This window comes from Pacificimonas pallii (assembly GCF_019204005.1).
Classification (GTDB): domain Bacteria; phylum Pseudomonadota; class Alphaproteobacteria; order Sphingomonadales; family Sphingomonadaceae; genus Pacificimonas; species Pacificimonas pallii.
In genome coordinates this window covers 1-56,944 of record NZ_JAGSPA010000003.1, presented here as the reverse complement: position 1 = coordinate 56,944, position 56,944 = coordinate 1, and the positions used below count along the sequence as shown (strand labels likewise).

Sequence of the window (56,944 nt, the reverse complement as noted above, 5' to 3'; positions counted from 1 at the left end):
GGCCCTTCCGAACCGGTTATCGGCGGTACTTTACACCGCGCCTGATCCGGGCCTAGCGCGCCAAGTCGGTTGAAAGGCGCATGTCGACATAGTGATCCACGATGGCCATCACTTCGTCATGACGCCCCGGGAAGCCGTAGCCGGCACCGTCCATCACCTGATGCGTGATCGTGATGTGCTTCTGGGTTTTCAGCTTGTCGACCAGCTTCTGCACGCCGCCGGTCGTCACGACTTCGTCGGATGCGCCGTTCAGAATCAGGCCCGACGACGGGCAGGGGGCGAGAAATCCGAAATCATAAAGGTTCGCGGGGGGAGCCAGTGACAGAAAACCGCGAATCTCCGGGCGGCGCATCAGAAGCTGCATGCCGATCCAAGCCCCGAAAGCAAAGCCGCCGACCCAGGTGAAGGGCGCCTCCGGGTTAAACTGCTGTACCCAGTCAAGCGCGCTGGCGGCGTCGGATAGCTCGCCAATGCCATTGTCGAATTCGCCCTGGCTTTTGCCGATACCGCGAAAATTGAATCGCAGCGTCGCAAAGCCGCGCCGCGTGAAACTATTGTACATCGCCAGCGTCAGTGCGTCATTCATGGTTCCCGGATGTGGGTGCAGGATGATGGCAACGGGAACGCGCGGCGCGCGGCCAGGAGTGTAACGACCTTCCAGACGGCCCTCGGGGCCGGGAATAATGACTTCAGGCATATTGTCGAAGCTTTCGGGACCGGAATTTACGAGTTCGCACAGAGCGCGTAGGAGCGCCTATATAGGCAGACCACGTCAATTCTCAACGGAATCCCGCTTGTCGCGCAATGAACACATATATCTCGATTGGAACGCCACCGCGCCCATGCGCGCCGAAGCGGTCGATGCCATGCGGGATGCGGCGGTGAACTGGGCCAATCCTTCGTCTGTTCACGCTCCCGGGCGCGGCGCGCGCGGCGCTTTGGAAACCGCGCGCGAGGAGATTGCGGCGGGGCTGGGGGCGTTGCCCGACCAGTTGATCTTCACCAGCGGAGGTACGGAAGCCGCATCGCTTGCCATGCAGGGCGTCGCCGCAGACCGCCGCTTCGTGTCCGAAATCGAGCACAGCGCCGTGCTGGCGGCGGCGCCGGATGCCGCGCGGGTTCCTGTCAATGCTAACGGGACCGTCGATCTCCGTGCGCTCGAAGCGCTGCTGGATGGCCGGCCAGCCCTGGTTGGCGTGATGCATGCCAATAATGAAACCGGCGCGATCCAGCCGATTGCGCAGATATACGAACTGGTCAACGCAACCGGCGGCAAGCTGTTCGTCGATGCGGTACAGACCGCGGGGAAAATGCCCCTGCCGCCTGCGGATTTCCTCGCCGTTTCGGCGCACAAGCTTGGCGGCCCGCCGGGAACGGGCGCGCTGATCGCCCGCTGTGCGACGGGACTCTCCGCCCTTCAGAAAGGAGGCGGTCAGGAGCGCGGACAGCGCGGCGGCACTGAAAACCTTCCCGGCATTGCCGGTTTCGCCGCGGCTGTGTCCGCCTGTCGTCGCGGCTGGCTGAATGACGCTGCGGCACGGCGTGACAGGCTGGAGACGCGCCTTCGCGCTGCCGGCGCACATGTCTTTGCTGCCGATGCCGAGCGCCTGCCGACGACCAGCATGATCCGCATGCCGGGCGCGCAGGCGGCGATGCAGCTTATCCACTTCGATATGGCGGGCATTGCCGTATCGTCCGGCGCGGCCTGTTCCTCTGGCAAAGTTGCCGCCAGCCACGTGCTGCGGGCCATGGGCATTGCCGAGGCGGAAGCGGCGGAGGCCATTCGGGTCAGCACTGGCTGGTCCACCACCGACGCCCATGTCGACGCATTTTGCGATATCTGGGAGCGACTGGCGGCGCGGCGGAAAGCGGCATGAGCATATATCTCGACTATCAGGCCTCGACGCCTGTCGATCCCGGCGTGCTGAACGCCATGCAGCCCTATTGGGAAACATATTTCGCGAATCCGCATTCGGATCATCGCGCTGGATGGCAGGCCGGGGCGATCATCGACGTGGCGCGAAACCAGGTGGCGGGTCTGATTGGTGCTGCTTCCGAAGGCTGTATCTTCACCTCCGGCGCAACCGAGGCGAACAATCTGGCGCTGAAGGGCGCGATGCAGGCGGCGCCCGCGGGGCGTAACCGGCTGGTCACCGTCGCCACTGAACATAGCTGCGTGCTGGAAAGCGCGCATTGGCTGAAGCGGCAGGGCTATGAACTGACCGTGCTGCCAGTGGATGCGGGCGGACTTCTGTCGCTTGATGCGCTCGGCGCGGCACTTGGCGACGATGTCGCGCTGGTGTCCGTGATGGCGGTGAACAACGAGATTGGCGTTATCCAGCCGCTTCAGGCCATTGGCGCGCGCGCGCGGGCCGCAGGGGCGTTATTTCATACCGACGCCGCGCAGGGTTTTGGCAAGATTCCGCTGGATGTCGAGGCCATGCACATCGACCTGATGAGCGTGAGCGGCCACAAAATCTACGGGCCAAAAGGGATCGGGGCCCTGATCGTCAGGCCCGGCGTGACTTTGTCGCCGCAAATGCATGGCGGCGGCCAGGAGGGCGATGGTCTGAGATCCGGTACGCTTGCTCCTGCGCTGATTGCGGGGCTTGGCAAAGCGGCGGAAATCTCGTCCGGGCGAATGCGGGAAGACGCTGAGCATGCAGAAAAAATGTGGAACATCATGACGTCACTCCTGCCGCATCCGCACCGCATCAATGGCAGCGTGGCCTCGCGCTGGCATGGCAATCTCAACATCGCCTTTGCCGATATTGATGGCGCAAGGCTGATCGCGGACTTGCGCCGACTTTCCATATCGTCGGGCGCGGCCTGCGCCAGTGCGAAAGGACGGACCAGCCACGTCCTTGAAGCGCTTGGGCTCTCGGGGCCTCTCGCAAAGGCCAGCCTGCGCATGGGCTGGGGGCGGTTTACGACACAGGCCGACATCGAAGGAGCTGCCGCCATGATCAATGACGCCATAGAGGCGCAGCGGCGGGCCGCCGCATGACAAGGGTGCGCTTCCTCGATTCCAGCGGAAATGTGAGGGCGGAAATCGACGCACCTCCGGGTCAGCAACTCCTCAAACTGGGGCAGAATGAGGGTATGCCGCTGGAAGGAACATGCGAGGGACAGATGGCCTGCTCCACCTGTCACGTATTGATGACGAATTTTGTGGGCGAGGCGCCGGCGGACCCGACCGAGGAGGAAGAGGATATGCTTGACTTCGCGTTCGGCGCGGCACGCAATTCGCGATTGTCCTGTCAGCTATATACATCAGAAACGCTGGAGCTGATCGAGGTGCGAATGCCTGGCGGAAGCGTCGACATGTCTCGTTAGCATTCCGTAACGCAGGGATCATATCCGGCGCAGCATTGTTGCGTGGACCAAAAATGGTCAGTATAGCTGACCCATTCTTTGGGAGACCTGTGATGGCCGCGACGCCCGCGCTTGTTCATAATGTTCGTCTGGATGACAAATATCAGCTGAATGAAGGGCGCGTCCTGATGTCCGGGCTACAGGCGCTGGTTCGCCTGCCGCTGATCCAGAAACGCCGTGACAGAGAGGCGGGCCTGAACACGGCCGGCTTCATTTCGGGTTATCGCGGCTCACCGCTGGGCGGTTATGATCAGGAACTCTGGCGCGCCAAGAAGATGCTTGCCGAGAACGACATCGTTTTCCAGCCAGGTATCAACGAGGAGTTGGGTGCGACCGCCGTCTGGGGCTCCCAGCTTGTCGGCATGAACCAGCACCGGAAATATGACGGCGTCTTCGGTATCTGGTATGGCAAGGGGCCGGGCCTCGATCGTGCCATGGACGTGGTGAAGCATGCAAATGCTGCCGGGACGACGCAGCATGGCGGCGTATTGGCAATTGTCGGCGACGATCACGGCGCGAAATCGTCCACGCTGCCGCACCAGTCCGATCACAATTTTCAGGCGGCATTCGTGCCGTTTCTCTACCCTGCGAATGTGCAGGAATATGTCGAATATGGGCTGCTTGGCATCGCCCTGAGCAGGTTCGCCGGGACGTGGGCGGGTTTCAAGGCCACGGCAGATACAGCCGAGACATCCGCGACGATCGACCTCGCCTGTGAGAATCGCCAGATCATCATACCCGAATTCGACATGCCTGACGGCGGCCTTGGAATTCGCCCCAATGACGTGTGGCGTGAGGAGGATACGCGTCTGCAGCGCTATAAGGGGTTCGCGGCGATGGCCTTTGCGAAGGCCAATAAGATCGACCGGATCGTCTGGGACACGCCAAAGCCGCGCCTCGGCATCATTACGACCGGCAAGGCCTATGCCGATACGATGGAGGCTCTCGACGAACTGGGCGTCACCGAAGACATGGCCAGGGACATCGGCCTTCGTATCTACAAGGTTGGCATGCCCTGGCCGCTGGAACCATCGGGCATTCAGAATTTCTGCGAGGGGTTGGAAGAAGTCCTCGTCATCGAGGAAAAGCGCGAGTTCATAGAGTATCAGGTGCGCTGGCAGCTGTACAATTGGAAGGACAGCGTCCGTCCCAGGGTTGTCGGCAAAACCGACCAGCATGGCGCCTGGGTGTTCAATCCTGACAATGAATTGACACCCGGTATGATCGCGCATGTGATCGCGCGGCGGATCCAGCCCTATCATGACACCGAGGAAATTCGGAACCGCCTTGCCTATTTCGACCGGCGCGTTGAACTGATCGACAATTACAAAGCGCCGATTAGTCGCACGCCCTATTTTTGTTCCGGCTGCCCCCACAATAGTTCGACACAGGTTCCTGAAGGTTCCCGGGCGCTTGCAGGCATTGGCTGCCACATCATGGCACTTTGGATGGATCGGGAAACCGAAAGCTTCACGCAGATGGGCGGCGAGGGCGTCACCTGGGTCGGCGAAGCGCCATTTGTGGATGAAAAGCACCTGTTCGCCAATCTTGGTGACGGCACGTACTTCCATTCCGGAATTCTGGCCATTCGCCAGGCGATCGCGTCCGGCGTTAACCTGACTTACAAGATTCTCTATAATGACGCCGTCGCGATGACGGGCGGGCAGCAGCATGACGGCGAAGTCTCCGTCGAACATATCGCCGCTTCCATGCTGGCCGAGGGCGCGAAGAAAGTCGTCGTTCTGACCGAAGACATGGATCGGTATCCAGGTGGCCGCGTCTCCGGCGTCGAGGTGAAAGACCGCGACGAACTGACCAATATTCAGAAGGAATTCCGAAAGATCGACGGCGTATCCGTCATCATTTATGATCAGACCTGTGCCGCCGAGAAGCGCCGCCGCCGCAAACGCGGGACATTTCCCGACCCCAATACACGCGTGATGATCAACAGCGCTGTCTGTGAAGGTTGCGGTGATTGCTCGGTGCAGTCCAACTGTGTGTCGATTGAGCCTCTGGAGACCGAATTCGGCCGCAAGCGCCGCATCAACCAGTCCAGCTGCAACAAGGATTACAGCTGTCTCAAAGGTTTCTGCCCAAGCTTCGTCACCATTGAAGGCGCGGAGATCAAAAAACAGAAAAGCCAGGATGTTGACCTGACCGGCGTACCGATGCCCGGCATTATGTCTCCTGGCGATGGTTATAATGTCTTTATCACTGGTGTAGGCGGCACCGGCGTGCTGACCATCTCCGCGATCATCGCCATGGCCGCGCATCTTGAGGGCAAGTCCGCCACGACGGCCGATATGGCCGGCCTCGCGCAAAAGGGCGGCGCAGTTTATTCGCACGTCCGCCTGGCGGAGAGCGACGATGCGCTCACCAGCCCGCGGATCATCACGGGCGGTGCCGATCTGGTACTGGCCTTTGATGCCGTGGTCGCCGCCGATCGCGCCGGTCAAAACATGATGTCGAAGGAACGCAGCGCCGCCGTCGTCAACGCCGATATCGCGCCGGTCAGCGACTTTGTCCGCAACCGTGATCTCGACTTCCAGGCGAAGTCCATCGAAAAGCGTATCCGGGAGGCTGCCAACCCGAATGCCACCAGCTTCGTCGCCGGTGATACGATTGCGACAGCGCTCCTTGGCGATGCCATCGGTACGAACATGCTGCTGACGGGCTATGCCTGGCAGCAGGGGCTAATTCCGCTGTCGCATGACAGTATCGCGGCGGCCATCGAACTGAATGGCGTTGCGATCGACTTCAACAAGCGCGCGTTTGCGCTTGGCCGCCTGCTGGCGCACGATATGGCGAAAGTCACGGCCATGGTGGAGGATGCCAAGGGCCCACCGCCTGAGCCGCTTTCCGAAACACTGGAAGAGATTATCAATCGCCGGCACGCGCAACTGATTGAATATCAGGACCGCGCCTACGCGGATCGCTTCGCGCACAGGATCGCTGCGGTACGCGCGGCCGAAGACGCGGTGCGTCCGGGGTCTACCGCGCTTTCGGAAGCCGCGGCAAGATCGCTTTATAAGCTTATGGCATATAAGGATGAATATGAGGTCGCGAGGCTCTATACTGACGGCCGTTTCGCGGACCAGCTGGCGCGGCAGTTCACTGGCAATTACAAGATGAAGCTGCAGTTATCGCCGCCGCTGTTCGCGGCGAAGGACTTGCGCACCGGACGTCCGAAGAAATATGATTTCAACGCGAAACTCATTCTCCCCGTTTTCCGTTTGCTGGCAAAGCTGAAAGGTCTGCGCGGCGGGACGCTGGATATCTTCGGCTACAGTGAAGAACGCCGCGCCGAACGCGAGGCGATCCCGGAGTTCGAAGCTGCACTGGACCGGCTGATCGCCGGGCTTCGGGAAGATAATCATGAGCTTGCGGTCACGCTGGCTGGTCTGCCCATGGACGTGCGCGGATACGGTCCGGTCAAGGACGCGCAGGCGAAAGTGGTTGCGGCGCGTGCGGAAGCGTTATGGGCGCGCTGGCCGGGCGAAGAAATGCGCAAGGCCGCCTGACGCCAGGCCCGTTTGATGGCCGCCGCCTCGGCGGATTGCCGCTGCGTTTGGGGCATTGTCTCATGAAGGGCAGGCCGTTACATGCCCGGGAATGGCTACGAACAAAATCAGAACATTGTGGGTAATCGGCGGCGGCAATATGGGCGGCGCGCTGCTTTCACGCTGGTGTCTCGCAAAGGTAGCGGATCGTATCGTTCTGGTCGATCCCGCCAATATTGCGGTTCCTGCTGGTTGCGAGAAATTCCCGTCGATCGCGGATGTGGACGGCATCCCCGATATCGTGGTCGGCGCGGTGAAACCGCATCTGGCGGCGACCGCTCTGGCTACGCTTTCTGAACGTCTTGACGAGCGCAGCCTGTTCATTTCCGTCATGGCAGGGCTTGGCCTTGCCAGGATCGCCGCGCTTGTTCCTGCCGGGACGCCGGTCCGGGCCATGCCCAACACGCCGGCCCAAGTAGGGCGCGGCGTCACGGGTCTGTATGCGGACGATCTGACTGAAGAACAGCGGATGGTGGTTTCGAAACTGTTCAATGCCGTGGGCATAACGCACTGGTTGACGGAGGAAGGACAGTTCGATGCGCTGACGGCGGTCTCAGGATCTGGCCCGGCTTATGTGTTCCGCATGGTGGAGGCACTCGCAGCGGCGGGGATTGCGGCGGGACTTCCCGAAAAGGCGGCACATGCGTTGGCGCGCGGCACGATTATCGGTGCCGGTGAACTGCTGCGCCAGGATGAACGCAGTGCCACGGAACTGCGAGTCGCGGTCACTAGTCCCAACGGGACGACGCAGGCTGGGCTTGAAGCCCTTGACGAGGAGCCAGGTCTGCCCGCCGTGGTCAGGTCGGCAGTCAGGGCAGCCGCCGCGCGTTCACGGGAAATGGGTCAGGAGGACCAGGCCGACTAGCGGTCAGCGGCTTGCATGATGAGTATTTCATCCCGGCGTTCGGACGGCAGCAGGTCGGCCAGAACCTGCCAGAATCCGGACACTGAATCCTGTCCGGCGGCGGCGTAGGCCCCCGCCATGCGCAGGCGTAACAATTCGAAAAGTTCATGTTCGAGGCGCAGGCCGGCGTCGGTCAGCGTGATAAGGCGTTGCCGCCGGTCGCGTTTGCCCTTTTCCAGCGACGCGAGTTCCCTTGTCGTCAAGTCGCCCAGGACCCGGCTCAGCGACTGTTTTGTTATGTTGAGCAGGCCAAGCAGGTCACCAACCGACAGGCCGGGGCGGCGCGCGATAAAGTAAAGCGCACGGTGATGCGCGCGGCCAAGACCGCTCTTTGCAAGCCGTGCATCCGCTTCGCGAATCAGGTCGGTGTAGCCAAAATACAGCAGCTCGATGCCGCGGCGGACCTCGCTTTCCCGCAGAAAAAGCGGCGATGCCTCCGGGACGCCCGGCGGCGTGCGTGGGGTAGGAAGGTCAGTCATGCTGCCATGTTCTTGCACCGCTCGCAGCTTTTCGGCAAGGAAGATGCGTGTAAACCCGGTTTCCGAAAATCGAACTTTGCAGAAAGTGCTCCTGATATGGCTGAATCAACTGACCCGCTCGCAGAGCAGACCTATGATGACCGCGACGGATGGATCTGGTTTGATGGTGAGCTAAAGCCCTGGCGCGAGGCGAATGTTCATATTCTGACCCATGCGATGCATTATGCCTCCGCCGTATTTGAAGGGCAGCGCGGCTATAATGGGAAGATCTTCAAGATGGAGGAGCATAATCAGCGCCTCATCGATTCGGCGAATATTCTTGGCTTTGATCTGCCCTGGTCCCGCGAAGAGATTGACGCCGCCTGCATCGACGTCATGGAGAAGAGCGGCCTGAACGATTGTTATCAGCGGCCGATTGCATGGCGCGGTAGCGAGCAGATGGGCGTAGCTGCCCAGAAGACGAAGCCGCATCTGGCCATCGCAGTTTGGGAATGGGGCGCGTATTTTGGCGAGGATGCCATTCGCAAGGGCTTGCGGATGAATATTGCCAAGTGGCGGCGCCCGGCACCTTACACCGCGCCCACGAACGCAAAGGCCACGGGCCTTTACATGATCTGCACAATGGCGAAACATGCCGCCGCTGACGCGGGTTATGGCGATGCCCTGATGCTCGATTGGCGCGGACAGGTTGCGGAATCCACTGGCGCCAATATTTTCTTTTTGAAGGACGGAAAGCTGCATACGCCAACACCGGACTGCTTTCTGGATGGCATTACACGCCGGACCGTGATGGGAATTGCACGCGAGAATGGCATTGAGGTCGTCGAGCGCGCGATCTGGCCGGAAGAACTCGAGGGTTTTGAGCAGTGCTTCCTCACAGGGACGGCGGCAGAGGTGACGCCGGTTTCGGAAATTGGCCCTTGGCGGTTTGAGGTGGGCGAACTGTCGCTCGGTCTGCGCAAACAGTATCTCGACATGGCGAACGGCCGACTTAGCAATAAATAGGCCCGGGGCCATATGGTTGCCGATGACAGTTGGTACCGCTAATGCGCGGTGCGCTCTTTTAGTAAAAAACGCACTTCCAGTCGATGGCGGTTCAACGAGGAATTCAAAAGGCATGAAACTGTTCGGGTCGCGTCGTCAGCCGTTCGGGGTTTGCGCTCTTGCAGCCGTTCTCGCGCTGACGTTCGCGTCATTCATAACGCTGCCTGGATACGCGCAGCAGCCATCGGCTGAGCTAATCGAACGGCTTCAGCGGCAGGCGGGCGGCGGCCTGCCAAAGGCCGACCCTGGGGAGCAATTGGACCGGCAGCGAGAGCCCGATATTCGTGAGCCGTCTTTTAGCGGCGGCGAACCAACGCTTGAGGAACTGGAAGTTCGCAGGGCGCGTTCGCGCCAGCAATTGGACGCGCTTCTGCCGGTATCGATCCTCGAAGAGGAATATCGTGAGCGCCTCGCGTCGGAAACTCTTCGGCAATTCGGCTACGATCTCTTCCAGTCGGCACCCGGAGAGCTGACCCCGATAACCGGCGAGGTCGGCGACTCGTACGTGCTTGGCGTTGGTGATGAACTCCTCGTCACGTTTTCCGGCGCGACGAGCAGCAGCAATACAGCCCGCGTCGCGCGGGATGGACGGCTGATCGTCGCTTCGCTGCCCCCGCTTCAGGCGGCGGGCCGCACGCTCGGCAACGTCCGCCGGCAGATCGCCGGTGCGACTAGGCGCAATCTTCTTGGAACGGATGTCTATGTCTCGCTTGGCGGCGTCCGCTCGATCACGGTATTGGTAGGCGGTGAGGTCGCAAGGCCGGGACAGTATCAGGTGACATCCATGGCCGACATTGCGTCGGTCATCGCGCGGGCAGGCGGCATTCGTAAAAGCGGTACGCTGCGCAATGTGAAATTATATCGGCGCGGCGCAGCGCGGACGGTCGATCTCTATGGCCTGCTCGGCATTGGGACACCTTCGTCCGCCGGCGTTCAGGACGGCGACAGGATCATCGTGCCCGTCATCGGCGATACCGTCGCCATTAGCGGCGGCGTCGCGCGGCCAGGGATTTACGAGATTCGCGGCAATACCACGCTTGGCGATGTATTGGCCTATGCTGGCGGCGCCGTTCCGCCGCGTGGTTATCGCGTCTCGGTCAGCCGCATCGAGGATGATGGCCAGGAAAATTTCGTTTCGCTCGATGGCCCGAACTCCCGGCTGCGCGCAGGTGACGGCGTCTTGATTCTCGGCGGCAGTACGGGCGGCAAACAGAACCGCGTTTCGCTCGCCGGTTTTGTCAGCAATCCCGGACCCAGGCCCCTTGGCGCGGCGGGGACCGTCGCTGATCTTATCGGCTCATCGCAGGAACTTCGGCTCGGTACCTATCTGCCGATGGCCGTCCTTCGCCGTCGCAGCCTGACAAGCGGGCTGCAGGAGTTTGAAGCCGTCGATCTGCTGTCCGCGCTGGACGGCACATCTCCCGTGCCTCTCCGCGCCGAAGACCGGCTGATTATATTCAGCAGGGATGATATTTCCTTTCTGAACAGCACCTCGGTACGGGAAATTCTCGCCGGCGGCCAACACGCGGAATGCCCCGTTCTTGAGGATTTGCGCGATCTTGTTTCCGATACGCAGTCACCCCGGTTTAATGCCCTGCTGCGTAACAATTTCTACAGTGAGACATCCGAAGTCGTGGCGACCGGCCAGCTGCTTGCGGGCAATGATGGCGCGCTCGAAAATATGCCCGAACAGGATATCGAAAGCCCATGTCCCGAAGTGTTCCTGGAGAATGTGGAACTGCTTACGTTCGTGCTCGAACAATCCGTGAGCATTGGCGGCTCGGTACGGCGCCCGGGCGCTTATCCTGTCGCGAATAACGAGTCTGCCGCAACAGTCATTGCCGCTGCGAACGGTGTCCTGGCCGCTGTCAGGGACGGCACGATTGAGGTTGTGCGCGGCGACCAGTTTGACCGATTTGCGTTGCCCGCTGGCGGCGACGTTTCCGGGCTGGCGAACATAATCGTCGGACCCGGTGACGAATTGCGCGTAACGGCACCGCTTCGGAATTCGGAAGATGGAACTGTATTGCTGACAGGAGAATTTGTTAGCCCCGGTCTCTATGCGATACGCCCAGGCGAGCGGTTGTCACAGCTGATCGCAAGGGCAGGAGGCTATACGCAGAATGCGTATCCATATGGCGCGGTCCTGACGCGGCAAAGCGTACGGGACGCGCAGCAAGCAGCGCAGGCAAGGACCGCGCGCCAGCTGCGTGAAACCGTGCTCGCGCTCGCCGCGCGCGATGAGGTCGATGCGGAGGCGGTCGGCGCTGTATCGCAAATTATCGATTCCATGTCGAAGACAGACATGCCGGGGCGCATGGTCGTCGAGGCGGACCCCTTGGCCCTCAGGGCCCGCCCCGATCTCGACCCGCTGCTGGAGGGCGGCGATGCCCTGCATGTCCCCAACCAGCCCACGGCGGTTTACGTTTTTGGCAGTGTTCTCAGTCCAGGCGCGCTTCAGTTCCAGGCCGGCAAATCGGTTGACGAATATGTCAGTGAGGCCGGCGGTACCGCTGGAAATACCGACAAATCGCGTATTTTTGTCGTCTATCCGAACGGAACGGCGCAGCCAACGCGGCGCAGTTTCTGGCGGCGGTCGGATGTCGTCCTCCCGCCGGGGTCGACGGTCATCGTACCGAAAGACCTGACCCCGCTTCTCGGCCTGGAGATCGCACAGACCATCACTGGCATATTTGGCGGTATCGCGCAGGCAATCGCCACCACCCTTATTGTTGCTGACCGGAATTAAACTTTTTCTGCCTAAGCGGCTTAGCGAATCAACCTGAAAGGACACCCCCCGTGACCAAGCTGTCGCCGGAATCAAAAATCGCCGTGATTGGCCTCGGCTATGTCGGTCTTCCGCTCGCCGTGCAGCTGGCGAAGCACTTCGATACGATCGGAATTGACGTGAACGCCGCGCGGGTGGCTGCGCTGAAGGGGGGCCACGATTCGACCGGTGAGGTTGCCGATGGCCCCCTGCAGGCGAGCAAGCTGGCCTATTCGGAAAGCATGTCGGACGCGGCTGATGCAGACATTCTGATCGTCACCGTGCCGACCCCGGTCGATGCCGCGAATCAGCCGGATCTCGGCCCGGTCCGCGGCGCCACGCGGGCCCTCGCCGGTGTGCTTGATGACCGGAAGGTCCGCACGATTGTGTACGAGAGCACGGTGTATCCCGGCGTTACCGAGGAAATTTGCGGTCCGCTGATCGAGGACGTTTCAGGGTTGAAACAGGGGACGCATTTTTTCCTTGGCTACTCACCCGAACGTATCAATCCGGGCGACAAGGTGCATACCGTCGACAAGATTATGAAGGTCGTCTCCGGCGAGAATGCGGAGATCGGCAATATGCTGTGTGAAATGTATGGTCAGGTCACGTCTGGCGGTACCTTCCTGGCCGCCTCGATCAAGGCAGCGGAAGCCGCGAAGGTCATCGAGAACGCCCAGCGCGATATCAACATCGCGTTCATGAACGAGATCGCGGTCATCTTTCAAAAGATGGACTTGTCTGTGCATGATGTGCTGGATGCTGCGGGGACGAAGTGGAACTTTCTGAAGTTCTCGCCGGGCCTGGTCGGCGGTCACTGCATCGGCGTCGACCCTTATTATCTAAGCTATAAGGCACAGCAACTCGGTCATCTCCCGCGCGTTATTCTTGCGGGACGATCCATCAACGATGGTATGGGCGCTTTCGTCGCCGACCGCGTTCATGATCATTTGCTGAAGGCAGGGAATGTTCTTGTCCTTGGGCTAACCTTCAAGGAAGGCGTGCCGGATCTCAGAAACTCGAAAGTCGTCGACGTGATCGACCGGCTGAAGTGGCTGGGTCACAATGTAACGGTACACGATCCGCTGGCTGATCCAGCGGAGGCGGAAGAGGAATATGGCCTGACGCTGGACTCAGGCGCGCTTGATGGACGAAAATATGACGCTGTTGTCATGGCTGTTGCCCATGACGAATATGTCAATTTGGACGACGCCAAGCTCAACGACCTGGTGAAACCAGGCGGCCTGCTGGCCGATATCAAGGGGGCATGGCGTGAACGCGATATTCAGGGCGACTTCCGCCGCTGGCAGCTCTGAGGGTGCGTAGGAAAAAACGCTAAAGCCTGCCGCGCAGCCGGTACCAGAGCAGACCGACATATTCGTGCACGCCAATGCTCAACTGATAGGCGTTGTTCGCAATATTCGGCGCCCACCGGATCGGCAGCCCCGTCTGCGCATCAACAGGGTAGGGAATGACGTCCATGCCCGCGGCGGCCGCGCATGCCATTGATCTTGGCATGTGGAAACCGGATGTCACGAGAAGCGTGCTGCCTGTCGGTTCCTGCGCTGAATAGCCGGTGAGATTCTGACAGGTGTCGCCGGTGCCCTCAACCTCGGTAATCCGGTCTGCCGGGACGCCGCCGATCTGCCAGTAGCGTGACGTGATATCGGTATCGCTGGCAGGGTGAACCCCGTCTTCGCCGAACCCGGCCACCCAGATTTTCGCACCCGGATACATCTTCGCCAGTTCGAGCGTGGCGGACAGCCGGTCGCCGTGAAAGCCGGTCTCGACGCGGCCGGTTCGAGCCGACGCACGAATATGTTCCCCGCCAGTCAGCATCAGGATATTGTCGGGTGCCTGTTCCGGCAGCTCCCACGCAAACTGCTCTTCCAGCGAAAGCACCAGATAAGGCCCCGTCGGCAGGAACAGCAGGCCGATGGCGAGCAGTGTTCCAAGACCCGTCAGAAATTTTGCCAGACGCTCGCGCCACGTAAACAGCGCATATGTTCCCGCCATGAAGCACCAGACGGGCCATCCCGCCGGTCCGAATATGCCCCACAGCAAATAGTTCATCTCAGACCGTGATAACGCATGTACCAGTCGACGAACCTGGGGACGCCCTCGTCTATGGTCGTGGTCGGTTCGTAGCCAAGATCGCCCGAGATCGCGTCGATATCGGCATAGGTCGCGCGCACGTCGCCAGGCTGCATCGGCATCATGATCTTCTCGGCTTCCTTGCCGACAGCCTTCTCGATCAGCGAGATCATGTGGCCAAGTTCTTCGGAACGGTGATTGCCGATATTGTACAGTCGATGCGGGTTAACCGAGCCCCCCGCCTTCGGCTGGCCATCATCGGGCGGCGTATTGTCGAGGCATGCAACGACACCGGAGACGATGTCGTCAATATAGGTGAAGTCGCGCTGCATATTGCCCTCGCCGAAGACATTGATCGGCCTGCCTTCCAGAATGGCCTTTGTGAACAGCCACATGGCCATGTCGGGGCGTCCCCAGGGACCGTATACGGTGAAAAAGCGCAGGCCCGTTTGGGGCAGGCGGTACAGATGCGAATAGGTTTCGCTCATCAGCTCATCTGCCTTCTTCGTCGCGGCATAAAGGCTGATGGGCCGGTCGACACGGTCATCGACACTGAAGGGCAGGTTGGTATTGCTGCCATAAACCGAAGAGGACGAAGCGTAGACCAGATTCTCCACGCTGTCGGAATGACGGCAATATTCCAAAAGGTTGATATGTCCAACCAGATTCGACTGCACATAGGCGTGCGGATTTTCTATGGAATAGCGGACCCCGGCCTGCGCACCCAGATGGGCCACGTGCGTTGGCTTATGCCCCTTCAGCGCTTCTGTGAGCGCGTCCTGGTCGGCGAAATCGACTTCAAGAAAGGTGAAGCCATTGTGGCGGCGCTGCAGGTCGGCAATGCGGTCACGTTTCAACTTCGTGGAATAATAATCGTTCACATTGTCGATGCCCACGACAGTCTCGCCGCGCGACAAAAGCCGGTCGGACAGGTGATAGCCGATGAACCCTGCGGCTCCGGTTACCAGATAGGTCATGCGCTGCATTCTCCAAAGTTAATCGCGGGTGCGAGGTAGCGGCCACGCGGCCATGCGGCAACCCGCCCTTTGCATCTGCGAACGCTTCTATTACATGCGCCCTTCCAAATCCCTGCCGTAGCGGGATTCGGGCATGTCAGATGTTGGGGCGTCGCCAAGTGGTAAGGCAGCGGCTTTTGATGCCGCCATTCGCAGGTTCGAATCCTGCCGCCCCAGCCAGACAGTTCGATGAACAGGCTAGCCCCATAGCTCCGCCGTCGGTGGCAGCACGTCCGATCCTTCGAAAGTGAGCGCGTGTTGACGATCTCTCGCCAGCAGGAGCGGTCCGTCGAGGTCGGCGAACTGGCCCTGCATGGCGGCGTAGAAGGCGGGTGCGATGCCAAGGGACGTCGACAGCATGCACCCTGTCATAATGCCGATGCCAGCCGCGCGCGCCGCCTCGATCAGCCGCAACGCTTCCGTCAGGCCGCCTGATTTGTCGAGCTTGACGTTGATGAAGTCATAATGGCCAAGACAGCTATCGAGGCTGGCGAGGTCATGCACGCTCTCATCGGCGCAAAAGGGCACGGCGGCGCGCACATGTTCCAGTTCGGCGTCGCGGCCCGCTGGCAGCGGCTGTTCGATGAGTTCGACGCGGTGGACGGCCAGCGCCGCCGCCATTCTTTCGATATCAAGATCACCCCATGCCTCATTCGCATCGACGATGAGACGAGTGTGCGGCGCGGCGGCGCGGACGGCGGCGATGCGCTCCTCATCGCCTTCGCCGGCCATTTTGACTTTCAGGAGTTCGCGGGCCGACGCCATGCGCGCCGCGGCGGCCATGACTTCGGGTTCGCCGACACTGATTGTATAGGCAGTCAGGATCGGCGCAGGTTTCGGGAGGCCGATGCGCTCCCAGACGCGGCGGCCGGTCAGCTTTGCCTCGGTATCCCACAGTGCCGCATCGAGCGCGTTGCGCGCGGCGCCTGCGGGCAGTGTTTTCAGCAGGTCTTCCCGCGTGATCCCGCCTGCGACAGCGGTTGCCAGCTGAAACAGGTCGGTCGCGACGCCCTCGGCGGTCTCGCCGCGATAATAAATGGGCGTGGCTTCACCGCGGCCGACGATATTCCCGATGGTGATTTCAGCGACCACGACGTCCACATGGGTCTTGGCACCGCGCGAAATCGTGAATGCGCCGTCGGTCGGGAAACGCTCTATGCGAACGGAAAGGATGGGCTGTGGCATGGTGGCGGTCATGCCGGAAACGGGGCGGTGCTGTCCATCGCGAAGCGATGCGGCAGCGCCCGGCATGACCGGTGTCAGGAGATGGGAACTACGGCGATAAGCAAATTGAAGGATTATCGGTCGATATATCGCACGCACATGGCCGCCGGTGCTGCTGCGCAAGGCATTGCGCAACATTGGTAAGCGGCAGTCGGTGCGCCAGGGCGTCGCAACCATCGCGGTGACGAGCAGGTGAGTGCTGGGCGGACCAGGCTGGGTGGTACGGATGACATTGGCTGGGCTGAAATGTATTATGGAGGAAAATGTGCTGAGGACATTCGGGAATCCGCTTTCATTTCTGCTAGTCGGCGTCCCGGCCGTCTATCTGCGGCCACCGGCCTTCCCCGGTTCTCACTTGACGCCCCGGCTGTAGCCTGGCCGCTATGACGAACGTCACTTTTCGTCCGACCGATGAACCGCGTGCCCAGCCACGCGCCGATGCCAATCATCTGGCCGCTCTCATCCGCGACGGTAAGCCGAGCAATGCCCGTGTTATCGACGTGTCCCAAACCGGCGTGTGCGTCGAAACCGCCCTTGCCTTAAGCGAAGCCGAAGACCTGGTTTATACGAGTGTTCGCATGGGCAGGCGTCCCGCGATCGTCATCTGGTGCGAAAATGGCGTTGCCGGCCTTGCGTTTACCGACGACATTGCTCGTCTTGCCGAAGCCAGAGGGCAGCCTGCCGCCCGTCACTGGCTATCTGTGTTGCGAAAAAATTAACCATCATGTGTGAGGGATTTGTTGCCGGACGTTCGCTGGAGTAAGGCAATGCGGCCGGCGACGATATTTTGCCTGATTGAGGATCCCGAGACACATCATGCCCTATCGCAAGCTGTTATGCGCGGCATCCCTTCTGCTTTTCGCATCTCATGTCTGGGCACGCGCGGAATTGCCGGTCGCGTCCGGCGATCCAATGGCAATCACCGCGGAAAACGATCCGCTCATCGAACTGTCCCGTGAAGAAGAGGAAAAGGTTGCATTTCGGACCGTCATCGCATCGGCAATCGCGCGCAATCCACGTGTCGCCGAGGCTGAGGCGTATCTGGCGGAGGCGAAGGCGAATCGCCGCGCGGCGAGAATGGGTCTGATCCCCGACGTGGAAATCGGCGTTTCCGGCCGACAAAGCCTCGCGCGGAATTTCAGTAATGATCCCGATAATCTGGTCGAGCGTGCGCGTTCACGTGGGCGGCTGGACGCGACCTTCTCGGTACAGCAGACAATTCTGGACTTCGGTGCGTCGTCGGCGCGGATCGAGGCGGCGAAGCACCGGTTGACCGCGGCGGCACTTGAAACCGATGCGACGGCTGAGCGGACGGCGTTGGCCGCGGTATCGGCATGGTATGATGTTTTTGCCTATCGCGCGCTCGTGACGCTGTCGGAGGGATTCCTGCTGAACCAGCAGGGATTTCGCAATGCCATTGAGGAGCGCATCGAACAGGGCGTGAATGCCGAAGGTGATCTGGCGCGCGTGGATTCCTCGCTGGCGTCCACGGGGGCCAGTCTGGCGCAATATCGCCGCCTCGTCGCCAATGCCGAAGCGCGCTACACCGAACTGATCGGGACACCGCCGCCCGCCGGGACGCGCCGTGCGCCCACGCCGGACGTGCCGTCGATCACGAAGGATATGGCGCAGTTCCTTGGCCGCAATGCGCCGGGGGTGGAGGCCGCTCGTGAAGAGGCCGAAGCGAGTCGGGACGACAGCCGGGCCGTTGGCAAATCCAATCTGCCGACAGTTTCTGCCGGAATAGAGGGTGGACGCTACGGCGTGTTCGATAATGATGCGGGTGCCGACTATGATGTCAGGGCGACGGTAAACCTGCGGCAGCGGTTCTTCGCCGGGAATTTCGCCCGTGCGGATGCGGAAAAGGCGCGCGCTTTGGCCCAGCGCGCGCGCGCGGACGCCGTCGAGGAGGAAGCCGCAAGAGAAGCGGCCATCGCCTGGGCAGATGTTGATGCGCTTGAGGCACAGCTGGCTGCTTTGGAAACAAATTATGTCGCGAGTCGCAGAACACGTGATGTCATTGCCGAACGGTTCGCATTCGCACGCGGTGATCTGTTTGATGTGCTACAGGCCGAAGATAATTTTTTTTCGGTCGCGGGCCGTTATATTCAGGCGCTGACCGAGCGTGACGCGGCGCATTATGTGCTACTCGCAAGGACCGGTCGTTTGCTCGACGCGCTCGGTGTCGATGCCCAGGGGAATTTGCAGTGAAGACGATGGGCGCGCAAACGCGCGAGATGGAATTCAAGGGAAAGCCGCCACGCTTTGCCGCCTGGTTGATGGATCCGATTCGGGAAAACCGGCCAGTTTATTACAAGGTCGCCCTGGCGGCTCTGTTCATTAATATTTTTGCGCTCGCCTCCAGTCTGTTCACCATGGTGGTCTATGACCGCGTCGTGCCGAACAATGCGGTGGAATCGCTGATTGCGCTGTCCATCGGCCTTGGCATCGTCATCTTTTTCGATTTCGTCCTGAAGATGCTGCGCGGGTATTTCACCGACCTGGCCGGGGCGAGCATTGACCGTGATATTGGCGGACGGGTTTTCAGGCAGTTGCTGAGCGTGCGTCTCGATGCGAAACGCGGATCGACGGGCGCCTTGGCGGGTCTGCTGCGGGAGCTTGAGACGCTGCGCGATTTCTTCGCCAGCGCGACGGTGACGGCGATTGTCGATGTCCCCTTCATCTTTCTGACGCTGGCGGTGATTGCCGTTATTGGCGGGCCGGTCGTTTTCATCCCCGCGGCCATGGTGCCGCTGGTGATCCTTGTTGGTTATCTGACGCATCCGGCGATGGACCGCCTCAGCGCGAAGGGCATGGGACAGGGCCTGCTGAAGCAGACCGTTCTGGTGGAAACCATCGGCGGGCTGGAAACGGTGAAGGTCGCGGGCGCGGGCAACATGCTCAGTGGCCGCTGGGCGGACGCGCTTGACGAGCATGCCGATACCTCGCTGCGGCAGCGGCTGATCGCCAATATCGGCGTGACCCTCAGCCAGTCAGCGCAGATGATCAGCTATGCGGGCGTTGTCATTGTTGGCGTGGGCCAGATCGCCAGCAACAGTCTCTCCATGGGCGGTTTGATCGCCTGTTCAATTCTGGCGGGCCGTGCGGTTGCGCCATTGGCGCAGATCGCGAACCTGCTGTCCCGCCTGACGACGACACGCGCCGCCTATCGCCAGATCAACGGCCTGATGAATACGCCGCGGGAGGGGCCGGCTGGTGAAGCGCTGAAACTGGCCAACCCCAAGGGTGAAATCGAGTTTCGCAATGTCAGTTTCAAATATCCGGATACCGCGGACAAGGCGCTGGATGCTGTCAGTTTCTCGATCAGGCAGGGCGAGCATGTCGCTGTTCTTGGCCGGGTCGGTTCGGGCAAGTCGACCATCGCCAAGCTTGTGCTGGGCCTGTACGAACCCGAGGACGGAACCGTCCTGATCGACGGCCTTGATGTGCGCCAGATCGATCCGGAGACGCTGCGGATGAAAATCGGCTCGACAATGCAGGAAACCGTGCTGTTGTCCGGCACGGTGCGGGACAATATCACGCTCGGCCGGGCGGGTATCGACGACGAGGAAATGCTGCGCGCGGCGAAGCTGGCGGGGACGCATGGCTTCATGCAGCACGTCACCAATGGCTATGACCGCCGGCTTGCCGATCGCGGCGAAGGACTGTCCGGCGGACAGCGCCAGTCGATTGGTCTCGCGCGTGCGCTCGCCGGTTCGCCGGGCGTGCTTCTCCTCGACGAACCGTCCAGCCAGATGGACGCGCAGACAGAGGCGCAGGTACTCCAGCGCCTCGACAAGGAACTTGCCGGGAAGACGACGATCGTCATCACGCACCGGCCGCCATTTCTGAAACTGGTCGACCGCATCATCCTGATGGACCGCGGCAAGGTGATTGCCGACGGGCCGAAAGAAAAAGTCATGGAATTGCTGCAAAAACAGGGCGCCGCCGCCTCCGCGCGGGAGGCGCAGAACCAGGCCGCCGCGACGAAGGCAAAACCGGTCGGCGCTGATCAGGGCCTCGTCACAACGCGGATGACAAGCTGATGTCCGCGGATCGTCTGGAAGACCGCGTTTCGCGTGTAAAACCCAAGTCAGCGGCCAACTGGCTGTTGTTCGTCATCGTCGGCGTTGTGGTGATCTTCGTGATCTGGGCCGCGCTGACCGAGCTTGATGTGACCGTGCGCGGGCAGGGGCGCGTCGTGCCGTCGCAGCAATTGCAGACCGTTTCCAACCTTGAGGGCGGGATCGTCGACACGATACATGTGCGCGCCGGTGATATTGTCCAGAAAGGTGATCCGCTCATCACTCTGGATGGTACGGAGACAGGCGCGGCGTTTGGGTCCAACCGCATTTCCGTCGAAGCCTTGCGTGCGAAAATTGCGCGACTTGAGGGTGAAGTCGCGGGACGCAGGCCTGTATTCCCCGGCGGCGGCGGGCCGTCGCTGCAAGGGCAGGTGGAAATTGAGCGCGCACTTTATGCGAGCCGCATGGCCGACCTTGCCAGTCTCACCAACGCCGCTGCTGCGCGTGTGAACCAGTCCGAGCGCGCCGTTGCCGAGGCCGAAGCGGCGCTGAATGCGCGTGAAAGCGCGGCCGATGCGGCCCGCAGGGAGCTTGATATCCTGCGCCCGCTTGTCGAGCGCGGTATCGAACCCCGTTTGTCGCTGATCCAGGCGGAAAGCCGTGCCGCCGTGGCGCAATCGGACGTCGCGGCAGCCAGCGCCGGTGTCACCCGCGCGCGATCGGGCGTTGTCGAGGCCCGTGCGAGCCTGAACCAGCAGCGTCAGGACTGGCGCGCCCGCGCTGCCAACGAGCTTGCCGCGGTACAAAGCGAGTTCGGTGCGATGCGTCAGACGACGTCGGCGCTACAGGGACGTGTCGACAGAACGATCGTGCGCGCGCCGCTGGATGGCCGCATCAATCGCGTGCTGAAAACGACTGTGGGCGGTTCGGTGTCGCCGGGCGAGCCGCTCGTCGAAATGGTGCCCACCGATGATGCGCTGATGATCATGGCCCGGATCCAGACCAAGGATATTGGCTGGGTGGCGATCGGGCAGGACGCCAAGGTGAACATCACCGCTTATGACCCGACGGTCTATGGCGGCATGGACGGCAAGGTTATAACGATCAGCCCCGATACCACGCTCGACGAGCGCACGGGGGAGAGCTTTTACGAGGTGCGCGTCGCCACTGATGCGGAAGCAATTACCGACAAGGCGGGCAATCAGCTGCCCATCGGACCCGGCATGACTGCGGACGTCAGCCTGATCGGTGAGAAGCGCAGCGTGGGGAGTTATATCCTGCGGCCCATCACGCGGCTTCAGCAGCGGGCGTTTCGGGAGTAATGGCCATATGTCCGGGCGTTGATGAACGAAAGGTCGCGCGATCTCTACCTGTATCCTGATCCCGGCGCGCTACCAGTCACAGCGTTTCCCGGGGAAGCCGCTGGCGATGCTTTCCGGGGCTGACGGTTCAGGTAAATCATTGATCCAGCGGACATGGGAGGCTGCGTGTGCCTCGGCGGACGATGCTGACGTCCATGTGGTGACCGACGACACGCGCATCGCCGATGCGGCGCGCGCATTTGGCGCCGACGTGTTGATGACGCCCGCGGATTGCCGCAACGGCACCGAGCGGTGCGCCGCCGCGCTGGCGCTGCTGCCGCATGCTGACATGATCGTGAATTTACAGGGCGACTCGCCGCTGACGCCGCGCGGTGCGATACCGGCCTTATTGGATAGACTGCGCGATCGGCCGAAGGCGTGCATGTCCACGCCGATGTTCAGGGCGCGCGACGACGTACGCGCGCGCCTGATCGCCGACGCGGCGGAGGGGCGCGTCGGCGGTACCTGCGTCCTCGCCGATGCGGAGGGACGGGCGCTGTATTTTTCCAAGCATCTGCTTCCCTTTGGCGTTGAGCGCGATAAGGAAATACCGATCTACCTTCACCTTGGCGTCTATGCCTATCGGCGAGAGGCGCTGATGGCCTATCCTGGCCTCACCATGTCATCAGCGGAGCGCGCCGAGGGGCTTGAGCAGCTACGCTTTCTGCATGCTGGCATGCGCGTCGACGCAGTTGAGATCGACGCGCCCGGCGCCTTCTGGGAGGTCAACAATCCCGAAGACGTGTCCATTGTGGAGGCGGCACTGGCTGCCCAGGGCATGTCCTGATGCGATTGTGCGGGCATGACGTCGGCATCGACCGGCCGCTCTTCCTGATTGCCGGTCCCTGCGTGATCGAAAGCGAGGACATGGCGCTGCGCACGGGTGAGGCGCTGGCCGGGATTGCCCGGAAACGCGATGTACTGCTGATCTACAAATCCAGCTTCGACAAGGCGAATCGTACGGCGCACGATTCCTACCGCGGCCCTGGCATGGCGGAAGGTCTCCGCATATTGGACAAGGTGCGTGCAGAGACCGGCTTGCCGCTTCTCACCGATGTGCACGAGACGGCGCAGGTCGCCGAAGTGGCGGACATCGCCGATATATTGCAGATTCCGGCGTTTCTGTCCCGTCAGAGCGACCTGATCGCCGCTGCCGTCGAAACCGGCCTGCCGGTCAACATCAAGAAGGCGCAGTTCATGGCGCCCGCCGACACATTGCCCATGATTGCAAAGGCACGGGCCGCCGCCGCCACGGACCACGCGCCCATCCTGCTGACGGAGCGCGGAACGGCGTTTGGCTATCATAATCTGGTGGTGGACATGCGAAGCCTCGCGAACATGCGCGAGACGGGTTGTCCGGTGATTTTCGACGCGACGCATTCGGCGCAGCGGCCCGGCGGGCAGGGGGCGAAGAGCGGCGGGGACCGCTCCGCCGTACCGGTGCTGGCGCGCGCCGCCGTCGCCGCCGGTATCAGCGGCCTCTTCATGGAAACCCATCCGGACCCCGATACGGCCTTATCCGACGGCCCGAATAGCTGGCCGCTGGACAGGCTTGACGATTTGCTGGCGCGGCTGATCGACCTTGACGCCATGGTAAAGTCGCTGCCCTTTGAGGAGAGGCAGGACGCCTCCATCCGCTCGTGAGCCGTCATCTCGAACCTCAGTCAAACGCAGGTCCGCATCATCCCTCGACTTCGCTCGGGATGATGAGATTCAGGGCGTCGGCATTAAGAAGCGAGTTTAAGATGTCACCGTGTTCACGCGGAATCGCGAGTCTTCATTGTTGAGACCATCTACCAGGCGCTGCTCACGCCGCCTGCAATTCCATATGACGGATCACGGCCTCTTCAACGCTGTCGAACAGCACAAGACGGCCATGTTCCAGAACCGCGCCGGTGCGGCAGTAGGTGCTCAGCGTACCGGGATCATGGCTGACCATGACAAGCGTCCGGTTCTCAGCCCGTTCGCTCAGCGCGGCATGGCTGCGTTCGCGGAACCGGGCATCGCCCGCCGCCGTGATTTCGTCGACCAGATAGCAGTCGAAATCGATGGCCAGGCTGATGCCGAACGCCAGACGGGCATTCATGCCTGCGGAATAGGTTCTGACCGGCTGACGCAGGAACGGACCCAGTTCGGCAAACTCTTCGACGAACCGGATCAGTGCGCCGGGATCGCGGCGATAGATGCGCGCGATGAAACGCGCATTGTCGGCGCCCGTGAGGCTGCTTTGGAAGCAGGAGCCATAGCCAAGCGGCCAGCTGGTACTCATACCGCGATGAATATGCCCGCCGGTCGGTCGTTCGACGCCGCCCAAGATCCGCATCAGCGTGGATTTTCCTGCGCCATTCGCGCCCATGATGCCGATGCTGTCGCCGGGCTGGATCAGCAGGTCGACGCCGTGCAGTACGGGCTTGGTGAAACCCTTTAGCTTGTAGCTCTTCGTGACATTCTGTAGCCGAATCATGGTGGCTACGCTTTACGCTTGAGGGAGGGGAAAGACCATGTTCGTGCGCCTTCTGAGTATTGCCGCCCTGTCGTTCTTGATAACGGCGTGTTCGACCCTGCCCACGCGCGGTCCCACGGCGAATGAAATCCTGACCGAGAAACAGGCCGCCGCCGCCATCGGGTATCAGATCGTTGAACTTACGGCGCGGAATGTAAGTGCAATGGCGATGCCGCGCAGCGGTGCGGCCGATCTTGCGGCGCTCGCTCGGCCGGCCGTGGACAATCGGCGAATCGGCGCGGGCGACATGGTGGATGTCCTGCTGTACGAAGTGGGCGCGGCCCTGTTCTCTTCCAATATACAGATGCGGCCTGGCGGCGGTAGCATGTTCGACGCGTCTGCGCGCGCCAACAAGATCAGCGCGCTGGAGGTGCAGCGGGACGGCCGCGTTACTTTGCCATTTGCTGGTGATGTCGCGATCGCCGGACTTACGCCTGTGGAGGCGGCAACACGGATCGAACGCGCCTATCGCGGGCTTAGCCAGCAGCCGCAGGTGCAGGTTCAGGTCGTCCGCAATCTAACGAATTCTGTGCTGTTCGGTGGACTCGTCAACCGTCAGGGCCGCTTTGACCTGAGCGCGGCGAACGAGCGGTTGCTCGATGCGCTGGTGCTGATGGGCGGTCCTGCCGCCGCTCCGCAGGATGTGGCGCTGCGCTTCCGCAGGGATGGCCGGATGGTGGAATTGCCGTTGATGGCGATTGAAAGCGGCAGCGCCGCCGACCTGTTGCTGCAGCCCGGTGACCGAATCGAACTCGTGCCCTATATTCGTACGATCACGGCCTTTGGCGCGCTTAACAGCGTGCGTGAAATCCGTTTCGAAGCGCCGACGGTGACGCTGGCAGAGGCGGTTGCACGGGCAGGCGGCCCAGCCGAAAATCTGGCCGATCCCAGCGCGGTTTTCGTCTTTCGCGATGATCCCGAGCGCCCGACGATCTACAGCGTCGATCTGCTCCGGCCGTCAGGCTATTTCCTCGCCCAGCGTTTCCAGATGCGCGATGACGACCTGATCTACGTCGCATCGGCCGCCGCGAATCGCCCGACGAAGCTGGTTGATATTATCAATCGCCTGTTTTCACCGGTTTTCGCGATCCGCGAAATAACACGGTAGTCCATTAACCGATGCCGCCATATAACCACCGCATGTTTGCACCGCGCGCGGAACAATATATTCGCTTCCCGGACACGTTCGGGCAGCGTTTCCTGATCTTCGTCGATACCGAAGAGGAATTTGACTGGTCTCAGCCGCGCCGCCGTGACGCCACCGATGTAAAGGCGGTAAGGGCGCTGCCCGAAATTCACAATCTGATGCGCAGTTACGGGGCGAAGCCGGCCTATCTGGTTGACTATCCCGTGGCGACAGACCCCGACGCCATCGAAGTCCTCAGCGGATTTCAGGAGGATGGCGGCGCGACCATTGGCGCGCAGCTCCACCCATGGGTCAATCCGCCCTTTATCGAAAAAGTCGTCGAAAAGAACAGCTTCCCCGGCAACCTGCCAAAGGCGGTCGAACGCGCAAAGATCGAGGCGCTGAGCGATGCGATTGAAAAGGGCTTCGGCAATCGTCCTCTGGTTTATCGCGCCGGACGCTACGGCGTCGGGCCGAATACCGAAGCGCTGCTCGATGAACTTGGCTTCCGCCTGGACGTCTCGGTACGGCCGTTTTTTGACTATAGCGACAGCGGCGGACCGAGCTTCCGGGGTATCGAACCGATGCCTTACTGGACCGGGCCGGAGCAGCGCCTGCTGGAGCTGCCCCTGTCGAGCGCCTTCACAGGCGGTCTGCGGGGTTTTGGGGAAGCCGCTTTTCGCATGGCAAACCGGGTCCCGCACCTGAACGGGTTCCTGTCACGCGGCCGCCTGCTCAGCCGCATCGCCCTGACGCCGGAGGGGATACCTGCCGATGAAGCGGTCGATGCCGTTCAGCAGATGATCGACGAGGGAAATCAGATCATCTCGATCAGTTTTCATTCCCCGTCCGTTGAACCTGGACACACGCCTTATGTACGCGATGCCAGCGACCTGTCGAAGTTCTTTGGCTGGTTCGACGCCGTGCTTGGCCGTTTACGGCGGTGCGGTGTGGAACCTGTCAGCTGCGAAGAGGTAATTGACTCCGCCAGCCGCCTGCGCAACACGCCTCGGGCGGAAGGCACCGGGTAACACCGCTGCCGCCCGGTGGGGCCTGTAGCTCAATGGTAGAGCTGGCTGCTCATAACGGCTAGGTTGGGGGTTCGAGTCCCTCCGGGCCCACCATCATCGCCTTTGCCTTCATACGATATGGCGAAAGGCCTGGAGTCCACCGGACAATGTGGGCGCCGCGCCGCATGTGCAGGCCATGATCATCAATAACGGTCACGGACCGCCCGCAAACCTATTTGCGTAGGATAAGCGTGACGGTTGCCCCCGTCGCACCCGATGCCGTTTCCAGTCTGCCGCCGTGCCTGCGGGCGACGGCGCGGACGATGCTGAGACCGATGCCGTGGCCGCCGAGCGTTGATGGAGATCGCGAAAAGGACGGAAAACCGGGCCCTTCGTCAATGACGCGAATGCGGACTTCGCGCGCATCGCAATCGCTCTCGACAAGGACTACCGCGCCGCGGGGGCTGACTTTTACCGCATTGTCGACGAGGTTCGCCACCGCGCGCAGGACCAGCGAGGCATGGCCGCGCATGCGGCACGGCGCGACCCTCCTTTCGATGCGGACGCCTTTCTGATCCTCCGCGACCGCCTCGTGCAGTTCGACCGCGTCAGCGATCACAAGCGCGAGATCGAAAAATTGCGGTGGGCTGGTGGGTTCGGTTTCGATCTCCCTCAGGTCCAGCAGCGCGTTGAACGCCCGCATTAGCCGGTCCAGTTCGATGGATGCGAGCGCAGCCTCTTCGGCGGCGCTGACATTATCCGATTTCAGCGCCAGGGATTCGACGCGTGACAAATGGCCCTGCACACGGCTGAGCGGCGTGCGAAGGTCGTGCGCCAGATTATCGGAGGCGCTTCGCAGCGCATCCAGGCGCCGGGCCAGCTCTTCAAGCATCCGGTTCATGTGACGCCCAAGCTGCTCCAGCTCATCAACCGGTGCCTCTTCGGGCAGGCGCGCATCGACATCGCCCTCCTCCACGCGTTCGCACAGCGCATTCATGCGCGCGATGCGGCGTGTGGTTTGCCGGCTGATGGTAATGCCTGTCGCGGCGCTGAGACCGAGCAGCAGCACGGCCGCGGCAAGCCCCCAGATGGTCAGTGATGTTCGCACCGGCGCGCTGCCCGGCACAGGTCGGCCAATCAGAAGTTCGGCGCCATCTCCCAGCCGCCGCGCAACCCCCGCCGCCGGCACTCCGCGCGCCGTAAATAATTGATATTTTTCCTGATATGGGCGCGCGTCCGTGGGCCAGATCGCCGTTTCGCCGCGTACCGTACCGTCCGCGCCGCGCAGAAAGATAAAACGAGGCTGCTGCGTCTCGCCAGCCAGTTGACCGATTTCGGCAAGCGCGCTCGCAACGAGCGGACCCGATTGCGGGTCGGCGAGCGCGCCGGGCAACTTCGCTTCGATTTCGGCAAGGTCTCGAGCGGCGCCGGTCGCGGCCTCAAGCCGCCGTGCCTCCCTGTCCACCAGGACGAGGCCGCCGATCGAAATGCCAAGCGCGAGGGCGGAAAACAGGGCAAGCAGCAGCCCTGTCCTCAGGGGCAGTTTCAGCGGTGCCATGTCTGGCTAGTCATCCGCCAGATTACGCAGCATGAGACCCTGGCTGCGCACCGAGACAATGATTGGACAAAGTTCATCGGGCAGGCAATCGCAGGCCGGATCGAGTTTTTTCCGAAGGCGGGACATGTGCACATCAATCGTATTCGCGGCGTTTTCCGGCATGAAATTATAGTTCGACCAGCATTCCGACCACAGCATGGTGCGGGTGACGGGCAGGCCGACATTGCGCGCCAGAAGCTGCAGAATGGAATGTTCGCGCGGCGTCAGATCCAGATTGTGGCCGCAAAGCTCGGCTGTCATCTTTCCCGGATCGAGTATCAGCGAACCGATTGAGATCGTCATGTCCTGGCCGGCAGGGGCTGCCTCCTTTGCCCAGGCAAACCGCCGAAGGAGAGCGGCAACGCGTGCAAGCAGTTCAACGTCGGACAGCGGTTTCACGGCATAGTCGTCGCTTCCCGCCGCAAGCCCCTCGATCTTGTGCCGCTCCGAACCGAGCGCCGTCAGGAACAGGGCGGGGGCACGGCGTGATGGCCCGTCTCCCGCGCGGATCTGCGCCAAGGCGCCTAGGCCGTCCAATCCGGCGGTCATGCGGTCCAGAATCAGAACGTCATAGGTGCGTGCACCGGCATGGCGAACGGCGTCCTCACCTGACGCCACCGTATCGACGGATGTGAAGCCATTACGGGAAAGGACGGACGCCAGATAGCCGGCGACGGCGGGCTCGTCCTCCAGGAGTAGCGCGCTGCGATCCACGAATAGCGCCCGAAAGCGCTCATCCATCTGCACTTCGTCTCGACCTGTCATGTGTTCGTTCTGGCGCGGGTGAGCGCGGTTGGAAAGGCCGCGTATGAAAATGTCAGGTTGGTTCAGGTGGCAGGCTGCCGCCGATACGCGTAGGTATATCCATATGAAGAAGTGTCTCGCATTCGCGGCGATGTCCGCCCTCTCGTTGCAGGCCTGCGCACCGGCTGCGCCGCCGGGCACAGCCGGTGCCGCCGCCGATACAGCCATCGCTCTTGAGGATAGTCCCGCGGGCCGTATCGCGTTGGCGATGCGGCTGGCAGAGCTCGCGCGGCAGGACGAGGACCCTTATGCGCTGCTGGTGGCCGCGCGCGTCCTGCAGGATAGCGGTGTTCGCCCCGGATCGCTCGAGGGCAGCGATATCGTGCCGACCGTCGGCGCGGCAGGCGACCCACTCGTCACGGCATGGGCAAATGAAGCGAAGGCATATGCCGCCGCTGGCTCGCCCGTAATCGGGATGGCCGAAACATTGCTGGCGGTCCGGCCAAAGGGCGTCATGGCTTCCACCATGGGCGCGGGTCCGCTCCGCTTCACCCGGCGGCTGGATGCCGGTGAAACGCTCAACTGGCGAATTACCCCATCACAGCGTCAGGCCGTGACCGTTGCCGCGATCGGCGATGGCGACGCGGCGCTAGACCTGAACGTGCGCGACGGCGAACTCTCCATTTGCAAGGAAGCGAGGCGCACCTATCATCCCATGTGCCGCTGGACCGCGACAGCGGCGCGGTATGATGTCAGCCTGGCAAATAGCGGCAGCGTCGCCAGTGAGGTCGTGGTCATTTCAAATTAGGGCTCAACCTGAAACCGAATAATCTGTGCGGCGTCGGGGCTGTCACTGCCCAGCGCACGGCGGAACAAGATGAGCAGTTCCTCGCCCGGTGCCATGGACAATCCACTGACCGGGTCCTTGGTGATAAACGTGAATGTCAGGGGCGCTGCGCCGCTTCGCCCGGTCAAATAGCCCGCAGGCTCTGTCAGCGGCGTATAGTGGCCGCCAGTATCGAGATACCAGGCATCCACGCGGACCATGTCGTCCTGTTGCAGATGCACGTCCACCCGGTCGCAATGTCGAGGCAATATGCGGTCGTTCGTGCTGACCCTGCGCGCATCCGTCGCGCGCGCGCAATCCGGTTGGCCGGTCAGGGTCAGTCTGGCCGACAGTTCCACGCGTGGCAGCGCCTGCGCGCCTTCAAGCAGCGAGCGCGAGCCTGCGGTGAAGAACCAGGGGGTGGCCAAATCACCCGACAGGGCAGGTTCGGGACCGCGAAGCGGACGCGCGCGCCGGTGGCTGTCCATCGTCCGGGCGACATCATGAAATGTGTCGCCGCCAGCATGTATTGCGGCGACCAGCGCGCCTGTAAAGAGGCCGCCCGTATCGGTATCCCACGCCGCCGTACCGCTTGCCCCCGCAGTGAAGGCCACGAATTGGCCGCCCCCGGCAAAAGCGCGCGCGTCGGCGAACCCGCTGCTATCCGGCAACGCTCCGCGCCGCGTGCTGCGCGGGATCGCAAGGGCGGCGGCGGGCAGGGCACGCGGCCTCATATGGGTTTCCGAAGTTTTCGCACGTCTCAAGGTGCCCGCCGCCGTACAGCTGTCGATCGCCAGAAAGACGCTGACGCCGTGCGCGCGCAGCCCTGCCAGAACCGCGCCGAGTTCATCGTCCCGCAGGCCGCCGGGGATGGTGCGGCGATCCCTATCCCATGGCTGCGCGTCGGCAAGCAGCAATATCTCGTCGAGACCGTCCTGCTCGCTCATGTCCGAAAGGGCGGGGATCTGCGTGCCGTGGGCGCTGATATAGATCATTACGCGGTCACCTTTGCGCGCGCGGGCCTGCAGACGCGCAAAGCCTGCCCGTACCGCGCCAAGCGTCGCGTCGGCGCCGCTGAGGACCGTGATCTCGCTATCCGCGCCCAGCAGCGTGCTTGCCGCTTCGAACATTGCGCGCGCATCTTTCTCCGCACCAGGAAGCGCATAGGGCGACAGGCGGGGATCTTCAAATGTCGACGCGCCGATGATCAGCGCATGGTCCGCGGCGTTCAGAGGCGCGCACGCGAATAAGGAAATGGCCGCCGCGCAGCAATAAAGACGTGATCGCTTCATGATACGATGCCTAGCCTGCGGCTAGGTCGGCGAACAGGGGCCGGCCAGCCCTTGTCAGCTTTCGTCAGCCCGCCTTGCCTAGCTGTAGTCGAGCTCATCCCACCATGGGTAGAAGTCGGGCATGTCGCCGCTCACCTCGTTCGGATAGTCCGGCGCGCGCTTTTCCAGAAAGCTCATAATGCCTTCCTTGGCGTCTGCCTGACGGCCGCGTGCGTAAATCGCGCGGCTGTCGATTCTGTGCGCCTCCATCGGATGATCCGCGCCCAGCATGCGCCACATCATCTGCCTGGTAAGGGCAATGGAAACCGGCGCGGTGTTTTCCGCGATCTCGCGTGCGATTTCACGCGCGCGGGACTGTAGCGCGGTGGGCGCGACAACTTCGCTGACCAGCCCGCCCGCATGCGCTTCCGCCGCATCGAAGACACGTCCGGAATAACACCATTCCAGCGCTTTCGAGATACCGACGATACGGGGCAGGAACCATGCGGACGCCGCCTCGGGCACGATGCCGCGCCGCGCAAAGACAAAGCCGAACCGCGCGCTTTCGCTGGCGATGCGGATATCCATGGCCAGCTGCATCGTGACGCCAATCCCGACGGCGGCACCATTGATCGCCCCGATAACGGGCTTCACGCATTCAAAAATGCGGAGCGTCAGACGGCCGCCGGAATCGCGGACCGCTTCATGACTGTAATCGATGCTGCCATCGTCCCTGACCGGAGAGCCGCCCTTCTTGTCGGGCCTGTCCGAACGCGCGTCATAGTCGAAGGTTTTCGCACCCTGTGACAGGTCTGCCCCGGCGCAGAAGGCGCGGTCGCCCTCCCCGGTGACGATGATGGCACGCACCTCATCATCCGCGTCCGCCCTGCCGAGCGCATCCACCATTTCGAGCATCATGGTGCCGGTGAAGGCATTCATCGACTCCGGGCGGTGCAACGTGATCGTCGCGATCCTGTCGGCGACGTCATATTTGATTTCGCTGTAGGTCATGCGGGTTTCTCCTCAATGCCTACTCCTTGCCGGAAACCTCGCGTACCGGAACGGGTATATTGCAGAGGTCCACCGCCCCGTGGCTATGGGTGAACCAGCCATCATTGACCCGGTTCGCCCGCACCTCCAGCCAGCGGTCCCACATGGTGCCGCTCGTCGACATATACTCGATATGGCTACGTTCATCCTCGGGCAGGTCGGCGGCAACCGTGACGCGGACAATACCGGCTTTCTCCTGATCCTCGGTATAAAAGCCAAGCTCACCGTCGCCGCGTGGCAGGCTGGTCAAATGCTCCATGCCCATCAGGACCTTGCCCACCAGCGTAATGTTGCGATCAAGATGACGCGGTGCCTGACCGACGACGACATAGAGTTCTGCGCCATTGCCGCTGTCGAGTCCGTAACCGCGTCCGACGCCGACCATCGCATAGCAGTGGGCCAGCCAGACGTGCTTGCCGTCCTGTGCGGCGGGTAAAGGGCCGATGAAGCCGACTTGCGGCGCGTAGGTGTCGCCAAAGGGAAGCAGCCGCGGGGAGCCGACTGCGCCGCGATCGCCCTCGACCTCACCGACGATGTCTTCCACGCCATCTGCTTCCCTGGCGCTCCATTGTACGACGTAGTTTTCCTGTACGCGGTCGATCGCGGCGCCATTGAACGCGCCCGCCCTGACCAGTTCCTTGACGCGTTCGCGGTTGAGAGGCGCAATTTCCTGCCCCAGGCTGATGATCACTCGGCCCGTGGGCATGTCCATATAGATGGTATTTTCGGGGTGCGGCCGCAGCCATATGGTATCTTCATGCGCGAGGATCTGCGCACTTGAAAGCGGTGCTGGCGGTGGCGGCGTCATCATCAGCATTCCGGCGGCGATAATCGACAGCATTGGTATTCCTCCCCAGCTTTACAGTCCCGTTACAGCCTCTAGTCTCTCCAGACCAAAAAGGGGAGGGCGCGCGTGATCCATGTCGCGATTATCGGTTCGGGGCCAGCGGGATATTACACGGCGGAAGCGGCGCAGAAGGCATTTGGCGATACGGCGCGAATCGATATTATCGATCGCCTGCCGACGCCGTTCGGCCTGATCCGGTCGGGCGTCGCCCCTGATCACCAAAGCCTGAAGGCGGTCAGTCGCCGCTATGAGAAGACCGCACTGACCGAGGAGGTGCGCTTCGTCGGTAATATCGCCATTGGCGCGGACGGGGTCAGCATAGAGGAACTGCGCGGCATGTACGATGCGGTCATTCTCGCAACGGGCGCGCCGCATGACCGCAGATTGGGCATTGCAGGAGAAGAGCTGACAGGCGCGCTGGGCTCGGCGGCGTTTGTGGGCTGGTATAATGGCCATCCCGACCATGCCGGTCTGCAGCCGCCGCTGGGTCACGACACCGCCGTCATTATTGGCAATGGCAATGTCGCCATCGACTGCGCGCGTATATTGGCGAAAACCCCGGAGGAGCTGTCGAGCAGCGATATCGCCGCGCACGCCGCCGACGCGCTGGCGGGAACGCATATCCGGAATATCCACATTCTGGGTCGGCGCGGTCCGCATCAGGTCAGTTTTACGCCCAAGGAACTGGGGGAAATGGGACGGTTGGCGCGGGCGGCATCGGTGGCGGACGCGGCGGCTTTCCCGGCGCCGCATGAAGATGACACGCTCGACCCCGGACAGCGCAAAGTCGTCGGATTCCTCCGCGAGTTCGCGGCCGCGAAAGCCGATAAGCCAGTGACGGTCAGCTTTGATTTCTTCACGCGCCCCGTCGGGATAGAGGGAGAAAGTGCCGTCACCGGCATAGAAGTCGAACGCACGCGACTGACAAGGGATGGCCGGGCGGAGGGCACCGGCGAAACGCGCGTCATTCCCTGCGGCCTGGTCATCAGCGCCATCGGTTACCGGACCAGCCCCATTGCGGACGTTCCCTATGATGAGCGCGCGGGGCGGTTTGCGAATGTGGATGGCCGTATCGCACCGGGGCTATACTGCGTCGGTTGGGCGCGGCGCGGACCAACCGGTACGATCGGGACCAACAAGCCCGATGGCTATGCGATTGCGGAGTTGCTTTCCGAGGATCTTATATCATCCGGGAAGGCGGGCAGGGCGGCGCTCGATGAACTGATCGCGGCACGCGCGCTCGAGCCTGTGCAGTTCACCGACTGGCAGAAGATCGACGCGGCTGAAATTGCGCGGGCACGGGTGGGCGCCCCGCGCGAGAAGTTTACCGCGATCGATGAAATGATGCAGGCAGCCAAAGCATAGGTGCCTGCGCCCTCCGCAAATCTCGAACCTTGCCGCTATTTCGGATCGCCACTATATCCGCCGCTTGCCAGCGCGTCGGAGAGTAGCTCAGCCTGGTAGAGCACTGCCTTCGGGAGGCAGGGGCCGGAGGTTCGAATCCTCTCTCTCCGACCAGATCTTTCCAAATCGCAATTGAGCGGAACGCACCATTATGGTGCTAAATGGCTAGACCATCTTCGCTGCGAATGTGATCCGGCCGATGATGCGGAACGGTTCGCGCCCGACCTTCAATATCGTATGTTCGGGATTGGTGGAGCAGGGCTCAAATGACGGGGGTTCCGCGCGGTAGACCTTCGCGGTCGCTTCGCCGTCTTCTTTCATGATCACATATGCCTTGCCGGGCACGAGATCGAGTTGTGTCGGATCGACGACGATATAGCCGCCGGGCGCGACGATGCGGTCCATCGAATCACCATCCGGGCGCAGCGCGAAAGCCAGCGGACTAACATCCACCGCCATCACGGTTTCATGGGCGATTTCAACGGCCTCTTCCCACTGCCCGCAGGACACATGGCCGATAAGCGGCACAGCGCGGATGCGCGATGTCGGGACCTCCTGCTGGATGAGCGCAAGCGGTTCCACATCCAGCGCGCGGGCCAGCTTCTCCACCCAGTCGAGTGTCAGTTTCCGGTCGCCCTTTTCCAGCCGGTCGACCTGCTGGGGCGACGTCCCCGCACGCTTGGCAAGCGCCGCCTGTGACAGCGCGGCGGTCGTTCTGAGTTCGCGGATCCGATTTGTGAACATAACGGATGTGTCACCACAATGGTGTGACGAAATCAACCCCAAATTGGTGTTGACGATGGCCATCGAATAGCACCATTATGGTGATATGTGGAAATCGTCGACTCCGGAATGGAATTTTCTCTCGCACGATCATGCGGATGAAGCCCTGTTTTGGGATTTCCCGCAGTGACATGGTGGCCAGAGATTGCGGTTCATACGCGCACATTGATCGTGGCGATCGCGGTCGGCCTGCCGGTTGGGCTGCTCGCGGCCTATTCCCTGATGTATCACCGGCAGCAACCGACGCCATTCCGATGGTGGGCGGCGCGGCTGTTGCTCTGGCCGTTTTTGGCGCTCGGCTGCGCTGCGGCGGCATCCGCCTGCGCATGGAGCGGCGAAGAGGCGGCCTTTTACACTGCGATCTCGTCTCTGTTCGGACAGGGCATCGTCCCGGTGATGATCGAGGGGTTGCAGATGATGTGGCGGTCACGTTTCGGCGATGCCAACGATATCCCGATCCCGGATCCGGGCGTGGATACAGGAGGGCTAAGTGCCGGAAAAAGCGCGGATCGTGCGAAATCGCACGCTGGCGTGACGATGGTCACACCGGATTGACCCCGGCCAGGAATATGGACTGCGGCATGCCCGCACTCCCGCGCGCATGTCGGCATCAGGAGCGTGTCATGAAGCTATTGGCCATCGGCCTTGCCGCGCTCGCACTGGCAAATGGAGCCGCGGCCAATCGGGTCCAGTTCGAAAAGCAGGATATCGGCCGTGTGCCCGCCATCACTTTGGTCATCGAACCGGACCGCTTCAAGAAAGCGAAGAAATAGCGCGGCATTGGCAGCGGGCGGCATCAGGGATAGACGGATGTCATCGTCGCCGCTGACCGGAGCCAATGCCCATGTACCGTCTTTTCATCCTTGCCAAATGCGATCTGGGTCACGCTGAGGAATGCGGGGAGGCTATCGCCGAACTAGATGATGTCAGCGAGGTCTATTCCGTGACCGGCGGCCACGACCTGCTGATCAAGGTCACGTTCGACGACCTGCAGTCGATCAGTGATTTCGTACAGGACCACCTCCACCGGATCCCGCATCTGCGCGAGACCGAAACGATGATGAGCTTCCGCGTTTATGGTCAGGATATAGGCGACTTCGTCAACTGATGCTCGAACTCAGGCCGAATTGCGAACGCTGTGACAAGGACCTGCCGCCTGAAAGCGCAGAGGCGCGCATTTGTACGTTTGAATGCACATTTTGCGCAGACTGCGTCGATGGTCCGCTCAAGGCGGCGTGCCCCAATTGCGGCGGTAATCTGGAACCCCGCCCAATCCGCCCGGCGGCGGCACTCGCGAAATTTCCGGCGTCGGTTGTCCGGATCGTCGCCAAGGCATGATATTCAACGATATTGATTATTGTTGAACATGAACTTGATTGACGTCGCCAAATTCAAATGTGGAGCTTTGCCGAGCCTCGGCAAAAGCAAGGTCTGGCGCTGGGGCCAAAATGGCGACGGCGGCTGACGGCCAGTCTCGACAGGTTACCGGACACGAAACAGACCATTTCGCAATTCGCCTCATGAAGATCCTGCCTGTGACAGGCAGCGTCGGCATTGATTGCAGGCGGTGGCGTCTCCCCGGTGGCTTCTCAACAGTCTCCGCGCTAGACAAAGCGCCCTTGTTTTGATCCTGTGGGAAACCGTCCTTTGTCTTCGCTGTTCGATACTTACCTGACGCATGTTCATGCCGCGCTTGATGCGGCCGAGGCAAAGGGAGCGATCCCCGCCGGTCTGGAGCGAAGGAATGTGACGGTGGAGCCTCCGCGCGATCCCGCACATGGCGACCTTTCCACGAACGCGGCGATGGTGCTGGCGAAACCCGCCAGAAGCAATCCGCGCGCGCTCGCAGAAGCCATCAAGGCGGAGCTGGAGACCGCCGAGGGTGTTGAGGCTGTTGAGATCGCGGGACCCGGATTTCTGAATCTCCGTCTTTCCGTCGATATCTGGCTAGCGGAATTGCAGGCGATCGAAGCGGGCGGCGATGATTATGGCCGTAGCGATGTGGGCGCGGGCCGCACGGTGAATGTCGAATTTGTGTCGGCGAACCCCACCGGTCCCATGCACATGGGGCACTGCCGCGGTGCCGTGATCGGCGATGCTCTTGCCAGTTTGCTGGCCTTTGCGGGCTATGCGGTGACGAAGGAATATTATGTCAACGATGCGGGCGGTCAGGTCGATACGCTCGCGCGTTCCGTACATTTGCGCTACCGCGAAGCGCTGGGCGAAACCGTGGGCGAAATTCCTGAAGGGCTTTACCCCGGTGACTATCTCATCCCGACCGGCCAGGCGCTTGCGAAGGAATATGGCGACAAATACGCCGCTGCGCCTGAGGATGAGTGGCTCTTGCTGTTCCGCGAGCGGTCCGTGGGCGCGATGATGGACCTGATTCGGGGCGATCTTGCCAAGCTGGGAATCCGCCATGACCTGTTCGCGTCCGAATGGGCGTTGCAGCAGGCCGGTGCCGTCGATCGCGCGGAGGCAAAGCTGCGTGCGATGGGGCATGTCTACGAAGGAACGCTCGATCCGCCAAAGGGTGAAGTCCCCGACGATTGGGAGCCGGTCGAGATGACGCTGTTCCGCGCCTCGAACTTCGGCGACGATGTCGACCGCCCCATGAAAAAGTCGGACGGCAAGTGGACCTATTTCGGCGCAGACGCGGCCTATCATCTGCAAAAGTCGGAAACGGCTGATGAACTTATCAATATCTGGGGCGCGGATCACGCCGGAACCGTGAAACGCATCAAGGCGGCTGTTGAGGCGCTGACAGGCGGCGAGACGCCGCTGGATGTTGTCGTGGTGCAGATGGTCAGGTTGTTCCGTGACGGGGAGCCCGTCAAAATGTCCAAGCGTTCCGGTAACTTCGTTACGCTGGAAGAGATGGTGGATGAGGTTGGCAAGGACGCTGTCCGCTTCATCATGCTGAACCGCCGCGCCGACGCGCCCCTCGATTTCGATCTCGCCAAGGCGATCGAACAGTCGAAGGACAATCCGGTTTTCTACGTGCAATATGCGCATGCCCGTATCCAGTCGATGCGGCGCAAGGCGGCTGCGGAAGGGATTGACGATGCGGCGACCAGCGCGGCGACGCTCGCTTATCTTGATGATACCGACATGACGCTGTTGAAGCAGGCGGCGCAATGGCCGCGTATTGTCCGGCTGGCCGCACACGCACGCGAGCCGCACCGCGTCGCCTCATATCTTGGCGACCTCGCAGCGGCATTCCATGCCAATTACAATCGCGGTAACGACGATCCGGCGCTGCGCTTTTTTCTACCCGAGAAGCCCGCGCAGACACAGGCAAGGCTGGCCTTGGCGCGCGCAGTCGGGCAGGTTATCGCAACGGGACTTCGCGTAATGGGCGTTGAGCCCGTGGAGGAGATGTAGCGGGTTATGGCGGCAACACGTGATGACGCTGATTTTGAAAAGGCCCCTGGTGAGGACCTCCCGTGGCTGGAGCCGGCGGAGCTGGAATATTCAGAAGGTGGCGGCGGCTTCCTGACCGGCAGGACCGTCATTATTGCCGCGCTGACGATTGTGGGCGTCGTCGCAGTGCTGTGGTGGCTTGCCGATTATCTTGGTGGCGGCGATATCGAGATCCCCGAGGGGAACGAAATTCCGGTCGTATCCGCGCCGGAGGGACCTTACCGCGTTGCGCCGGATGAGGTCGGCGGCCTGGAAATCGACGATACCGAACAGGCGATCAGCGCGGTCGCAGCGGGCGAAACCCTGCCGGGCGAGGTCGACACGGGATCGCTGCCCGAAGTCCCTGTCCCTGTCGTTCCGCCCGTCGGTACCGGCAATGCCGATGGCCCGCCGCGCGACCTGATGGCTGAGGCGCAGGCGGCGCGTGAAGCCGCGGCTGAGCGTGACGGTGACGATCCTGCGCAGGCCGAGGCCGTAACAGCAGGTCCACCATCGGCGGATGCCGCTGCGGGGACGCCTGCGGCCGTTTCGTCAGTCGACGCGGTGGTGCAGCTGGGCGCGTTTTCGACGCCTGCCAAGGCGAACGAAGTGTGGGCGACGATCTCGGGCCGTTACCCCTACATCGCGGCGCTCGACAAATCCGTTGAAACGGTCGCGATAGAGGGCAAGACACTTTATCGCCTGCGCGCGACCGGCGCTGCGAACCGGGCAGCGGCGAACGAGCTCTGCGCACGGCTGAAGCTGGCGGGCGAAAACTGCGTCGTCCCCAAATGACGCAGCGATAGGGACAGGGTAGGATGCTGCCGCTGATCCTTGGCCTGTCGGGGCCGAAGCTGACCGCCGCGGAGCGCACGTTATTCGCCGCTGCGGACCCGGCGGGCTACATCCTGTTCGGGCGGAATGTGCAGAACCCCGTCCAGCTACGCGCGCTGACCGACGATCTTCGGTCGCTCTCCGGCCGCGGCAACCTTCCCATTCTTGTCGATCAGGAGGGCGGGCGCGTTCAGCGCCTGACCCCGCCGCACTGGCGGGCGCATCCACCGGCTGAGTTATTCGGGCGGCTGTGGGACATCGCCCCCATGACCGCGATTGAGGCGGCGCGCTTTCACGCGATGGCCATCGGCGCGGAATTGCATGCCGCCGGGATCAGTGTCGATTGCCTGCCCCTTGTCGACGTGCCCGTGGCGGGCGCGCATGATGTGATTGGCGACCGCGCCTTTGGGCGCGACCCGCATATGGTCGCATCGCTTGGTGCCGCGATCCTCAGCGGCCTGCGGGAAGCCGGCATTTGCGGGATCGTGAAGCACATCCCCGGCCATGGCCGGGCAGAGGCCGACAGTCATGAGGCGCTCCCGCTGGTCACGGCAACGGCCGAAGAGCTGACGCATGACCTGCTGCCGTTTCAGAAGCTGAATGACGCGCCGATGGCGATGACCGCGCATGTCACCTATGCCGCGCTCGATCCCGACCATTGCGCCTCTGTCTCCCATAAGGTGATTGAAGGCACAATCCGCGGGGATATCGGTTTTGGCGGGCTGCTGATGTGCGATGACCTTGGCATGCACGCGCTTGCCGGAAGCCTGACCGAGCGCATGCGTGCCGCATTGGCGGCAGGGTGCGATGCGGCGCTGCACTGCTCCGGCGATTTTGCGGAGAACAGTGCGCTGGCCGAACATGCACCCTCGATCAGCACGGCCGCGCGCGGGCGGCTGGATGCCGCAATGATCTGGGCGGATGCGGAGCCTGACATCTGCGCAGACGCCGCCGAGCGGAGGGACGCGCTCATCGAAAGCGGCCTTGCATGAAGGATGACCTCATCGACCTCGTCCGGCCCTCCGTGCGCGAAGAGCAGCTTAATCTCGATATTGATGGCTGGGAGGGACCGCTCGATCTCCTTCTGCAACTGGCGCGCCAGCAAAAGGTTGACCTGGCGCAGATTTCGATCCTGCAACTGACGGAGCAGTATCTTGTCTATATTGCCGAGGCGAAGAAGCTGCGACTTGAGCTGGCCGCTGATTATCTCGTCATGGCGGCATGGCTTGCCTATCTGAAATCCGCGCTGCTGCTGCCAAAAGAAGAGGGGGAGGAGCCTTCCGCCGAAGAGATGGCGCTGCGCCTGCAACTTCGCCTGCAACGGCTGGAGGCGATGCGCGAAGCCGGCGCGCGCCTGTTTGCCCGCGATCTGGCGGGCGAGGATGTCTTTCTGCGCGGTGCCCCCGAAGGATTGAGCGCGGTCACGAAACCCGAATGGGACTGCTCGCTATATGATGTGATGCAGGCCTATGGCCGCCTCGCCGGGCGCGGGCAGACCAGGAATTACGAAGTGAAGCGGCGGCCCGTGCTGTCGCTGGACGATGCGATGGACTGGCTGGAGAAAATGGTCGGCAGCGCGGTGGAATGGGGCGTCCTGCAAAGCTTCCTTCCCAAAACGCTCGACCCGGAATATCGCCGGTCCGTGATCGCATCCAGTTTCGTGGCGGCGCTGGAGTTGGCGCGAACGGGAAAGCTGCTGCTTGACCAGCCCAATGCGGATGCGCCGCTCAGGATCAAGGCGACATGAACGAAACCCTGCGTATCGTCGAAGCTGTGCTGTTCGCGGCAGAAGAACCGCTGTCGCTTGACGTGATCGGCGCGCATCTGCCGGAAAACGCACCTGTCAAAGCGTTACTCGTCGAACTTGCGGAAAGCTACCACCCGCGCGGGATCAACCTCGTGGAGCGGGGCGGCAAATGGCTGTTCCAGACCGCGCCCGACCTGTCGCACATATTGCGGCGCGAAACGGCGCGGCCGCGCAAACTTTCGCGTGCGGCCATTGAGACGCTATCGGTCATCGCCTATCACGAGCCCGTGACCCGCGCGCAGGTCGAGGAAATCCGCGGCGTCTCGCTGTCGAAGGGCACGCTTGATGTGTTGATGGAGCTGGGCTGGGTCCGTCCCGCTGGGCGCCGCGAAGTCCCGGGGCGCCCGCTTCTCTATGCAACGACAACGGGCTTCCTGGTGCATTTCGGTCTGACCAGTCGCCGCGACCTGCCGGGCATTCAGGAGTTGAAAGCGGCCGGCCTGCTGGACCCGATGGCCGAGGCACTGGAACTCGCCCGCGAAGAGGCTGAACAACCCGATATGCTGGAAGACGCCGACGACCAGGAGTGAGCCACCGCCTTCCACGGTCAGATGCGGTCCCGAAATTGAATCATCCCGAGCGCAGTCGAGGGACGCACGATGATATTGCAGCGATTTGGGCGCGTCCCTCGGGTACCAAGTTTCCGCAGTTTGCAGGGCCGATATTCGACCGGAATCCGAAGCTATGTGCGGGGCCACTGGAGCGGGTGAGGGGAATCGAACCCCCGTCGCTTGCTTGGGAAGCAAGAGCTCTGCCATTGAGCTACACCCGCGCGCTGCTAAGGCTGATAGCTGACCTGTGATTGGACGGAAAGACCAAACATGCGCGAAGCCGTGATCGTATCGACCGCACGAACTGCCGTGGGAAAAGCCTATCGCGGTGCTTTCAACGCCACCGAAGCGCCCGTGCTTGGCGCGCATGCCATGAAGGCCGCCCTGTCCCGCGCGGGCGTTGACGCGGACCGCATTGATGACGTCTTCTGGGGTGTCGGCAATCAGTGGGGAACGCAGGGCGCGAATGCCGGGCGCATGTGTGCGCTGGCGGCGGGTTTTCCCGACACGGTGCCGGGTTTCACGCTCGACCGGAAATGCGGGTCGGGCCTGAACAGTATCGCGCTGGCGGCGCGCTCGATCATGGCGGGCGATATCGATGTCGCGCTGGCGGGCGGTATGGAATCGATCAGCTGGACCGTGACGAAAGATGCGCCGCGCTATCAGAACCAAAGCGTCCTTTCGGAATCCGAACATGCCTATATGGCGATGATTGAAACCGCGGAAATCGTCGCTGAGCGCTACGGTGTGTCGCGTGAGGCGCAGGATGAATTTGCCGCGATCAGTCAGCAGCGCGCCGCTGCCGCAACAGAGGCCGGCCGCCTTGGCGAAGAGATCGAGCCGATCACGGTCGAGAAGACGCTCTATGCAAAGGATGGCACCGAAACCGGAACCGAGACCGTGACGGTCACCGCCGACGAGGGCATCCGTGCCGGAACCACCAGGGAAATCCTGGCCAATCTGAAACCGGTCTGGTCCGGCGGCGATGTCATTGCGGAGGGCAAGTGCGTCACCGCGGGCAATGCCAGCCAGCTGTCCGACGGCGCGGCGGCGCAGATCGTCATGGCGCGCGATATGGCAGAGGCGGAGGGCCGCGAAATTCTCGGCGTCTATCGCGGCTTTCAGGTTGCCGGCTGCAAGCCGGAGGAAATGGGCATCGGTCCTGTCTTCGCCATCCCCAAACTTCTCGCGCGGGCAGGCCTGAACATCAGCGATATCGGGCTGTTCGAAATCAACGAAGCCTTTGCCAGCCAGGCGCTGTACTGCCGCGATCACCTCGGTATCGACCCGCAGCGGCTGAACGTGAACGGCGGTGCGATCGCCATCGGCCACCCGTTCGGCATGTCCGGCAGCCGCCTCGTCGGGGGCGCGCTGCTGGAGGCAAGGCGGCGCGGAGAGCGCTATGCCGTCGTCAGCATGTGTACGGCAGGCGGCATGGGCGCTGCAGGGCTGTTCGAGCTGGTTTAGGGGGACGGGGGAGTGTATTAGGCTAACCGCGCGCGCTCGTTCACGTCTGATTGATGCAACACGCCAAACCCCCTTCATCCCGAGCGCAGTCGAGGGACGCATCCAAGCTGCTGCAAAACCATGATGCGTCCTTCGACTGCGCTCAGGATGAGCGGATTAAGGGTTTGCCATCCGAGGCTGCCAACTACCCCAGCGCCTCTGCCATCTCGCTCAGTTCCAGCCAGCGATCCTCCGCCACCGCCAGATCAGCCTTCAACACTTCAAGCGCTGCGCCCAGTTTTGTCGATGCAGCCGGCCCATCGGCATAAAGTGCCGGGTCGGCCAGCGCCGTCTCATGCACCCTGATGTCTTTTTCCAGCCTGGCGATACGCCCCGGCAGCTCATCCAGCTCATGCCGGTCCTTGAAGGTCATGCGCTCTTCGCGCTGTACCGGGGCGGCGGGCGCCGCGCTGGCCTTTGGTTTGGCCTTTACCGGCTTTTCCGGGCGCCGCCGCTTCGCTTCCCAATCGGCATAGCCGCCCGCGATAATGTCGACATCGCCCGAACCATCCAGCCCGACGACCATGGTCACGGTCCTGTCAAGGAAATCGCGGTCATGGCTGACCAGCAGCACGGTCCCGTCATAGTCCGCGATCACTTCCTGCAGCAGGTCGAGCGTTTCCAGGTCCAGATCATTGGTCGGCTCGTCGAGGACGAGCAGATTGGACGGCCGCGCAAATTCCCGTGCCAGCAAAAGCCGCGATTGCTCCCCGCCCGACAGGCTGCCGATCTCCGCGTCGATATATGACCTGTCGAACAGGAAGTCTTTCAGATAGCCAACGATGTGCCGCGGCTCGCCGCGGACATCGATCCAGTCCGTCCCGTTGGTCAGAATATCGCGAACGCGCAGTTTCGGTTTCAGCAGGCTGCGCTGCTGGTCGATGGTAATCCCTGTCAGCGTCTTGGCATGACGGACCCGGCCGGTATCGGGCTCGATTTCTTTCGTCAGCAGTTTCAGCAGCGTCGATTTACCTGCGCCATTGGGGCCGATCAGGCCGATGCGGTCGCCGCGCTGCAGGCGCAGGTCCATCGGTTTGATGATCTCCCGCCCGTCATAGGTCTTTGAGATGTTCTTCGCATCGATGACCACCTTGGCCTTGGCATCGTCACTTTCCAGCGCGAGTTTCGCTTTGCCGACCTGCCCCAGCATTTCCGCGCGCTGCGCCCTTAGCTCCCACAGTTTTTCAAGCCGCCCGACATTGCGCTTGCGCCGCGCCGTCACGCCTTTCGAAAGCCACTGCGCTTCCTGCGCCAGCTTGGTGTCCATTTTGGCCTGTGCGCGCGCGTCCTGTTCCAGGATTTCCTCTGTCCAGGCTTCAAAACCGCCAAAGCCGATGTCCGCACGGCGCAGCGTGCCCCGGTCCAGCCAAAGAGACGCATTGGTCAGGCGTTTCAGGAATTCGCGGTCATGGCTGACGGTGACGACCGCTCCGGTATAGCGGCCGAGCCACCCCTCCAGCCATTCAATGGCCGCGATATCGAGATGGTTGGTCGGTTCATCGAGCAGCAGCAGATCCGGCTCCGATGCCAGCGCGCGCGCCAGTGCCGCCCGCCGCCGCTCACCACCGGACGAGGTTGCCGCCTGCCGGTCAAGATCGATGCCAATCTGGTCCGCGATGGATTCAACGTCATGCGCCGCCGGAGCCTCCCTGCCGCCAAGCGCAAAGTCCCTCAGCGTTGCATAAGGCGACACATCCGGGTCCTGCAGCAGGGTCACGATGCGCGTACCGGGACGCTCCTTCCTCAGGCCGGCATCCACCTCGACCTCGCCCGCGATGATCCGAAACAGGGTGGTCTTGCCCGCACCGTTCCTGCCGATCAGCGCCAGCCGGTCACGTTCCCCGACGAAAAGGTCGAGGTCCCTGAAGAGCCAGCCGGTCCCCTGATTCAGGCCGATGGACTCGAGGGAGATGATGGGAGCTGCCATGAATTTTCCGCTAGGTTCAGAAGCCGTTCAGTGCAACACTGACAAAGGATTCAAAAGGTTTCGTAAGAGGTTTTCCACAAAGATACCGCAATGTCCGGCTTTCACATCCTTATCGCCGCCGCAATGATGCTGGCCGGGTCACAGGCGGGCGCCATTGAAAATCCGCGCGACCAGGATGCCGCGCTTGCGGGCGCGCAGGCTGGACGCCTGATGAACTTCGGCGATATCCGCAACCGGGTCGATGCGCGTATCGGCGGAAAATTCCTCGGCTGCGATTGCAATCCGGACGCCGCGCGCTACCGGATGCGGTATATGCGCGGAAATAAGATTATCGAAGTCGATGTGGATGCCCGTACCGGCAACATCATCGGAACGCGGAAATAGCTTCGCACCAAGGTAAGGCCGCACCGAGACAATAACAGGCAGGAATAGTGACTATGCGCGTTTTGATCGTTGAGGACGAACCAACGCTTGGCCAGCAGTTGAAGGACACGCTCGAGGCTGCCGGCTACGCCGTCGATCTTGCGGCTGACGGCATTGACGGTCATTTCATGGGGGAGACGGAAAGCTATGACGCTGTCATTCTTGACCTTGGCCTGCCTGAAATGGACGGCCTCACCATCCTCGATAAATGGCGTAAGGCGGAGCGCGACATGCCCGTCCTCGTGCTGACCGCGCGCGACAGCTGGTCCGACAAGGTTGCCGGACTCGATTCGGGTGCCGATGATTATCTTGCCAAGCCCTTCAACATGGAAGAGCTCATTGCGCGGCTGCGGGCGCTGATCCGCCGTTCGGCTGGACTGGCGTCATCGGAGCTGGTGGCGGGGGATGTGCGCCTCGACACGCGTTCCGGCCGGGTCACCCGCAACGGATCGCCCGTTCGCCTGACCGCGCAGGAATATAAGCTGCTCAGCTATCTGATGCATCACAAGGGCAAGGTGGTCAGCCGGACAGAGCTTATCGAACATATTTACGATCAGGACTTCGACCGCGATTCCAATACGATCGAGGTTTTCATCACGCGTATCCGCAAGAAGCTTGGCGCGGATCTGATCGAAACGATCCGGGGCCTCGGCTATACTCTCGACGACCCGGAAAATCGTCCGGAGTGAAGGATGCGGCGCTGATCCATGGCCGCTACTGAACTCGCTGAAACGCTGGACGCGCGCGCGTCGCGGCCCTTTGGCCCGCGCTCGTTAAGTCGCCGTATGCTCGCCATCGCCGCGGCGTGGGTCGGGGTGATGCTGCTGATTGGCGGATTTGTCCTCGACCGCACCGTGGCGGCGATCATTGTCGATAATTTCGACGCGCAGCTGGAAAGCCGTCTGGATGCGATGATTGCCAGTGTCGAATTGTCCGAGGAAGGTGAGCTTCGATATGCGCGCCCGCTGTCGGATCAGCGCTATCTGGAGCCTTATTCGCAATTATACTGGCAGATTTCTCGTAAAGGTCAGGCCCCGTACAGATCGCGCTCGCTATGGGACCGGCAATTGCCGGTCGATACGAGCGTTCAGAAAGACGGCCTATTGTTCACGGACGTGCAGCTTGGCGAGGAGCTGCTCAGGGTTATCGAGCGGGACGCGACTTTACCCGGCGTTCCGGTCATGTTCCATTTCCAGATTGCGCAGGACCGAAGCGGCCTCGATGCGCAGCTGGCGCGGGTCCGCACGACCGTCCTTGTCTCCCTGGGGGTGCTGGGCCTTGGCCTCTTGATCCTGGCGGCGCTGCAGGCCGTTTATGGCCTGCGCCCGCTACGCCGTGTGCGGGCCGAGATCGCCGCGGTGCGATCGGGCGCGGTGCAACGCGTGTCCACCGATTATGTCTCCGAAGTCACGCCGCTGATGCACGGCATTAACGAACTGCTGGAACAGGCGGAGGATCAGGCGGACGCCGCGCGGCGCCATGCCGGAAATCTCGCGCATGCGCTGAAGACGCCCATGACGGTGCTTGTGAACGAAAGCGCGGACAAGGATACGCCGCTCGCGATAACCGTCCGGCGGCAGATAATGTCGATGCGGCGCCATGTGGATCATCATCTGGCGCGCGCACGGGCGCTCGGGCGACGCGGCGCGCTCAACATGCGCAGTTCCGTCTGGCCCAGCCTCGAGGCGCTGCGGCGCACGGTCGAACGCATGTATCCGGGCGCGGTGACCATCGACCTTGATGGCGCCGATAATCTCGATTTCCTTGGTGAGAGGCAGGATCTTGAGGAAATGGCCGGAAACCTGATCGACAATGCCGCAAAATATGGCGGCGGACGTGTCTTTGTGACGGTGAAAGCCGAAACGGACGACGTGCTTGTCATAGAGGTCGAAGACGATGGTCCGGGCATTTCGCCCGATGAGCGCGCATCGCTGTTCCAGCGCGGGGCGCGCCTGGATACGGACAAGCCCGGCACTGGCCTGGGGCTGGCCATCGTGCGCGATGTCGCCGAGATTTACGGCGGCCGGGTCGAACTTGGCGAAAGCGACGATCTTGGCGGCCTCTGCGCGCGCCTTTTTCTGCCACGCGCCGATCAGCAGGGATCATCGATGAGCGCCTGAGACTCGCAGCCATGCGCGGAAAACGCGTCTCTATTCGAGAGGCGCCGCGCCGTCTGCTCCAGCAATATGATGATATCGGCACAGGCCAGGTTCGAAAGGTCGCCGCCAGACTTTACGGTGACACCACACCGGTATCGACATGTTTACCGCATACTCAATCCACATCCAGTGGCGGCGGCACGTTTCCGGGCGCAGTATCCCGGTCGCGAACATATTGGTCCATCCACCGGTCGATCTCCATGCGGACATCTCCGTAGTTTTCGAATAATCCGTGCGAACCGCCCTCATAGATCTTGAGACGATATGGCTGGCCCGCATCCTGAAGACGGGAGGCAAGATTCAGGCTATCGGTGGGGGGCACCCTGTTATCCGCTCCGCCATGGACGATCAGCATGGCCGTATCGCCATGAAAATGCTGCGCGTAGTGAAGCGCGGAGATAGCGCGTAGCGAAGCCGTCTTGTCTTCGGAATATCCCCGGATCGCATGCGGATAGACATGCTCGTCAAACTCGTCGCGCCGTGCGCTGGTCAGATGGTCGGCAGGCGCGCCAATTGTGACGGCGGCATCGACCCTGTCGCTACAGGCAACGGCACCATAGGTCACGCCGCCGCCGCGGCTGAAACCGATCATGCCCACCCGGGAGGTGTCGGCACCTGCAAAGGAACCGGCAATGTCGAGTAACGCAAGGCTGTCGCTGACATCGCCGCCGCCCATATCGGGTTCGCCATCGCTGCCGCCCTCGCCGCGATAATATGATGCGAGAACGACATAGCCGCGCCGGGCAAGGCGGTGGAATTCCAGAATTTCGGGAAAAATGATGCGCCCCCACTGCATGGCGCCGCCATGATTGTAGATAATGACGGGATAGCGGCCGGGCGCGGCCGGACGCACGGCGAATCCGTTTATCGTAAGCCCGTCATTCTGGTAGGAAATTTTCTCCGCGACCACGCTCGTCCCTGAGGCCCACCTATCGAAGTCAGCGTCAGTGAACATGGCGGCATATATCGCGCGGGCCTCCTCGCCGCCGCGCTTTGACGCTATGAAATCCAGCCATTCTTCACGGCTCGAAAAACGGAAGTCCAAATCCTCTCGTTCAATCAGGGCCGGGGGGACCGCGTGCGGTTCGTCAAGGGTTTCGCAAACCGCCGCACGCGGCATGAGCTGGGATTCGGACGGGGAAGTCCCGGCAGGGCCGACCTGCGCAAGGGCAGGGTGCGGAAGGGCCAAGAGGGCTGCGCTTAAAATCGATATATTCAAATCCGCTATGCGCGAATTTGCCATGCTCAAACTCATTGTCATGCATAACCCCTCAGTCATTATGATGATATGTTATTGCATAGCATAAACATGCGGACAACGCCCCGCTCTGAAAGCGGTGACGTGACTTCAACAGATTTTTCGCAGGATGCACCCGCGCTATCGAAACGCATGCCCAAAATGCGGCGATTTGTGAACAACCGAGGTCAGGAACGTCTCCCTTAGCTGCACTTCCCATCGTCCCATCCGGTTATCAGAATCGCTGGCGATCCTCGCCGTGCGGTGGCTTTGCGCGAAGCAGAGGCGAGCGCCAATCTATCAGTGCGGCACGTCGCCCAATGGCGGTTTTCGGCGCAGCTCCGCGGAACCCCCGCTATGTGCCCACCAGCATGGTGCAAGCGTCAACTCCAAGTTCGGTCGGCGGCTTCCGACCCGGTTGCGGTCGGTCCGCTTTCGGCCTCAAAGTGGTGTGAGCAGACGTCGTTTCTTATGCGATAATCTTTGCTATAATGTACGCCGGCAGTGAGCCGCCCGCGCCTTTACCGCTCTTATCCCGTCCGGGCCATTCTCCAGCTCCTTTCAAGCCGTAAATAGCAGAAATCCTAACTCTTAAAATGGTTCACTTTTCAGGGGGAAGGTCAGCTAACCTGACAGCAGATCTTTCATCGATCCGCTGAGAAATCGCAGTGACAATAAAATCCATCGGCATTCCCGGCGTGTTCAGCGGAATTCCCGAAAGCACACGCGATTGCCTATGGGCTAGCGCATATACCTCGGCGGCCGGGCTAGGCTGCGGCAGCGGGAATAGCCCGAACGATGGATACAGGTAGCAGGAAGTCCGCAGCCAAGTCATCTTCCCGGCGCGCCTGCGGGGCGGTCGCCTTTAGAAGGCCGATTGCCTTTCTTGCGACCGCGAGATCTTCCGCCCAGCCATCTACCCTTGCGGCATCGTCGATTTCGAGGGTGGTGGCCACCGTGCCGGGTTCGACGCCTTCGAACAGCCGGGCTTTGGCATCGAGCTGCTTATAGAACTGCGCGACTGCCTCTCTGGAGACCAGAATCCGCGCGGAAATGGCAGACGACTGGGCACGCTCGGCAATTGTTTTCCACGCCATCTGCAAGTCTTCGTGAAGCATCTCGTCTTCGCCCGTGACGACGACCGTGCTAAGCGCAGTGGCTTCCGCGACTTCCTCAACAGTGCCGCCGCTAAGCAATGACATACGCGCGCGCTGCAGTTTCGAGATTCCAGCAACTTGAACCAGGGTCAGGCCAGTGCTGTCGGAAACTTCCGCATCGCTGGCTCCACTCGCTAAAGCGCGTTCAGCGTCGAGTTTCTTTTCGAGCGTCTCCAGGGCCTCCTGTGGCAGGCCGGGAATATAGCGCGCCACCATTTCGCTTGCGAGACCGTCGAGCAGCATGCGCCGCGCTGCGCCGAAATTTGCCGCCTGTTCGCCGATTGCGGCAATCCCTTCATTCATGATGCGCACATAGTCGTCCACACTGGCAGCACCGGTTTCATCCAGAATCTGCTGCACAACCTCATCGCCTTCCGCGACGACGTCTTTCACGTCTTGTACGGCCTTTCCGGCTTTCTTGATTTGCGTTTTCAGCTCCGTCTCGTTCTCGCGGAAATGCGCGTTTATTTTCGAGGCCGTGCTAAGCTGGATTCCGAAATCCACAATGAAGAATGCCACGGCGAGCGCACCGAGTTTGCTTCCAAACCGAGCGACCTTCGTCCAGCGCGCCGATTTGCCGACCTTGTTGGCGATACCGGAAATCCTGCCGATCTTGGATAGGGCATGGAAGGTTTTCGGGCCGGCTTTTCCGACCAGCCAAAGCGCGCCGCCAGCGCCGCCGATACCGGACTCGATATAGGCCATCGGCTGGTAGACATGCTGGTCGAGGACATCGAAAACCGTTTCCTCCTCACCCGGCGGAGGCGGTGTGAACACGGAGGTGGCCTTAACGATCTCATCGTGCACGAACTTGGTTTTCGATTCCATTTTCGTCAGCTTCGACATCATGGCGGCGTAGCGCGTCAGTTCGGTCTGATAATCAACTTCCAGTCCGCTCAGCTCCTCGCGCAGGTCCTCGACAATCCGTTTCAGGTCCGGCGTGGCCAGTGGCGCTGTCAGGAAGAACCCGTCCAGATTTTCTAAGCCCATCAGTGCGCTCCCGCTGCGGTGTCGGTATTTTCGGTGATGCCAAGACCTGAGCGGATTTCGAGTATTTCGTCTTCGTCGATACCTGTCAGCTCGGCGACGTAGAGTGGTTCCGCGCCGCCGATGAGCATGGCGCGCGCAGCATCTCGAGGGTCTGCCGAACCAGTGTCTTCGGCAGGTTCCGGCTGCGGAAGTGCCGCGATTTCGTCGGTGGTGAGGCCGGTCGCCATTTGAATGCGGTTGGGGTCTATCCCATCGCCAAGCATCGCAACTGCTATTTCTAGGCGCGTTTCCAGCATTGCGCGTTCAAGGTGAAGCTTATCAAGCCCGCCAAAATCCTTGTCGATCCCCTTCGCAGCAAGTTCTGCCCGAAGCGCCGCCATTTCACTTTCCAAGAGGCTGATGCCCTTCCCGATCTTTCGGCTGGATTCATCATATTGTCGGCGGATCGTTTCGATTTCCGCTATCCTGCGTTGCAGGAAACGCCGTTCCTTCTCTGCCTCATCCTTCTTGAACGGCAGTTCGGTCATGTCGAAGGTGATGAAAGCGGCGATGTAGCGAATGCCGTCGCCCGTGGCCTTTAAAAGGTTTGCCGCATCGCCGTGTACTTCGTCCCATTCCTCATCCCGGATATGCGCAAACTCTCGGTCCGCGGCTTCCTTTCCAAGCTGACTGGAGAAGCTGTCGGTAAGCGCCGAATGTGCTGCGTGTGTCTCGGCGAGTTCCGCTCGCGCCGCGAAGAAGCGCTCCCGCGCCGCCAGAAGATTGTCTTCCGCAGTGTTCTCGCGTTTCCGAAGGCCCGGGAGATCAGGCTCCCAGAATTCGGCCTTGCCGATTTTCAGCAGGCGCTTCGGATTCGGATCTTTTGCAAAAGCGATGACCGCGCTGGCGACGAAATTCTGCTTCGCCAGAGGCACGACTGCGATGGTGGCGGCAATATCGCCAATGTCCTTCAACGCGAGCTTCGATCTCTTCCGGAGCGGCTTCAAGACGTCGATTCCGCCAGGCATCCTCTGGATTGGGCTGGGAAGCGGAGTGACTTTGAAGCCGCCGCCTCTCCGTTTCTTTTTCTTCGGTTTAAAGAGCTTTTCGACAGCCTTGAACAGTTTCATGAGGCCCCTCCAGGGCTTTGTGAGAGTGTGTCTAGGCGTCCCCATCCGGGCATCCGCCAATGCAGTCGTCACTGGTGCAATGGGCGCAGCAATCGTCCTCGATGTCGGTCTGTCGTGACAGGACGAACGCCGCCGACACACCGGTGTAGGCAGCAATATCATCTGCGGACACTTTGTACGGACCTGCCGGTGGGTCCACGTCGCTAGGGTCGGGCAGGGCGGGGAGCTTCACATTTTTGCAAAGGATCCTGGTTGCATTCTGCACCATTGTCTCCGCGGCCCCCACCTTTCGGAGCACATTGCCCAGATAGCCCTGCAGTGTGGCCACGGCGACATCGAAGTCAGCTTCATGGTCGATATCGAAGTCGTCCATTAGCTTGATGAGCGCATCCCGAAGATCTTTGCTGCCCTCATTCAGCGCGTCGATCGCCTGGCCGAACTCCGCCAGCCATGCCTCATATTGCCCGATGATGGTCTGCAGACCCTCGCGCGTTTTGATGTCGGCGTTCACCAGAAGCCCGAGTGCCGCAACGGATGCGACCGCGCCTACACCTGCGAGCAGTTTCCCGCCGAGGCGGCCCGTCTGTTTGACCTTGGCCATCTTCGTCGCGTTCTGAGCGATTTTCACATCGTCCAGCTTTGCGGCGACTTTCGCCAGGCGATTGCCGGTGCTCGACATGTCATCGACGGTGCCGGCAGACAATCGCAGCGAAGATGCGCCAGACTTTGGCGGAGCGGGCGGCGTGGGTGCCGCAAGCGTCACCGGCGTTGCAGGAGGTGCTTTGATCGGCGGTGTCTTCCCAAACAGGGACTTCAAGGCACCGACCAGCGTCTTGCCGCCATCCCAAACAATCTTCTTTGCGCCGCCTGCGGCACCAGCGACGACCGCTGTATTCATGATGGTGTCACCGAATGGGAGAAATTCCCACAGGCTTTCAGGCGGCGCATCTGCAACATCCACCTCAAGCCGCAGATCCGCCACGATCGTTTCGATCATGATTGTGCGTTTCAGAACGGAATCGAAGATCTCGGCCTGCGTCTCAAAGCCCGTGACAGCACTCTGATAATCTATTTCGGCCTGCTTCAGGTCCGTGCGCAATTCGTTGTAACGCGCCTCGAGCGCTCGCGTTTCTGTCCCCGTTACATCGACACCTAATACTGTCATCTTACGCGCTCCGCTTCGAATTCAGTACAGACAGCAGGCCAGTGCCAAGTAGCATCAGCATCAGGCCCGCAGGTGCTGGAATGTCCCGCGGTGGCGCATCTATCGGAAAGCTTAGATTGTCGATCCCGAAGCGTGTGCGCCTGCCGTCATTGCGGTTGAACAGCTGAAATTCGATGTCGAAGGTCCGCGCGAAGCCGCCCAGATAGCGGGTGAGATCGATCTCGACGCGCGTGTCCAGCACTGCGTCCGGAATATTTGTCGCCGCGACATCGATATCGAAGAACTCAGGTATGCCGCCAGGGTTTACATCGAAGCCGCCAACAAAAATGTCGAAAGTGCGGAGTGTAGCGATGCGCAGGATGAGGACGTCATCCCTGTCCGAAGTTCCCGATCCTGTGGGGTCTGCGCTATTGCCGATTACGCCCACATCGAAGGTCAGCAATGGTGCGTCCGGGCTGACTGTAACACGCTGGTTGAGTGTAAGAACACCAAGCGCATCGAAAATCTGTCCGTCCATGTCGAAATCTAGGTTCAGCGTATCGAGCTGCGCAACCTGGCTTCCGCCAAGTTCGCCGACCGAAGAAAACAGCGTCTCGTCGATGGCATCGCCCGCAAGCGTTCCTTCATTTGCTTCGACCGTGAAGCCAGTGAAATCACCTGTCTCGAAGTCGCCGTTCACGACCGTCGCTAACGCGGACTGTGTCGCGCCAAAAGCAATCGCCCCCGCGATCATGTAAATCTTCATTTTGAAGTCCGCCCTGCCCATTTTCGTTCGAATTCCGGGAAGGCTATGCGGACACAGAGGCGCTCTCAATGGTGCGATGACACCATATTACGGTTGCGGTCTTAACTTTGCCGACGCGTGATGGCAGCGTGGTCGAAAGTTTGGGGAAGAGGGGCTGTCAGGCGTGTTTCACGGATTCGAGCAGACCATCGCGCAGAGCGATCGCGACGAGCTCAGCCGCGCTATGTGCGCCGAGCTTGCGCATCAGGCTCGTGCGATGCTTGTCGACGGTGTTGGCGCTGATGCCTAGCCGCTCTGCAAGGTCGGGATTGGAGGCGCCGCGGGCAATGCCGAACAGCACCTGCCGCTCCCGGGCCGTAATGTCGGTATGATGCCCGGCAGATGCCAGCAGACTGGCGGCCGCGGGGTCAATATGCGTCTCCCCCTCGCATACCGCGCGAAGGCCATCCGGCAGTCCGTCGACATCGCTCGATTTGAGAAACAGTCCGGTTGCGCCGCCGTCGAGCGCATGACGCAGCATATTTGCGTTTCGCATTCCCGTCAGGACTGCAATGTGCGTTTCGGGGCTCCAGCGCCGGACATCCTCAATCACCTCGACGCCCGTGATGACCGGCATGGCGAGGTCAAGCAACAGCAATTCGGGCATCAGGCGTTTCGTTTCCGCAATGGCGTTGAGACCGTTATCAACTTCCCCGACCACGACGAACACATCCGTTCGTTCCAGCAGCGCGCGCGTGCCCTGTCGAACGATCATATGATCGTCGGCAATGATGACGCGAAGAGCTTTCCTCGACATTCAGCGCATCCCCCGCTGGTTCCATCGTGATGAACCGGCTACCTCGCCACCAGCGATGGCTGATTATCATGCTGTCTGCAATGACTTTTTTCGCCGCATCCGCAGGTGCCGAGCCGGTAGATGAGCGGGTGCTGACGCTCGCTGAGGGTGAAAGCCGGGACGAAGCAGCGCCCTTTATCGACTATCTGCTGGAGGATGGTGACCGGCTGGGAATCCAGGAAGTACTGGATTCAAATATTACCGCACGGTTCGCGCCGGTTGAGCGCGTCGAAGCAGGCTTTGGTTATCAAGATGGCGGCGTCTGGCTTCGCCTTCCGGTTCGAAATTCAACCGGCAAACCATTGGAACGTGTGCTGCACCTCGGAACGAATTTCATGACTGAGCTTGAAGTCTGGCAGGAAGGCGCAGCGGAGTTGGAGCTTATCCTGAGCCAAGACGAACGCAGCCCGTTCGACAGCCGTCCAATACCCTATCATCAGCTGGCAGTCTCAACTGAACTGCCACCTCGCGAAACCACGACCTTCTGGATCCGCTACACATCGCAGGGGGCGACTGTAATGCCTGTTGCTGTCGAGACTCCCGCACAATTTACCCAGAGCATTTCCGCCAAGCTCACCAAGGATTTCGCTTTTTACGGAATCATGGCGATGTTCATAATCGCGAGCATAGGAGCCATCATCGTCTCGCCAGGCCGACTGTTCGTCAGCTACGGTCTCTATGTTCTGACGGTTCTGCTCTACCTGTTCCAGCGGGACGGATACGCCTTTCAGTATCTTTGGCCCGACGCGCCATTGTGGAATGGCTTTTCCTCGCTGCCGCTCGGCGCGCTGCTTGCCGTTAGCGCGGCGTTTTTCGCAATAACTTACCTCGGCGTGCATGGTCTTAGTCGCAGGATGCGAACGGTGTTGATCGCGGTCATGGTTTTTCAGGGCGCTCTCGTTGCGGCCGCATTATTCGTCGATGTCAGCAGACTGAAGCAGTTCGCCGTCACCTCGACCACAATCTGCATCCTTATCTTTCTGGCGAGCGGTATTCTGGCCTGGCGGCGGGAAGGGCCTCGACTCCTCTTTTTCGTCGTCGGATGGTTCGGGATTGTGATCGCATCGGTGACCATGCTCGCCTATCACAACTTGGGCGGTGAACTAACGCGCGCGGCCAATCTGGATACGATGCGGATGGCGATCGTGTTCGATGCGTTGATGATGGGCCTGGCGGCGATCGCAGGCCTGCTGCAGGCCCAGCGCGAACGCGCAGGCCTGCTTCGTCAGCGAGAAACTGCGTTGCGCGAGCAGATGAAACTGCACGACCGCCTGGCCAGCCTGGAACGAAGATATGAGCTGGCCGCTTCACTAGCGCAGTCAAGCAGCCGCCGCATTGCCGACACTGCGCACGACCTGCGTCAGCCGCTCTACGCGCTGCGCGCTGCGATCAAACATGTGACCAGTGGAACCGCAGACCAGCAGAAGGAAATCGCCGAAATTGAAGAATCCTTCCGCTATATCGAGACGCTTGTCGCGTCAGCTCTTGAGACCGCGACGGTCGATGCAGCGGAGAACGTTTTAGACAAGGACCTTGCGACGCCAAACGAGGCCGGCAAAATCCTCTCTGCGCTTCGCAGTATGTTTCGTGCCGAGAGTGTTGCGGCTGAAATCGACTTCAGAGTGGTAGATTCGAGCGCGGCCTTCGCCGCCGACGCCGTCGCAACGCTCAGAATCCTATCGAATTTTATCGCCAACTGTATCGCCTATGCGCCAGGCAAGCGGATAGTCGTCGGTGTGAGGCGCGACAAGGATAAGCTCAGGTTTGAAGTCCACGACACCGGGCCAGGCATTGCTGAGTACGAGCTTGAGCAGATTATGGGGCGATGCGTCCAAGGCGAGGCTGGAAAGCAAAGTGCAGGCGGTACCGGACTGGGCCTCGCCATCGTCAGTGAAATCGCCATGAGCGCGTCCTTAGAATGGAATATCAGAAGTGCGCTTGGGCGAGGAACTGTCGCGAGCCTTTCCGTCCTCTCTATCTCGTGAAACTGACGATAATTTCAACGTATTATCGGCGAAGATCAGTGGCGACCATATATCATATGTATAGCCGCTTCTGGGCCGGAAGCGGTCTGGCAGCTTTTGGAA

The 56,944-nt window shown here is 61.4% G+C and carries 52 protein-coding genes and 4 tRNA genes (1 of these 56 cut by a window edge); 36 read left to right on the top strand and 20 right to left on the bottom strand.

The window, feature by feature from the left end; translation table 11 throughout:
- Positions 1-45, top strand: the end of a protein-coding gene (locus KCG44_RS08925) for an anhydro-N-acetylmuramic acid kinase (RefSeq protein WP_218445735.1). 1,035 nt of this gene lie to the left of the window's left edge; 45 of the gene's 1,080 nt are visible here — the last part of the coding sequence; the start codon falls outside the window, past its left edge; it ends in the stop codon at positions 43-45.
- Positions 46-52: 7 nt separating this feature from the next.
- On the opposite strand, the gene KCG44_RS08920 is transcribed toward KCG44_RS08925, so the two are convergent.
- Entirely contained in the window at positions 53-697 is a 645-nt protein-coding gene (locus tag KCG44_RS08920) for an alpha/beta hydrolase (protein ID WP_218445733.1), read from the bottom strand.
- Positions 698-794: 97 nt separating this feature from the next.
- On the opposite strand from KCG44_RS08920, the gene KCG44_RS08915 reads away from it, so the two are divergent.
- The 5 genes from KCG44_RS08915 to proC all read left to right on the top strand — a co-directional run bounded on the left by KCG44_RS08915 (position 795) and on the right by proC (position 7,800).
- Positions 795-1,877: a cysteine desulfurase family protein gene (locus KCG44_RS08915; RefSeq protein WP_255536454.1), complete on the top strand. Its 1,083-nt coding sequence runs from the start codon at positions 795-797 to the stop codon at positions 1,875-1,877.
- Positions 1,874-3,007, top strand: coding sequence for a cysteine desulfurase family protein (locus KCG44_RS08910; protein WP_218445731.1), 1,134 nt, complete (start codon positions 1,874-1,876; stop codon positions 3,005-3,007). Before KCG44_RS08915 ends, KCG44_RS08910 begins: the two co-directional genes overlap by 4 nt.
- Complete coding sequence (locus tag KCG44_RS08905) at positions 3,004-3,336, top strand: 2Fe-2S iron-sulfur cluster-binding protein (protein WP_218445729.1); 333 nt, start codon at positions 3,004-3,006, stop codon at positions 3,334-3,336. Before KCG44_RS08910 ends, KCG44_RS08905 begins: the two co-directional genes overlap by 4 nt.
- Positions 3,337-3,428: 92 nt before the next feature.
- Positions 3,429-6,896 (top strand): indolepyruvate ferredoxin oxidoreductase family protein, encoded by a 3,468-nt coding sequence (locus KCG44_RS08900; RefSeq protein WP_218445728.1) that lies wholly within the window; start codon positions 3,429-3,431, stop codon positions 6,894-6,896.
- A gap of 91 nt (positions 6,897-6,987) precedes the next feature.
- The gene (gene proC, locus KCG44_RS08895; RefSeq protein WP_218445727.1) at positions 6,988-7,800 is read left to right on the top strand and encodes a pyrroline-5-carboxylate reductase; all 813 of its coding nucleotides are present in this window, start codon (positions 6,988-6,990) and stop codon (positions 7,798-7,800) included.
- Here the strand turns inward: proC and KCG44_RS08890 are convergent.
- Entirely contained in the window at positions 7,797-8,318 is a 522-nt protein-coding gene (locus KCG44_RS08890; protein ID WP_218445726.1) for a MarR family winged helix-turn-helix transcriptional regulator, read from the bottom strand. The two genes, proC and KCG44_RS08890, sit on opposite strands and share 4 nt — an antisense overlap.
- Before the next feature lie 96 nt (positions 8,319-8,414).
- Between KCG44_RS08890 and KCG44_RS08885 the strand changes: the two genes are divergently transcribed.
- The 3 genes from KCG44_RS08885 (at position 8,415) to KCG44_RS08875 (ending at position 13,445) form a co-directional block, all read left to right on the top strand.
- Complete coding sequence (locus tag KCG44_RS08885) at positions 8,415-9,323, top strand: branched-chain amino acid aminotransferase (protein ID WP_218445725.1); 909 nt, start codon at positions 8,415-8,417, stop codon at positions 9,321-9,323.
- A 112-nt stretch (positions 9,324-9,435) separates the two neighbouring features.
- The gene (locus KCG44_RS08880; protein WP_218445723.1) at positions 9,436-12,111 is read left to right on the top strand and encodes an SLBB domain-containing protein; all 2,676 of its coding nucleotides are present in this window, start codon (positions 9,436-9,438) and stop codon (positions 12,109-12,111) included.
- Between the two features lie 50 nt (positions 12,112-12,161).
- Positions 12,162-13,445, top strand: a complete 1,284-nt coding sequence (locus KCG44_RS08875; protein WP_218445722.1) for a nucleotide sugar dehydrogenase — start codon at positions 12,162-12,164, stop codon at positions 13,443-13,445.
- A 19-nt stretch (positions 13,446-13,464) separates the two neighbouring features.
- Here the strand turns inward: KCG44_RS08875 and KCG44_RS08870 are convergent, their stop codons facing one another.
- Together KCG44_RS08870 and KCG44_RS08865 are read right to left on the bottom strand one after the other, a co-directional pair.
- Positions 13,465-14,202, bottom strand: a complete 738-nt coding sequence (locus tag KCG44_RS08870) for a YdcF family protein (protein WP_218445721.1) — start codon at positions 14,200-14,202, stop codon at positions 13,465-13,467.
- Positions 14,199-15,200, bottom strand: coding sequence for an NAD-dependent epimerase (locus tag KCG44_RS08865; protein ID WP_218445720.1), 1,002 nt, complete (start codon positions 15,198-15,200; stop codon positions 14,199-14,201). Before KCG44_RS08865 ends, KCG44_RS08870 begins: the two co-directional genes overlap by 4 nt.
- Positions 15,201-15,344: 144 nt before the next feature.
- Between KCG44_RS08865 and KCG44_RS08860 the strand changes: the two genes are divergently transcribed.
- Positions 15,345-15,419 (top strand) — tRNA-Gln (locus KCG44_RS08860).
- An 18-nt stretch (positions 15,420-15,437) separates the two neighbouring features.
- On the opposite strand, the gene dgcA is transcribed toward KCG44_RS08860, so the two are convergent.
- Positions 15,438-16,424, bottom strand: a complete 987-nt coding sequence (gene dgcA / locus KCG44_RS08855) for an N-acetyl-D-Glu racemase DgcA (protein WP_218445718.1) — start codon at positions 16,422-16,424, stop codon at positions 15,438-15,440.
- Between the two features lie 422 nt (positions 16,425-16,846).
- Between dgcA and KCG44_RS08850 the strand changes: the two genes are divergently transcribed.
- The 6 genes from KCG44_RS08850 to kdsA all read left to right on the top strand — a co-directional run bounded on the left by KCG44_RS08850 (position 16,847) and on the right by kdsA (position 23,493).
- A complete protein-coding gene (locus KCG44_RS08850; RefSeq protein ID WP_218445717.1) occupies positions 16,847-17,182 on the top strand; it encodes a PilZ domain-containing protein in 336 nt (111 codons plus the stop codon).
- 97 nt (positions 17,183-17,279) lie between these two features.
- The gene (locus KCG44_RS08845; RefSeq protein ID WP_218445716.1) at positions 17,280-18,674 is read left to right on the top strand and encodes a TolC family protein; all 1,395 of its coding nucleotides are present in this window, start codon (positions 17,280-17,282) and stop codon (positions 18,672-18,674) included.
- A 5-nt stretch (positions 18,675-18,679) separates the two neighbouring features.
- A complete protein-coding gene (locus KCG44_RS08840) occupies positions 18,680-20,509 on the top strand; it encodes a type I secretion system permease/ATPase (protein WP_255536501.1) in 1,830 nt (609 codons plus the stop codon).
- Complete coding sequence (locus tag KCG44_RS08835) at positions 20,509-21,810, top strand: HlyD family type I secretion periplasmic adaptor subunit (RefSeq protein WP_218445714.1); 1,302 nt, start codon at positions 20,509-20,511, stop codon at positions 21,808-21,810. The genes KCG44_RS08840 and KCG44_RS08835 overlap by 1 nt, the downstream gene beginning before the upstream one ends.
- A gap of 40 nt (positions 21,811-21,850) precedes the next feature.
- Positions 21,851-22,636, top strand: coding sequence for a 3-deoxy-manno-octulosonate cytidylyltransferase (locus tag KCG44_RS08830; RefSeq protein ID WP_218446285.1), 786 nt, complete (start codon positions 21,851-21,853; stop codon positions 22,634-22,636).
- Positions 22,636-23,493 (top strand): 3-deoxy-8-phosphooctulonate synthase, encoded by an 858-nt coding sequence (kdsA, locus tag KCG44_RS08825; protein ID WP_218445713.1) that lies wholly within the window; start codon positions 22,636-22,638, stop codon positions 23,491-23,493. Before KCG44_RS08830 ends, kdsA begins: the two co-directional genes overlap by 1 nt.
- 163 nt (positions 23,494-23,656) lie before the next feature.
- On the opposite strand, the gene KCG44_RS08820 is transcribed toward kdsA, so the two are convergent.
- Positions 23,657-24,313, bottom strand: a complete 657-nt coding sequence (locus KCG44_RS08820; RefSeq protein WP_218445712.1) for an ABC transporter ATP-binding protein — start codon at positions 24,311-24,313, stop codon at positions 23,657-23,659.
- A 37-nt stretch (positions 24,314-24,350) separates the two neighbouring features.
- On the opposite strand from KCG44_RS08820, the gene KCG44_RS08815 reads away from it, so the two are divergent.
- The 3 genes from KCG44_RS08815 to KCG44_RS08805 all read left to right on the top strand — a co-directional run bounded on the left by KCG44_RS08815 (position 24,351) and on the right by KCG44_RS08805 (position 26,602).
- Positions 24,351-25,460 carry a polysaccharide biosynthesis/export family protein gene (locus KCG44_RS08815; RefSeq protein ID WP_218445711.1) on the top strand — a complete coding sequence of 370 codons (1,110 nt, stop codon included), beginning with the start codon at positions 24,351-24,353 and terminating at the stop codon, positions 25,458-25,460.
- A gap of 32 nt (positions 25,461-25,492) precedes the next feature.
- Positions 25,493-26,509 carry a polysaccharide deacetylase family protein gene (locus tag KCG44_RS08810; protein WP_218445709.1) on the top strand — a complete coding sequence of 339 codons (1,017 nt, stop codon included), beginning with the start codon at positions 25,493-25,495 and terminating at the stop codon, positions 26,507-26,509.
- Positions 26,510-26,527: 18 nt separating this feature from the next.
- A tRNA-Ile gene (locus KCG44_RS08805) sits at positions 26,528-26,602 on the top strand.
- 118 nt (positions 26,603-26,720) lie between these two features.
- Here KCG44_RS08805 and KCG44_RS08800 read toward each other — a convergent pair.
- Both KCG44_RS08800 and KCG44_RS08795 read right to left on the bottom strand, forming a co-directional pair.
- Positions 26,721-28,046 (bottom strand): HAMP domain-containing sensor histidine kinase, encoded by a 1,326-nt coding sequence (locus tag KCG44_RS08800; RefSeq protein WP_218445708.1) that lies wholly within the window; start codon positions 28,044-28,046, stop codon positions 26,721-26,723.
- Positions 28,047-28,052: 6 nt separating this feature from the next.
- On the bottom strand, positions 28,053-28,850 hold the full coding sequence (locus tag KCG44_RS08795; protein WP_218445707.1) for a response regulator transcription factor: 798 nt from the start codon (positions 28,848-28,850) through the stop codon (positions 28,053-28,055).
- 103 nt (positions 28,851-28,953) lie between these two features.
- Between KCG44_RS08795 and KCG44_RS08790 the strand changes: the two genes are divergently transcribed.
- On the top strand, positions 28,954-29,637 hold the full coding sequence (locus KCG44_RS08790; protein WP_218445706.1) for a hypothetical protein: 684 nt from the start codon (positions 28,954-28,956) through the stop codon (positions 29,635-29,637).
- Here KCG44_RS08790 and KCG44_RS08785 read toward each other — a convergent pair.
- The 3 genes from KCG44_RS08785 to KCG44_RS08775 all read right to left on the bottom strand — a co-directional run bounded on the left by KCG44_RS08785 (position 29,634) and on the right by KCG44_RS08775 (position 32,817).
- Positions 29,634-30,947, bottom strand: a complete 1,314-nt coding sequence (locus KCG44_RS08785) for a caspase family protein (protein ID WP_218445704.1) — start codon at positions 30,945-30,947, stop codon at positions 29,634-29,636. The genes KCG44_RS08790 and KCG44_RS08785 overlap by 4 nt on opposite strands.
- Positions 30,948-31,025: 78 nt before the next feature.
- The gene (locus tag KCG44_RS08780) at positions 31,026-31,937 is read right to left on the bottom strand and encodes a crotonase/enoyl-CoA hydratase family protein (RefSeq protein WP_218445703.1); all 912 of its coding nucleotides are present in this window, start codon (positions 31,935-31,937) and stop codon (positions 31,026-31,028) included.
- A gap of 19 nt (positions 31,938-31,956) precedes the next feature.
- On the bottom strand, positions 31,957-32,817 hold the full coding sequence (locus KCG44_RS08775) for a peptidylprolyl isomerase (protein ID WP_218445702.1): 861 nt from the start codon (positions 32,815-32,817) through the stop codon (positions 31,957-31,959).
- A 72-nt stretch (positions 32,818-32,889) separates the two neighbouring features.
- On the opposite strand from KCG44_RS08775, the gene KCG44_RS08770 reads away from it, so the two are divergent.
- Both KCG44_RS08770 and KCG44_RS08765 read left to right on the top strand, forming a co-directional pair.
- Positions 32,890-34,188, top strand: a complete 1,299-nt coding sequence (locus KCG44_RS08770) for an FAD-dependent oxidoreductase (protein WP_218445701.1) — start codon at positions 32,890-32,892, stop codon at positions 34,186-34,188.
- A 76-nt stretch (positions 34,189-34,264) separates the two neighbouring features.
- Positions 34,265-34,341, top strand: a tRNA-Pro gene (locus KCG44_RS08765).
- Positions 34,342-34,392: 51 nt separating this feature from the next.
- On the opposite strand, the gene KCG44_RS08760 is transcribed toward KCG44_RS08765, so the two are convergent.
- Complete coding sequence (locus tag KCG44_RS08760; RefSeq protein WP_218445700.1) at positions 34,393-34,971, bottom strand: LexA family protein; 579 nt, start codon at positions 34,969-34,971, stop codon at positions 34,393-34,395.
- Positions 34,972-35,136: 165 nt separating this feature from the next.
- Between KCG44_RS08760 and KCG44_RS08755 the strand changes: the two genes are divergently transcribed.
- From KCG44_RS08755 to scpB, 9 genes are all read left to right on the top strand, one after another.
- A complete protein-coding gene (locus KCG44_RS08755) occupies positions 35,137-35,565 on the top strand; it encodes a hypothetical protein (RefSeq protein WP_218445698.1) in 429 nt (142 codons plus the stop codon).
- A gap of 26 nt (positions 35,566-35,591) precedes the next feature.
- Positions 35,592-35,783, top strand: coding sequence for a hypothetical protein (locus tag KCG44_RS08750; protein WP_218445697.1), 192 nt, complete (start codon positions 35,592-35,594; stop codon positions 35,781-35,783).
- Between the two features lie 71 nt (positions 35,784-35,854).
- A complete protein-coding gene (locus KCG44_RS08745) occupies positions 35,855-36,118 on the top strand; it encodes an Lrp/AsnC ligand binding domain-containing protein (RefSeq protein ID WP_218445696.1) in 264 nt (87 codons plus the stop codon).
- Positions 36,118-36,348, top strand: a complete 231-nt coding sequence (locus tag KCG44_RS08740) for a DUF1272 domain-containing protein (RefSeq protein ID WP_218445695.1) — start codon at positions 36,118-36,120, stop codon at positions 36,346-36,348. Before KCG44_RS08745 ends, KCG44_RS08740 begins: the two co-directional genes overlap by 1 nt.
- 309 nt (positions 36,349-36,657) lie before the next feature.
- The gene (gene argS, locus KCG44_RS08735; protein ID WP_218445693.1) at positions 36,658-38,394 is read left to right on the top strand and encodes an arginine--tRNA ligase; all 1,737 of its coding nucleotides are present in this window, start codon (positions 36,658-36,660) and stop codon (positions 38,392-38,394) included.
- A 6-nt stretch (positions 38,395-38,400) separates the two neighbouring features.
- The gene (locus tag KCG44_RS08730; RefSeq protein ID WP_218445692.1) at positions 38,401-39,207 is read left to right on the top strand and encodes an SPOR domain-containing protein; all 807 of its coding nucleotides are present in this window, start codon (positions 38,401-38,403) and stop codon (positions 39,205-39,207) included.
- Positions 39,208-39,230: 23 nt separating this feature from the next.
- Complete coding sequence (gene nagZ / locus KCG44_RS08725) at positions 39,231-40,238, top strand: beta-N-acetylhexosaminidase (RefSeq protein WP_218445691.1); 1,008 nt, start codon at positions 39,231-39,233, stop codon at positions 40,236-40,238.
- Positions 40,235-40,993: a segregation and condensation protein A gene (locus KCG44_RS08720; RefSeq protein ID WP_218445690.1), complete on the top strand. Its 759-nt coding sequence runs from the start codon at positions 40,235-40,237 to the stop codon at positions 40,991-40,993. Before nagZ ends, KCG44_RS08720 begins: the two co-directional genes overlap by 4 nt.
- A complete protein-coding gene (gene scpB / locus KCG44_RS08715) occupies positions 40,990-41,583 on the top strand; it encodes an SMC-Scp complex subunit ScpB (RefSeq protein WP_218445689.1) in 594 nt (197 codons plus the stop codon). Before KCG44_RS08720 ends, scpB begins: the two co-directional genes overlap by 4 nt.
- A 168-nt stretch (positions 41,584-41,751) precedes the next feature.
- Here the strand turns inward: scpB and KCG44_RS08710 are convergent.
- A tRNA-Gly gene (locus KCG44_RS08710) sits at positions 41,752-41,825 on the bottom strand.
- A 49-nt stretch (positions 41,826-41,874) separates the two neighbouring features.
- Here KCG44_RS08710 and KCG44_RS08705 point away from each other — a divergent pair.
- Positions 41,875-43,071 (top strand): thiolase family protein, encoded by a 1,197-nt coding sequence (locus KCG44_RS08705; RefSeq protein WP_218445687.1) that lies wholly within the window; start codon positions 41,875-41,877, stop codon positions 43,069-43,071.
- Positions 43,072-43,255: 184 nt separating this feature from the next.
- On the opposite strand, the gene KCG44_RS08700 is transcribed toward KCG44_RS08705, so the two are convergent.
- Positions 43,256-45,037, bottom strand: coding sequence for an ABC-F family ATP-binding cassette domain-containing protein (locus KCG44_RS08700; protein ID WP_218445686.1), 1,782 nt, complete (start codon positions 45,035-45,037; stop codon positions 43,256-43,258).
- 90 nt (positions 45,038-45,127) lie between these two features.
- Between KCG44_RS08700 and KCG44_RS08695 the strand changes: the two genes are divergently transcribed.
- The 3 genes from KCG44_RS08695 to KCG44_RS08685 are packed head-to-tail and all read left to right on the top strand — an operon-like array spanning position 45,128 to position 47,580.
- Complete coding sequence (locus KCG44_RS08695; protein WP_218445685.1) at positions 45,128-45,421, top strand: PepSY domain-containing protein; 294 nt, start codon at positions 45,128-45,130, stop codon at positions 45,419-45,421.
- A 53-nt stretch (positions 45,422-45,474) separates the two neighbouring features.
- Entirely contained in the window at positions 45,475-46,149 is a 675-nt protein-coding gene (locus tag KCG44_RS08690; protein ID WP_218445684.1) for a response regulator transcription factor, read from the top strand.
- Positions 46,150-46,167: 18 nt separating this feature from the next.
- Positions 46,168-47,580, top strand: a complete 1,413-nt coding sequence (locus KCG44_RS08685; RefSeq protein ID WP_255536453.1) for a sensor histidine kinase — start codon at positions 46,168-46,170, stop codon at positions 47,578-47,580.
- Between the two features lie 154 nt (positions 47,581-47,734).
- Here the strand turns inward: KCG44_RS08685 and KCG44_RS08680 are convergent, their stop codons facing one another.
- The 6 genes from KCG44_RS08680 to KCG44_RS08655 form a co-directional block, all read right to left on the bottom strand.
- Positions 47,735-48,664: an alpha/beta hydrolase family protein gene (locus tag KCG44_RS08680; RefSeq protein ID WP_218445683.1), complete on the bottom strand. Its 930-nt coding sequence runs from the start codon at positions 48,662-48,664 to the stop codon at positions 47,735-47,737.
- Positions 48,665-49,623: 959 nt separating this feature from the next.
- On the bottom strand, positions 49,624-51,003 hold the full coding sequence (locus tag KCG44_RS08675) for a hypothetical protein (protein WP_218445682.1): 1,380 nt from the start codon (positions 51,001-51,003) through the stop codon (positions 49,624-49,626).
- A complete protein-coding gene (locus KCG44_RS08670; protein WP_218445681.1) occupies positions 51,003-51,989 on the bottom strand; it encodes an Rpn/YhgA-type helix-turn-helix domain-containing protein in 987 nt (328 codons plus the stop codon). Before KCG44_RS08670 ends, KCG44_RS08675 begins: the two co-directional genes overlap by 1 nt.
- Positions 51,990-52,143: 154 nt before the next feature.
- A complete protein-coding gene (locus tag KCG44_RS08665; protein WP_218445680.1) occupies positions 52,144-53,277 on the bottom strand; it encodes a hypothetical protein in 1,134 nt (377 codons plus the stop codon).
- Between the two features lies 1 nt (position 53,278).
- Positions 53,279-54,022: a hypothetical protein gene (locus KCG44_RS08660; protein ID WP_218445679.1), complete on the bottom strand. Its 744-nt coding sequence runs from the start codon at positions 54,020-54,022 to the stop codon at positions 53,279-53,281.
- 157 nt (positions 54,023-54,179) lie between these two features.
- Positions 54,180-54,818 carry a response regulator gene (locus KCG44_RS08655; protein WP_218445678.1) on the bottom strand — a complete coding sequence of 213 codons (639 nt, stop codon included), beginning with the start codon at positions 54,816-54,818 and terminating at the stop codon, positions 54,180-54,182.
- A gap of 68 nt (positions 54,819-54,886) precedes the next feature.
- Between KCG44_RS08655 and KCG44_RS08650 the strand changes: the two genes are divergently transcribed.
- Positions 54,887-56,842: a sensor histidine kinase gene (locus KCG44_RS08650; protein WP_218445677.1), complete on the top strand. Its 1,956-nt coding sequence runs from the start codon at positions 54,887-54,889 to the stop codon at positions 56,840-56,842.
- The last annotated feature ends 102 nt before the right edge of the window (positions 56,843-56,944 follow it).

Coding starts and splice junctions, on each gene's coding strand:
- KCG44_RS08800 (WP_218445708.1), bottom strand. CDS start 28,046: ATGGCACCGCTGAAACTGCCCCTGAGGACAGGGCTGCTGCTTGCCCTG.
- KCG44_RS08700 (WP_218445686.1), bottom strand. CDS start 45,037: ATGGCAGCTCCCATCATCTCCCTCGAGTCCATCGGCCTGAATCAGGGG.
- KCG44_RS08690 (WP_218445684.1), top strand. CDS start 45,475: ATGCGCGTTTTGATCGTTGAGGACGAACCAACGCTTGGCCAGCAGTTG.
- KCG44_RS08705 (WP_218445687.1), top strand. CDS start 41,875: ATGCGCGAAGCCGTGATCGTATCGACCGCACGAACTGCCGTGGGAAAA.
- KCG44_RS08760 (WP_218445700.1), bottom strand. CDS start 34,971: ATGTTCACAAATCGGATCCGCGAACTCAGAACGACCGCCGCGCTGTCA.
- KCG44_RS08845 (WP_218445716.1), top strand. CDS start 17,280: ATGCCCTATCGCAAGCTGTTATGCGCGGCATCCCTTCTGCTTTTCGCA.
- KCG44_RS08905 (WP_218445729.1), top strand. CDS start 3,004: ATGACAAGGGTGCGCTTCCTCGATTCCAGCGGAAATGTGAGGGCGGAA.
- nagZ (WP_218445691.1), top strand. CDS start 39,231: ATGCTGCCGCTGATCCTTGGCCTGTCGGGGCCGAAGCTGACCGCCGCG.
- KCG44_RS08665 (WP_218445680.1), bottom strand. CDS start 53,277: ATGACAGTATTAGGTGTCGATGTAACGGGGACAGAAACGCGAGCGCTC.
- KCG44_RS08720 (WP_218445690.1), top strand. CDS start 40,235: ATGAAGGATGACCTCATCGACCTCGTCCGGCCCTCCGTGCGCGAAGAG.
- KCG44_RS08750 (WP_218445697.1), top strand. CDS start 35,592: ATGCCCGCACTCCCGCGCGCATGTCGGCATCAGGAGCGTGTCATGAAG.
- KCG44_RS08820 (WP_218445712.1), bottom strand. CDS start 24,313: ATGATTCGGCTACAGAATGTCACGAAGAGCTACAAGCTAAAGGGTTTC.
- KCG44_RS08920 (WP_218445733.1), bottom strand. CDS start 697: ATGCCTGAAGTCATTATTCCCGGCCCCGAGGGCCGTCTGGAAGGTCGT.
- proC (WP_218445727.1), top strand. CDS start 6,988: ATGGCTACGAACAAAATCAGAACATTGTGGGTAATCGGCGGCGGCAAT.
- KCG44_RS08785 (WP_218445704.1), bottom strand. CDS start 30,947: ATGAAGCGATCACGTCTTTATTGCTGCGCGGCGGCCATTTCCTTATTC.
- KCG44_RS08885 (WP_218445725.1), top strand. CDS start 8,415: ATGGCTGAATCAACTGACCCGCTCGCAGAGCAGACCTATGATGACCGC.
- KCG44_RS08650 (WP_218445677.1), top strand. CDS start 54,887: ATGCTGTCTGCAATGACTTTTTTCGCCGCATCCGCAGGTGCCGAGCCG.
- KCG44_RS08675 (WP_218445682.1), bottom strand. CDS start 51,003: ATGGGCTTAGAAAATCTGGACGGGTTCTTCCTGACAGCGCCACTGGCC.
- KCG44_RS08695 (WP_218445685.1), top strand. CDS start 45,128: ATGTCCGGCTTTCACATCCTTATCGCCGCCGCAATGATGCTGGCCGGG.
- KCG44_RS08790 (WP_218445706.1), top strand. CDS start 28,954: ATGAAGAAGTGTCTCGCATTCGCGGCGATGTCCGCCCTCTCGTTGCAG.
- KCG44_RS08780 (WP_218445703.1), bottom strand. CDS start 31,937: ATGACCTACAGCGAAATCAAATATGACGTCGCCGACAGGATCGCGACG.
- KCG44_RS08655 (WP_218445678.1), bottom strand. CDS start 54,818: ATGTCGAGGAAAGCTCTTCGCGTCATCATTGCCGACGATCATATGATC.
- KCG44_RS08850 (WP_218445717.1), top strand. CDS start 16,847: ATGACGAACGTCACTTTTCGTCCGACCGATGAACCGCGTGCCCAGCCA.
- KCG44_RS08890 (WP_218445726.1), bottom strand. CDS start 8,318: ATGACTGACCTTCCTACCCCACGCACGCCGCCGGGCGTCCCGGAGGCA.
- KCG44_RS08910 (WP_218445731.1), top strand. CDS start 1,874: ATGAGCATATATCTCGACTATCAGGCCTCGACGCCTGTCGATCCCGGC.
- KCG44_RS08870 (WP_218445721.1), bottom strand. CDS start 14,202: ATGAACTATTTGCTGTGGGGCATATTCGGACCGGCGGGATGGCCCGTC.
- KCG44_RS08835 (WP_218445714.1), top strand. CDS start 20,509: ATGTCCGCGGATCGTCTGGAAGACCGCGTTTCGCGTGTAAAACCCAAG.
- scpB (WP_218445689.1), top strand. CDS start 40,990: ATGAACGAAACCCTGCGTATCGTCGAAGCTGTGCTGTTCGCGGCAGAA.
- KCG44_RS08810 (WP_218445709.1), top strand. CDS start 25,493: ATGTTTGCACCGCGCGCGGAACAATATATTCGCTTCCCGGACACGTTC.
- KCG44_RS08775 (WP_218445702.1), bottom strand. CDS start 32,817: ATGCTGTCGATTATCGCCGCCGGAATGCTGATGATGACGCCGCCACCG.
- kdsA (WP_218445713.1), top strand. CDS start 22,636: ATGCGATTGTGCGGGCATGACGTCGGCATCGACCGGCCGCTCTTCCTG.
- KCG44_RS08880 (WP_218445723.1), top strand. CDS start 9,436: ATGAAACTGTTCGGGTCGCGTCGTCAGCCGTTCGGGGTTTGCGCTCTT.
- KCG44_RS08865 (WP_218445720.1), bottom strand. CDS start 15,200: ATGACCTATCTGGTAACCGGAGCCGCAGGGTTCATCGGCTATCACCTG.
- KCG44_RS08740 (WP_218445695.1), top strand. CDS start 36,118: ATGCTCGAACTCAGGCCGAATTGCGAACGCTGTGACAAGGACCTGCCG.
- KCG44_RS08730 (WP_218445692.1), top strand. CDS start 38,401: ATGGCGGCAACACGTGATGACGCTGATTTTGAAAAGGCCCCTGGTGAG.
- KCG44_RS08685 (WP_255536453.1), top strand. CDS start 46,168: ATGGCCGCTACTGAACTCGCTGAAACGCTGGACGCGCGCGCGTCGCGG.
- KCG44_RS08815 (WP_218445711.1), top strand. CDS start 24,351: ATGTTCGTGCGCCTTCTGAGTATTGCCGCCCTGTCGTTCTTGATAACG.
- KCG44_RS08745 (WP_218445696.1), top strand. CDS start 35,855: ATGTACCGTCTTTTCATCCTTGCCAAATGCGATCTGGGTCACGCTGAG.
- KCG44_RS08660 (WP_218445679.1), bottom strand. CDS start 54,022: ATGAAGATTTACATGATCGCGGGGGCGATTGCTTTTGGCGCGACACAG.
- KCG44_RS08900 (WP_218445728.1), top strand. CDS start 3,429: ATGGCCGCGACGCCCGCGCTTGTTCATAATGTTCGTCTGGATGACAAA.
- KCG44_RS08795 (WP_218445707.1), bottom strand. CDS start 28,850: ATGACAGGTCGAGACGAAGTGCAGATGGATGAGCGCTTTCGGGCGCTA.
- dgcA (WP_218445718.1), bottom strand. CDS start 16,424: ATGCCACAGCCCATCCTTTCCGTTCGCATAGAGCGTTTCCCGACCGAC.
- KCG44_RS08840 (WP_255536501.1), top strand. CDS start 18,680: ATGGGCGCGCAAACGCGCGAGATGGAATTCAAGGGAAAGCCGCCACGC.